Source organism: Kitasatospora sp. MBT63, from assembly GCF_000710465.2.
Taxonomy (GTDB): domain Bacteria; phylum Actinomycetota; class Actinomycetes; order Streptomycetales; family Streptomycetaceae; genus Kitasatospora.
This window is the reverse complement of sequence record NZ_JAIZ01000167.1, coordinates 3,171-58,296: the sequence shown is the minus strand read 5'-3', so window position 1 is coordinate 58,296 and position 55,126 is coordinate 3,171. Positions and strand designations below refer to the sequence as shown.

Genomic DNA, 55,126 nt, shown 5'->3' with positions numbered 1-55,126 from the left:
GCCGGGGGCCACCACGTCCACACGTGCTGGCCCCCGGCCACTGCGACCACCGCTGAGCGGCGAGCACCTCGAGTAAGGGATCATGGGCGGTGGCGCGGGGGCGCACCGGACGGAGGATCCGCGCCATGGCCCGCCCCACCAAGGCGCAGCGCGCTGCCATCTCGCAGCGCCGCGCCGACGCCATCGAACTCCAGCTGGCCGGCGTCGACTGGCTCACCATTGGTCGCAAGCTCGCCGCTGACCCGACGATCAACTCCGACCGGATCGCCTACCCGCAGGGCTACGGGGCCGACCTGTACGCCAAGGGCAAGGAGCCACCGGACGACCCGGCGCTGATCCGATACGCCTGCAAAGACGTCCAACTCGCCCTCCAGGAGCGGCACACCGACCTCGGCGTGTCCGTCGACGAGCTGCGTCTGGTCCACCACATGCGGCTGGAGAGGCTCTTCTTCGTGGCGTTCCGTCGCGCGGTCAAAGACGGCGACCTGCCCGCCATCGACCGTGCCGTCCGGATCTTGGAGCGCGACGCCCGGCTACTCGGCATCGACCAGCCAAGCCGAACCGAGTTGTCCGGCCCAGACGAAGGCCCGATCACCCTGGAGGCCATCACCTCGACAGAGCTGGCGCAGCTCATCGCCGCAACCGAAGGCGAGGACCGCTGATGCCGGGCACTGCCGAGCTCCTCGCCCAGTACCGGACCCTTCCCGCTGACCGGCGCCGCGCCATCGCCGCCAAAGCCTCGCCCAAGCTGCGCACCGAGCTAGCCCAGGTCGAACGGGACATGGCGATGCGCCGCTCCCCAGGCTCCCTCGCGTCAGTGCTGACTGCCGGCCGCGAGATGCAGGCCGAGCACCTGGCGCTCATCGACCACGCATTCCAGCGGATCGCAGCCGGCGAGTCCATCCGCCTGCTCCTCACCATGCCGCCGCGACACGGCAAGAGTCGGCGCGCAGCCCGGTGGGCGCCCCTCTGGTACCTGCTTCAGCAGCCAGACCACCGCGTGATGATCGCCTCGTACTCCGCCGAACTCGCGGACGACCACGGGCGGTGGATCCGGGACGCCATCACCACCTGGGGCGAGCAGATCGGCATCACCCTCCACCCCGGCTCCAAGGCTGCGAACCGCTTCGACGTCTCGGGCCACGAAGGGGGAGTCGTCTGCGCCGGCGTCGGCGGCGGACTCACCGGCAAGGGAGCCAATTTGGCGATCGTCGACGATCCGATCAAGGACGACGCAGAGGCCCAGTCCCCCACCATGCGCAGGCGCCTCTGGGAGTGGTGGCAGTCCGTGCTGCTCACCCGCATCGAGCCCGGCGGCTCTGTGATCGTCATCCAGACCCGATGGTCCGAAGACGACCTTGCAGGGCGCATCCTCGCCAGCGAGACAGCCGAGGACTGGATCATCATCGACCTACCCGCGATTGCAGACAGCCCCGACGATGCGCTCGGCCGCGCAGTCGGCGAGCCGCTGTGGCCAGCCCGGTACGGTGCGAAGGCGCTGGAGAAGATTCGCCGGGCCGTCGGCGAACGGGTCTGGTGGTCGTTGTATCAGCAGAAGCCCCGCCCTCAGGAGGGTGGTGTCTGGCAGCGCGCCTGGATCGACCAGCACCGCATCACCCCGGTCGCGTTCGCCGGACTCGACATGGCCCGCGTTGTCGTAGCCGTCGACCCCGCTGGTGGCGAGAGCCTGGTCGGTGATGAGACTGGTGTCATCGGCATGGCGGCTGGCTTCGACGACCACCTGTACGTCCTGGACGACCGCTCCGCCAACATGGGAGCCAACGACTGGGGCGTCACCGCTTGCCGACTCGCTATGGAACTGCAGGCCGACGCGATCGTGGTGGAGTCCAACTACGGCGGCGACATGGCGAGGCAAGTTGTTACCCAGGCTTGGGACCAACTCGCGCGAGATGGCGAGACCCGCGGTCTCCTCATGCCGATGATCCTCGAAGTGACCGCGAAGGTCGGCAAGCGCCTGCGAGCTGAGCCGATCGCCCAGCTCTACGAACAGGGACGGGTGCACCACGTTGGCCAGTACCCGGAGCTGGAAGGGCAGATGGTCACATGGGTGGCTGGAATGGACAGCCCCGACCGGATGGATGCCGCGGTGCACGGCCTCACCGAACTCGCTGACCCGGACCAACTTGCCCTGCTGCCCAAGGGCATGGATGACGGCCGCCTCGACGGCCGCCGGTGATCGCAGAACGGCCACAATAGGCTTACCGCCACCAAGGCCCGAAGCGGTAACCGAAGGACATGTCGCGTGATCCGGCGGAGAGGCGGCCGGGCCGGGTGCCATTCCCGCGTAAGGGCTCTTCGGCCCGGGGTGCATCTTCAGGCATTTCCGGTCCGGTCGCCCGTCCGCCGGATCACGCGCTACTCGGTGCTCGGCGTCGGCCACGCGACTTCCTCCTGGTAGTCCACGCCATGCTGGAGGCAGTGGTAGAGGCAGCTGAGGAGTCTGCCGTACAGGTTGCGCAGGGCCGCGGTGTGTCGCTCGCCCTGCTGCCTCCGCCGGTCGTAATGGGCCCGGCAGCCGGGGGACCGCGTGAGCGTCGAGAACGCCCAGTGGTGCCCGAACGCGGCGAGCCGTTTGTTGGCCGCGATCCTGCGGTGCAGTACGGAGCGGCTGGTGCCCGATGCCCAGGTGAACGGGTTCGCGCCAGCGTAGGCGCGAAGGCCCTTGGCTGAGGCGAAGCGGGTCGGGTCATCGCCGATCTCGCCCAGCAGCCGCGCTCCGGTCAGCCCACCCACACCGGGGAACGAGCGGTAGACGCTCGCGTGCGGATGCTGGTCGAACAGCGCGATGGCTTGCTCTGTCAGCTCGTTCACGGCGCGTACTGACTCGTTGACGAGCCCGAGGAGAGTCAGAACGTACTGGCCGAGTGCCGATTCGATGTCGACGGCCTGCCGGAGCGTCGGCGCGCGGAACAGGTCGCGAAGCCTGGTCGCATGGTCGTCGAGGAGCCGTGTGCGGCCGCCGGTGGCGAGAGCGTTGTAGATCTGCCTCTTCGTCAGCCGAGCGGCATGACCAGACGTTGGGGCGAGTGCGAGTACAGCACGGGCCTCGCCGCGCAGGATCCCGCCAGGAAGGTGCGCCCAGGCAGTCAGTGCCGCCGGATGAACGTTGCGGAGCTGGGAGCGCAGCTGGAAGACGTGGTGCTGCCGGGTGTACACCGAACGCAGCTGCGCGCGGGTCAGCACGGCGAGGGCCTCGGCGGGGCCGCTGTTCGCAGGCAACGGTCGGTGCAGATGGGCATCGGTACGCAGGATGTTCGCCAGCAGCTCGGCGTCCTGCGCATCGGACTTCTTGCTGTTGCCCGGGTTTGCCCTACCCCGGTACCTGGCAACGGTGGTTGGACTGATGACCACGACCGGCTGTCCGGCCTGGCGCAGCGCCGCGACGAGCAGGCCGTGCCGGGTCTCGATGGCGATCGGCACTGCCTTGCGGCTGTGTTGATGGCTCGCGCGCAAACCTGAGAGCAGCTGGAGAACCTGCCGAACTCCGGCAGGGCTCTCTTCGACTCGGGCTGTGGCCACGACAGCGCCGGTCCGGTCGACCACCGCGACATCGTTGAGGTGTTCGGACCAGTCGATGCCAGCCCAGAAGCTGCTGATGCCCCCGCCCATGCCACGCCCTCCCCGCGTTGACACTAACTCGCAGTGGACCATACATGGTCCACTGGCGGGGTGCCGCATCGGGGCCGCCGACGCAGGGAAGGATTGGCCGGGACAGGTGGACGTCGATGAAGGGATGGGCGTGCCCCGCAGCCGCGATCACCAGCCGCCGGCTAGCTTCGTTGCCAGCGGCAAGTGGCCGGACGTGAAGCTGCGAGCCGATGCGCCGCTCACGGCCGTGGCGGGCATGCAGTTCGCGAAGAGCCTGCACGGCGCCATGGCCGCCCGTGGCTGGAGCGACAGGGAACTGAGCCGCCATGTGGCGATGTCGCACTCGACGGTCGGCCGGATCGCCAGAGGCGAGGTACTCCCTGACCTCGGCACGATCGTCCGGCTAGAGGCAGCCTTGGGGTGCGCGTTGTATCCGGCGACGCTCCACGCCGAGTACGGCCCGCCAGCAGAACAGGTCGCGGACCAGTAGGAACCGCTGGTAGGCCCCCGAAGCCGCTGGTAGGTTCGCGATCATGAAGCTGAAGGGGGCGCGGCTGATTGCCGTGGAGCTGGCGTGCGTGGCTGTTGTCGCCGGGGGGATCGCTGCGGTCGCGGCTTCGGGGGAGTCTTCGAAGCCCGCCGAGCCGAAGGTGGGCAGCCCTGAGTGGACCCAGCAGTACGAGGTGAAGCAGAAGCGGTCGATCGCCGCAGGCCGGTACGCCCAGGCGCTGATCACCGGGCGCGGGCAGGAGCGGTCCCAGGTGCTGTGCGCGATCGAGTGGGGCAAACTCGGTCCGCAGCGGCAAGCAGACCTGGACGAGAACGCCTTCGGCGCTGGCTGTGAGTTTCAGGCGCCGACCACAGGATGACCGCCATGACGGACGCGTAGGCTGATCATCGGCGTGGGGCCTGGATGCTCGGAGGGGCACTGTGGGCCTTCGCGATCTCGTCATCGATGCCTGGAGCTGGCTGAACTACAAGCCGGTGATGGCCAGCCCGATCCGCCGCGGCTTCGGCCCGTTCGGGGAACTGGCTGCTGGATGGGTGCCGCCAGAGGACCTCCGCCGCCTCCAGGCGTACAAACTCCTTGCCGCCTACGACAACAACCAGGCCGGGCAGCTCGCCGCGGTTGCCGGGGACGACACCGGGCTGGAGCGGCGGGAGCTCGGCGATGCGTCGAAACTGATCGACACCGCACTGGGCTACATGCTCGGCAGCGAGCAGACCATCGTGGTGCCGGGTGCGGAGCACCAGGGCAGCCAGGACCAGCCGCCCGCTGCGGCTCAGGCACTCGCGGTTCAGGGGCGGCTGCGGGAGTGGGGGGAGAAGGAGCTGCTGCCGCTGCGCATCCAGCAGTGCGAGCGGGCGGCGGTTCGGTGCGGAGACGCGGTGTACACCCTCGCGTGGGAGCCAGCCAAGGGCCGCCCGGCGCTGAGGACGATCGACGCTGGCTTCTACTTCCCGGAGTGGACGGACGACGAGGTGGACGCAGCCGAGTATCCGGCTCGGGTCCACTTCGCGTGGGAGCTCCCCGCCGATGACCGGCGCGGCCTCAAGGCGCGGCTGCGCCGGATCACCTACGAGCTGGGGCCGATCGGCCCGGCGACGAAGCCCGGCCGGTCCAAGGACGGCAAGCCCCTGCGGGATTGGGCCTACAACGACGGTGGGGACGCGGTGCTGATTGTCGGCGACCAGCTCGATGCGGACACAGGCCACATCACGCGCACCTACCCGTGGGCAGCGGGCCGCTCGTCCGGGATCACGTGCTACCTCACCGACGCGGAATGGCTTCTGGAGGACCTCAAGGGCGAGGACGTCTACAACCTGCCCCAGGAGAAGGCTACCTACCGGATGCGCTCGGACGGGGAAGTCCTCCAGGCACTCGACCTGATGATCGACTTCCTTCCGGTCGTCCACGTCACCAACACCATCCCCGACGCGGGAGAACACTGGGGGCAGCCGTCCATCGCCAAGGTCATGCAGGTCCTCGACGAGCTGGCCGCCACCGATTCCGACTCGGCCGCTGCGTCGGCGACCACCGGCACACCGATCATCGGCCTGTCCGGCGTCCGGCTGCCCAAGGACAGGACGACCGGGGCCGTCCTGCCGCTCCAGGTCCGTGCCGGCACCGTCTGGTCGCTGTCCGAAGGCGGTTCCATGGACACCCTCGACACGTCGGCGCAGCTGGCCGAGCTGCGCGCACGCGTCGACCATCTCCTTGACCGGGTGGCAGGCAACAGCCGCCTGACCTCGTCCGGGCTCGGCACACTCGACCCGTCCGCCGTGCCGTCCGGCTACGCCCTCCAGCTCGCTCTGGGCCCGTTGGACGCCCTGGTCTCGGCGATGCGCCTCGCCCGCGCCCACAAGTACGCCTTGCTGTTCAAGATGGTGTGCCGCCTGTACCAGGCCGGACAGGCCGAAGGCTGGCCCGTAGGGGAGACGCTGCCAGCGAAGCTGGTGTGGGGGCCGCACACGCCGACCGATCGCGCTGCTGTCCTGGACGAGGTCACCAAGGGCTTCCAGGCCGGGGTGCTCAGCCTTGAGACCTCCGTGCGGATGCTCGCCGACGCCGGGTACCCGATCGAGGACGCCACTCAAGAGGTCAAGCGCATCCAGGCCCGTGCCTTCGTCGCTGCCGTTGCCCTCGCCGACGCGACCGCCGACAACGGTGCGGTCCGGGAGTACCTCGGTCTTCCCCCCGCCAGCCCGGAGATTCCGAAGGTGCCGACGCCCCCTGCCAAGCCGCCGATGCCCTCACCGGCCAACCCGCCGGTACCCACACCGGCGAGCTGGTAGGCGCCCACCTCGGCGTGAGGCCGCTGGCGGTGGGCGCATCCCGAAATCCTGGTGGCACTCGGACGGCTGGGTACACTGATCATCGGCGCGGGGGCGCTGCTTCGGAGGAATCCGTATGACCGCAGTTCCCCAGCCGCCCCTGCCTGCGGCCGATCCCTCGCTGCCGCCTGCGCCGCCGGCCTCCGATCCCGGCAGCGCCCTGATCACCCAGGACACCCTTACTCGTCTGCTGGCCCGCGAGAAGTCGCAGGGTGAACGCACCGCCGTGAAGAAGCTCGTCGGTGATCTCGGGTTCGCCGATGCTGCCGCCCTGAGTGCCTGGGTCGAGGCGCAGCGAACGGCGGAGCAGGCCGCGCTGAGCGAGGTCCAGCGGCGCGAGCAGGCCGCCGAGCAGCGCGAGCAGGCCGCTCAGCAGCGGGAGCAGGCCGCCGAGGCCCGCCTTCGAGCGGCCGTTCGCCAGGCCGCGCTGGCTCGTCTCGGCGCTTCCGGTGACGGCCTCACCGACGCCGAACGTCTCCTCGACGTGGCCGACGATGCCGACGACCAGGCGGTGAAGGACGCAGCAGCCGCGCTGAAGGTCCGCCGCCCGGAGCTGTTCGGCCCGGCTTCACCGGCAACTGCTCCTCCGGCGCCCGGTGGGTCGCCCGCGGGCGGGCCGCCGCCGCGCGGTCAGGTCCCGGCTACCGGCTCTGCTGGCCTGGAGATGGCCAAGCGGCGCGGCTACCTCCAGGCCGCCTCCTGACCTCCTGACCCGGCAGAAATCCGGGCCATCGGGACCACGCCCCTCCTTCGTGGACGGCACCACCGCTGGTGAGTGCGAGACGTGACATCCGTCTTCCGTCCCGAGGAGGGGCTTTGACCATCCAGCCGATCAGCAGCTCGGCCAGCTACACGGCCGACCGCAGCTGGCTCGCGAGCCTGCACGGCACCGACAGCATCGAGACGATCACCCTCGACATCGCGAAGTTCACCGCAGGCACTCACTACCAGGTCTCCACCGACACCACCCAGCCCTACAGCCGTGTCCTGTCCGGTGTGCCCGTCGGACGGATCACAGCGTCGGGCCTCTACGGGCCGTTCAACCCGGCCGCTGCCGACGGCACCCAGAACCTCGCCGGCTTCGTCTTCGCCGAGACGCTGTTCGCCCCCACGCAGCCGAAGGTGCCCGCCGCGCTGCTGTGGCACGGCGTCGTGAAGGCCGCCAAGGTGCCCGGCGGTATCGACACCACCAAGGTCACGCCCTCAGTGACCGGCCCGCAGATCCGCTTCATCTAACAGGAGTTGACCGATGACCATCCAGGACCTCGTCAAGGACGTGTCGGCCCACGACCTGACCGCCTTCGCCCGAGCCATCCCCAGCCCGGCAGATTTCCTTCTGACCCAGGCTGTGTTCCCCACCCTTGTCTCGCGAGAGGTCAAGTGGAGGATCAAGAACAACGGCCGCTACGTCAGCACCGCCAAGTACCGCGCCTACGACGCATCCGTGCCGTTCGCCGACCGGCAGGCGTGGGAGAACGCCCGCGAGGGCTTCCTGCCGCCCCTGGGGCAGAAGCTCGTGGTCGGCGAGCAGGAGCAGATCCTGCTGGAGCAGTCCCACGGCGCCGACCAGGACCGCCTGATCGAACTGCTCTACGACGACGTGGAGCGACACGTCGAGGCGATCCGCTCCCGCCTGGAACTCGCAGCCGGCGACGTCCTCCTTGACGGCAAGTTCACCCTTGCCGGAGAGAACGGCCTGACGCTGGAGGTCGACTTCGGCGTCCCGGCCGGGAACATGCCGACTGCCGCGAAGCCGTGGTCCGACCCCACCTCCGATCCGATCGCCGACGAGCTCGCCTGGATCCAGTACCTGGACGACCTCGGCGCACCCGAGCCGGAGATGGTGCTCACCTCCCGCAAGGCGTACAGCTTCCTCGCGAAGAACAACGCGTACCGGGCCGCCTACTACGGCTCGGTGAACCCGTCCACCACCCCCACCGCGACCCTGACGCCCCAGCAGGTCAACACGGTGCGCGGAAACTATGGCCTCCCTCCGATCACGTTCTACAAGGCTCAGGTCCGTGTGGACGGAACCCCGACCAAGGTCTTGCCGGAGGACCGCTGGATCATGCTGCCGCCGGACCGCACGAAGTGGGGGCAGCTTCAGTTCGGCATCACAGCCGAGGCCCTGGTGCTGTCGCGCGGCACCACCCCGGAGATCGACCGGGAGGACGCCCCGGGCGTGATCATCACCCGCGGCGTGCAGGACGACCCGGTCCAGATCTGGACCAAGGGCGCAGCCGTCGGCATGCCCGTCCTGCATACCCCGGACGCCCACATCGTCGCGAAGGTCCTGTGATGGGCGCCCGTCTGGCCGCCGCCGTGCACCTCGACCACCCGGTCACCCGCGAGCGGCTCGTCCTCCAGCCAGGGGATGAGCCCGCACCAGAGGTGGCCGCTCTGATCACCAACCCTGATGCCTGGGAGCCCGACGACGAGCCGGGGGACCAGGAGCAGGAAACGGTCACCGATGCGTAGGTTCGTACTGGACCGAGCGGTCGACGTGTCGGGCGTCTCCGGCACCGGACTGGTTGCCGAGGGCGTGCTGTTCAGCGCCGGCATCGCCGTTGTGCAGTGGCTCGGCGACCGGCCGTCCACAGTCGTGTGGCCGTCCCTGGAGATGGCCGAGTCCATCCACGGCCACGGCGGAGCAACGACCATCCGCTGGATCGACCCCGAGTAGCGCCACCCAGACGAGGCCCGGCACCGGCACGGTGCCGGGCCTCACTCACACCCCCGAGGAGATTCCCTTGGACGACACCGTTCGGGCCTGGCTGCTCGCTCAGCTCGGCCCCATGGACCTGGCAGAACTCACTGGCCGGTACGAGCGCCTGCACAGTGCCCGCGCCGTCGCGCTGGAAGTGCTGTCGGAGCGCCGCGCCAAGCTGCTCGCCGAGCCGCTACGGCTCGTTGTTGACGGCGTGGTCACCATGGACCAGACCGCCAACCTCACCGGCCTTGAGAGGCAGCTCGCGGCGATCCAGGCCAACCCGGGCCCGGACGACGCGGCCGGTGACGACGCAGTACCGCACCTGGACGTCACCGCGCTCGTCCCGGCCCGGCGCGCCCGGTAGCCGGCCATGTCGTACGACTGGCCGCCGCTGGTACCCGGCGACGCTGACGAGGTCGCCCGTCGGGTGGCAGCGGTCCTGGAGGACGCCTGGCAGCGGCTCCACGCCCGCCAGGCCGCCGTGATCGCCGCGTTCGCAGACAACTGGCGTGCGCCCCACGTCCTCGCCACGCTGGAGGAGTTCAAACGGGCCATTGAGGATTTCCACAGGGCTGTGGACGACGAAGCTGCACAGTTCGTCGGCCGCCAGCTGCCGCACTTGTACGAGCAGGGGGCGACGGCGGCTGCCTCTGCCTCCGGTGCCCGCTTCACCTGGACACTGATCCACCGTGAAGCCCTTCGAGCACTGGCCGCCGACTCCTACGGCGACTTCCTGCGACGAAGCCAGGAGACCGGCCGGATGGCCGATGCCTTCTACCGCGCCGCCCGCGCGGCAGCGCGACGCGAGGTCCCCCTTCTCACGACCGGGAACGTGACCGCGAGGCAGGCCGCCCGCGCGCTCGCCGACCGGCTGGCCGCCAGCAGCCACCTCGAGTACGTCATCTACCGCAACGGTGCCAGGGTGCCGATCAGGGCTTGGGCCGAGGCCGCCACGCTCGCGAAGAGCGCGGTGGCCTACAACGCAGGAACCCTCAACCAGGCGCGTGAGAACGGCGTCACGTACGTCGAGGTCTTCGACGGGCCCGATTGCGGCTGGACTTCCCACACCGACCCGGACAAGGCGACCCGGACGCTGCGCACCTTGGACGAGGCGGCCGACTGGCCGATCTCTCACCCCCGGTGCCGCCGGGCCTTCGGGCCGAGGCCCGCTATCGACCCTGAGCAGGTCGCAGGATCATGGCGTCGTACTCCGGGGATTCAGGAGCGTGCTTGATGCGCCCGCCGATCACCTCGTAACCCCACCTGGGGTAGGCACTGCGGGCAGGCTCGTTGTCGAAGATGCACGTCAGCGCAGTCCACGGCTCTTCACGGCCGGCGACCACTTCGTCATGCAGCCGTCGGCCGATCCCCTGGCCGGTGTACTTGGGGAGGACCATGAGCTCCCGGAGCCAGAAGACCTGACCAGCCTCGGCAGCTGCGAGGGCCTCCGCCGGCCGGGCCTCGCCGAGGCTGGTCCACCACGCCCGGTCGGCGGGAAGGGTGACGCCGTGCACGAGGCCCACCATCTCACCGGCCAGCCGGGCGGTGACGGTCTCGAAGCCGTTCATCTCCAGCGCGCCCTGGAGGCGCTCGGCGAACGACTCGACGGAGAAAAACGGGTCGCCGATGTACGGGGGAACGTCGTAGACCACGGTGTAGACCGCCACGAGCTCATCGAGTACCTCCTTCGCCGCGGTGCCCCGGTAGTGGCGCAGTTCAAGGTCGTTCACGGGTAACTCTCCTTCGCATGGTCACGCGATGTTCGCAGTGAGGAGCTCTGCGGTGTGTCGTACTTCGGGGCTCTTGTGGAACGGGGCGAGGCTGTCCCTGACGAGCACGAGTTGCTGCTTGTTCCTTGTGGACGTCATGCCGCCCTGGATGAGGCGCAGGGACTCCTGAGCAGCTGCCACTGTCCGATCGAGATCGCGGTCCTGGACGGCCGCGTAGGACAGCCGTGCCAAGCACATACCCCGGTTCCGAGAGTGCTCGATGTCCTGGAGTGCAGCAGATCGTTCGAGCAGGCGTACTGATCGCTTGTGCTGCCCAAGATCCAGGCGGCACATTCCCTCAAGGCACGTCAGTTCGGCTTCGTTGAGGAAACCCACCCAGTCCGGGTCGCGATCACTGATGCCTCGGCCGAATTGCTGCCAGGCACGCTTGATGGCCGTTGAGCAGGCCACTTCGTTGCCCATGTGCGCGTAGCCCTGGGCCTCGCGGATGGCCAGCAGTGCTGACACCCGGGCTGGGGCCTGCCATTTGGCCGCGTGACCCTGCGCGATCTGAGCGAACCGCACGGCTTCGCGTGGCTTCCCCAGGTCGACGCTCTGTCTGGCCATGTTCGAGAGTGTCCGAGTGGCGAGAATCGCGTTGCCTGCGAGCATCGCGGTGTTGAGGGCTTCGGAGAAGTAGACCCGTGCCTCGGCCTGCTGGTCCGCGTCGTAGCAGAACCACCCGAGAGACGTTGTCAGTTCGCCAGCGAGGCCTTGGAGCTCCTGTCCGACCGCATCGGTGTACGAGCCTTGGTCTATCAGGTGGTGGACCCACAACAGGTGCTTGCGGGCAGACCGCCACAGCCGATCGCCGCCGAACCGCTGGTCGATGGCGTCGAGGTCGAGTGCTGTGGCGCGGAGGTCGTTGATTTCCTCGTCGCCGATCCGTAACTCGTGACGGCCGGTCGGAGCGGAGTTGGTGGAGGACAGCCAGGGCAGGCCGAGAGCGGCGGCGCCGGCGGCGAGTGCTTCGCGACGGTTCACACGCGGGATCATGACTTCTGAGTCGAGTGTTGGTCCACTCGGCTCGACGCCGACGCCTCCTGGAGGCACGAAGCCTAGGTGCTCCGGACCGCGGTCGAACGCGGCGCGTAACGCCGTGGCGTAGTCGGGGCGAGGCCACGGGGGTGTGGGGCTCTCCCACCGCCGGTAAGTCCGGACACTCACGTTGAAGCTGTCGTCCTTGAGCTCATCCTGACCCGCCAGACTGATGCCCTCTGCGGCCTTCTCTTGGGAAAACCATCCCCGGGACACCCTTGCCGCATAAAGGTGCTCGTTACCGGGCGCTCTCATCGTGACCCCCTGAGGTTCTTGACCTTGCTCACGGTAGAGGTGCTACGGCCCAGAGTGACCGGATCGGACGAAAACTCCACCACCGCGGATGCCAGCTGGCCATCGAATGGCCGCTGAATGGCCGCTCGGCGTCCTGGCTGGTCTGCGGCGGGAGCGGAACCCTGGGTGTCCGCAAGCGAACCAGTACCGGAGCGCGCAGTCGCTCCTGACCATGGGAGCGATGCACGTGGCGACCGTCAGCCAGCCCCGACAGGGCCTTCGCAAGTGGGAGATGACGTTCACCGCGTGGCCGGCATCGGTCGGACTGGCTCGCCGCCAAGTGAGGTCCCAGGTAGCTCGCTGGGGCTGGACCGGGAGCCACGTGGATGACCTGTTGATCATCGTTTCAGAGCTGCTGACGAACGCGATCAGGCACGCCAGCAGCCCGGGTGACGACGTACGCCTGCGGTTGCAGGAGATCGACGGCGACTGCCGGGTCGAAGTGGACGACTTTCGGCCGGACTTGCTTCCACCCAAGCAGCTGGTCGTCCGAGGCGAGAGCGGACGAGGTCTGCCGCTGGTCAAAAGGCTGGCGCTCGACATGGACATCGTGACGACGAAAAGGAGCAAGACGGTGTGGGCGAGGGTGCTGCTGCGGGACAGCGGCAAGTGTCCGGAGGAGGCGGCATGAGGGGCTTAGTGAAGCGCGCGCTGGGCCTCGGCAGTGGTCGCCGCAGGGCCTCGCCGAGGACGCGTCCGCCGACGCGTCCGGCGAGTCGGCCGCCAGCCGGGCCGCAGCTCGGCGGGCCGCGAACTGGATCTGCTCTGGGATGCCTTGCGGGACCAGAGCGCAGGCGACTTGGCTACTGGTGCTACGCGGTTGCCTACGCACACGGCGCTGGACGGCCAATCCTGTTCGGCTCTCATCCGACGGCCGACGCTCGGCTGGCGGTCCGGTGGGTGCGGCTACGCATGTCGCAGCTGGCAGACCAGCTGGACCCCGCAGAGTGCCAGCCGGCGCGGGCCTGGCTGGACGACGAGGAGGCGCAGGCAAGCGCCATGGCGGCTCTCGCCGCAGGCGAGAGCTACGCGGTGTCGGTGCGCGACGACCAAGCGGTGTATGTGTTCACTGCGCAGGTCGGCACGGGCGCAGAGCCCGTACTCCCAGGGAGGGAGTCGGCATGGCCGATCTGACTTTGCGTCGGGCCTGGCCCGCGCTTGGCGGAGACGCCAGTTCGATGTCGGCAGCGTTCGACTGGCCCGTTCCCACGACCACGAATGGACTTCCGCGCTTCTCGCGAGAACGGGCCTTGATGTACGTGGCGGCCGAGCTGGAATGGTGGGGCGCGCTCGTCGAGGAGGACCCGGGAGTTGGTGAGCTGGCTCGGGAGTGCGGCGCTGCTGCCCAGCGAGTGATCGATCGTCATGGCCATCGCGACGAAGTGGTGGGTGCAAGTCAGGTGCTGGCGATCTGCGCTTCCTTCCTGGACTCGGTAGATCGGCTGCGTGGAGCACTTCCGGCTGTCGCGCTTCACCATCTGCGAACGGTGTGTGCGGGGTTGGCCGTCGCCAGGATGCTGCTGATGGTGCCGAACCCGGGAGCTCTCGCGCAGCTGGTCACGATCCGGACGAATGACCGGGAAGCCGAAGGTCAGGAGGCTCACTTCGCAGTGGCCTCCCGCGATCACGGTTCCCAAGTCGCGCGGTAGGGCGAGCCGCAGCTACGGGGCCGATACCTCTCGCGTCGATTGAACATGCGCTTCCGCGCACGCCGTTGCCCCTGAGCAACGGACTCACTCCGCCCTCCGGTGACGGAGGACTACAGCAAGGGAACGTAGGAGATGATCAAGCTTTCAAAGCCGCCGGGTCACGCTGTGGTGATCGCATCCGGTGGACTCGACAGCACCACCGTGGCGTACTGGCTCGCCAGCCTGGGAAGCCGCGTGACGCTGCTGTCCTTCGACTACGGGCAGCGTCACCGCAAGGAGTTGGACTACGCCCGAGCCGTCGGTGAGCTTCTGGATGCCAGCCACGAGGTGGTCGATCTGACCAGCGTCGGCCGGCTCCTCGGCGGGTCCGCGCTGACCGACACGGCAGTGCAGGTGCCCGACGGGCACTACAGCGACCAGAGCATGCGTGCCACGGTGGTGCCGAACCGGAACATGATCATGCTTTCGGTGGCGGTCGGTGTAGCCGTGGCCGCTGGGGCCGACGCGGTGGCGTTCGGTGCACATGCTGGTGACCACCCGATCTACCCGGACTGCCGCGGCGAGTTCTTCGACCAGTTCGCCGAGACAGCTCGCGCGGCCACCGACGGGTTCCACGTGGAGGGCTTCGACCTCATCGCGCCGTTCCTGGCCCTGACCAAGGCGGACATCGTGACCGTCGGGGGCCAGGTCGGCGTGCCGTTCGAGCGGACCTGGTCCTGCTACAAGGGCGGCCGGGTGCACTGTGGCACGTGCGGGACGTGCATCGAGCGTCGCGAAGCGTTCGAGGTCGCGGGCGTCGAAGACCCGACCGAGTACGCGACGGGAGCGGGCCGATGACCACGGTGCGCGGCCGTCACCGGATCGGAAAGCGATTCCGGTTCGAGGCATCCCACTTCCTCACCGGCCTGGCCCCCGGTCACCAGTGCGCGCGCATGCACGGTCACTCCTACGAGGTCGAGTTCATTCTCACCGCGCAGGAGCTGGATGGGCCCGGGTTCGTTACGGACTTCGGAGACCTCGGCCCGGTGAAGGCGTACATCGACACAACGCTCGACCACCGCGTGCTCAACGAGGTCCTGCCGATCGTGCCGACGTCGGAGAACCTGGCTGAGTACCTGGCCGGCTGGTTCATCGACAACGTCGAGTCGGCCATCCCCGGCCAGCTGTCCGCGGTCCGTGTCTCGGAGACGCCGACGTCCATGGCCGAGTTCGAGGTGGCACGGTGACCGCCCCCACCGTGCTGCTTCCGCCGGCTGTGGAGCGGCCGCTACTCGTGAGGGAGCGATTCGGCCCCACCTTTCAGGGCGAAGGCGCCAGCACCGGCCAGCTCACGTACTTCCTGCGCCTGTGGGGATGCAACCTGCACTGCCCGCGGTGCGACACCCCTGACACCTGGGACCGCGCCCGATTCGACCCCGCGAACGTTGCTCAGCACTACACCGCCGAGCAGCTCGCCGACTGGCTGACGAGCCAGCCGGGGAAGCACCTGGTCGTCACCGGCGGCGAGCCGCTGATGCAACAGCGTGCCCTGCTGCCGCTGCTGCGTCTGCTGCCCGGATACGGGATCGAGATCGAGACCAACGGCACGATCGCGCCGCTGCCCGAGGTGGTCGAGCTGGTGGAGGCGTTCAACGTCTCGCCTAAACTCGCCAGCTTCGCTGCGCCGAGCGACCGCAGGACCAGCCCGAAGGCTCTCCGGGCTTTGGCCGGTTGTGGAAAGGCCCGCTTCAAGTTCGTCGTGAGCGACGTCGCCGAGTTGGACGAAGTCGGACGGCTGGTAGCCGAGTTCGCCCTCACCGACACATGGGTGATGCCGGAGGGGACGAACAGCGACGCGGTGATCGGCGGAATGCGGAAGCTCGCCGACGCGGTACTGGAGCGCGGCTGGAATCTCAGCACCCGCCTGCACGTGCTGCTCTGGGAGGACGAACGTGGCCGGTGAGGACAGCACAACGCCCGAGTGGGGTGGTCCTTCCGGCTCCCCGAGGCCGCGCGTGTGGGTTAGCGGCCAAGCGTGTAGAGGGGGGAGCAGGAACCTGCCTGCCACTCGGGCTGTGCCCAGCTTATCCAACTCCGCCTCGCTGCGGGCAAATTCGCTGATGTCGTTCCTCGTCGAGCCCAAGCACCTCAAGCGGGCGGCTCACGCGTGCATGCGCCGGGGCGGGGCACCAGGAGCGGACGGGATGAGCTGGGCACGGTTCCGCACCGACATGCCCGGCCGCCTCGCCGAACTGGCTGAGCAGCTGCGCGCCGGCACCTGGCAACCCAGCCCAGTGCGGGAGGTGTCGATCACTGCCTACACCGGCAAGGAGTTCACGGCGGTGATCCCCACCGTCGCCGACCGGGTGGTGCAGCGGGCGATGCGCAACGCCATCGAACCGATCTTGGAGCAGAGGGCATTCGCGGACTGGGTGTCCGGCTACCGGGCCGGCCGCAACCGGATCACGGCCCTGCGGGACGCCGACCGGCACCTGCAAGCCGGCTACCGGTGGGTGGCGGACGTGGACGTGCGCCAGACCTCAGCCGGGTCCAGCGCGGCCGAGGTCACCGACTGGCTGGCCGAGCACGTCGCCGACGGCACCTTCCTTGGCCACTTCCGGCGGGTCCTGGAACCGCTGCCGTACCCGATCGTGCCGGGCACCGCGCTGGCACCGCTACTGATCAATCTCCGGCTCTCCCGCGTGGACGCGGCCCTGGCCGGGCGACGGGTCGCTCGGTTCGCCGACAACTACTGCTTGTTCTGCCAGGACGCGGAGCAGGCCCGCGAGGCCATGGACGCGGTCACGCGGTCCTTGTCCCGGTGCGGCCTCGAACCCCACCCGGGCAAGAGCCAGGTCCGTTCCGGCGTCAACGCCGAAGACCTGTTCCTGATCGCCGGATGATGGGAGGACGCATCATGGAAAGCAGCACGACGCAGCCCGTGGTGTGGGTACCCGTGCCGGGCGGAACGTGCCTGTTCGGTGACCGGCAGCGCCCGGTGAAGGTGCCCGACCTCGTATGGACGGCGACGCTGATCACCCTGGCCCAGGTCGGCCACGGCGACGCCCCGCTCCCGCAGACCGGGCTCGTTCACGCTCAGGCGGCGCGCTTGGCCGCCGACCTCGGCGGGCGCCTGCCCCGCTCAGTGGAGTGGGAGTGGGCGGCCTCCGGGCCCGAGCGCAGGCTCTACCCGTGGGGGGATGAGGAACCGGGCGCCGGCCGGGCCAACCTACGAGGCGGCCCCGGTGGCCTCACCGCGGTGGGCACCTACCCGGATGGGGCGACACCGACTGGGCTGTTCGACATGGGCGGCACGTGCTGGGAGTGGACCTCCAGCCCGACCATCGGCGGCGGCTTCGTCATCCGTGGCGGCTCCTACAACTCCCTGCCGCTGTACGCGCGGTGCACGTTCCTCAACGCGGCTCCAGCCGAGCTGGGATCGCCCGGCATCGGCATGCGGGTGGTGAGGACGGCATGATCACCGACCTGCTGATAGCGGGCTGCTCCCGGCGCAAGGCCCCTGAGTCCAGGCCGCTGCCCGCCCTGGAGCGGTACACCGGCGGCATCGCCCCGCACCTCCATGCACGGTTCGCTGGCCACCGGCACGCACGGGACCGCATCCGCTTCCTGTCGGCCGAACACGGCCTCGTGCACGCCGACACCCCGATCCCGCCCTACGACCGCCAGCTCACGATCCCCCGCGCAGAACAGCTACGACCGCGCGTCACCGAGCAGCTGGAGCGGGAGTTCCAGACCACAGGCGCCCCGAACCGGGTCCTACTCGTCCTGGAACCCACCTACCTCGTCCTCCTCACCGACCTGCTCGCCCACCCGGCCAGGCCCGCCCTGCACTGGGTCCACGACCCCCACGGCTGGGCCGAGGCCACAGCCGTCCTTGACGAATGGAGGTGGCCGTGACCGGCACGCTCGCCGACACGCTCAAAGCCCGCCCCAACGACCACAGCCACCTAACCGGCGCGTTCTACGGCCGGACCGGCCTCGGCTGGCACCAGCCCACCCCGGCGCACGCCGCCGTCGGTCGCCCGCTGGCAGTTGTGCTTCCGGCCCGCAACGTCGCCTACGCCCTACCGACGGTGCTGGACGCGCTTGCGGCGCAGCACACGGCCGGGCCGGTGGAGGTGATCGTCGTGGACGACGCCTCGACCGACACCACCTTCGAGATCGCCCGCCGGCACCCCGCAGTCACCACTGCCGTTCGGCTGGTGTCCCGCTCCGGCTCCGGCGCGGCCCGCAACGTCGGCGCCCGTCTCGCACAGAGCGAGAACCTGCTGTTCATGGACGCGGACATGGTGCTGCCCAAGCACGTGCTCGCGGACTTCGCTACCCGCGCCCAGCCGGAGACCGTCCTGACCGGCTTCCGACACAACCTTCCCCACCCGGGCGGATCTGGCAGTCCAGTGATGCCCGAAGGAGCGCCGCAACTGGCCGCCGACCACCGCGTCACCTGGACGCCACCGACCAACACCACGCTGCCGTACTCCGGCATCACGCTCACCGACCCACTGGACGGCCGTCCCCTGGACGCCACCGACGACTTCCAGAACCTCGGATACGGGCGGTTCTACTACGACTGGGACCTACCCCGGATGGCCGTCACGGCGCTGCTCGGCGTACCCCGCGAGCGGCTGGTGGACATCGGCGGCTTCGCCGAGGAGTTCGGCCGGATCGGCTGGGGCATGGAGGACACCCACCTCGGCGCCGCGCTGATCGCCGCCGGCTGCCTGGTCATCCCGCTGCGCCAGGCCGTCGGCTACCACCTCGACCCGCCGGATGCCGCCGCCCAGTGGCATAGCAAGCTCACCGCCTGGCCCGCCACGCTCGCCCACTACCGGGCCCTGCTCGCCCGGCCCGCCCCCACCGGGCGCGGCCACGACTTTGCCACTGCCACCGACAAGCTCCTGACCGACGCCGAGGTGATCACCGCATGATCCGCACCTTCGCCGCCGCCGAGATCGACGGCACGACTGTCGTCCACGACCCGGCAGTCGGCTCCAACCACCTGCCCTTGCGGCCCGTACCGCTTGGCTGCGTCGGCCTCGACGAGCAGGAGGTCGCCGCCTGGCCGGAGGCCCAGCCCGGCCAGCTCAACCCGAAAGCGCCGCTGAGCATGTGCTTCTCGCCGATCGTGCGCTGCAACCTCGCCTGCCCGCACTGCCTGGACGACAAGGGTGTGCGCGAGTCCACCGCGGAGGAGCGCCGCACGTTGGCGGGGCACATCGCTGCCTCCGGTGTCCTGGGCGTGGATATCTCTGGCGGCGAGCCGCTGCTGCTGCGCGACCTGCCCGACTTTGCCCGCGCGATCCGCACCGGTGGGCGTGCGGTGGTCAGCTGCACGACCAACGGCTGGCACCTCGCCCGTCGTGCCTCCGAGCTGGCCGGTGCGCTCGACGCCATCCGTGTCTCCCTGGACGGCGCCACCGAGGCCACCCACGACGCCTGGCGCGGAGAAGGCAGCTATCGCCGCGCGATCTCCGGTACCCGGGCTGCCGTTGACGAAGGCATCCGAGTCCAGTTCCAGATGGTGCTGATGCGCTCCACCCACCACGAATCCCAGGAACTGCTGGAGCAGGCCGCAAAGCTCGGCGTCGGCGGCGTCACCTTCCTGCAGATGCTGCCCATCGGCGAAGGCAAGGCCATCGCCGAACAGCAGATGCTCACCGACGACGAGGCCCGTGCCACCTTCGATGCCCTCACTGTCCCCGACGGAGTGCGGGTGCGGTTGCGTACCCGCGGCAGCGCCGACGGCTTCACGGTCCTGCGTGCGGACGGCTACGCCTGGCGCAACACGGGCGGTGCGACCAGCATCAGCGCCTTCCTGCCCGTCACTGGCCCCGAGGACCTGCAGCTGCCCACCGCCGGGAGTGCAGCGTGACCGACACCACCCGGCAGCCCACTGGCGGGCGGCGGCTCTTCACCCGAAGCGAGCCCTACGCCCCCACCCACTACCAGTGCCACGACGCCGCCCGCCTCCTCGCCGAGTCCGCTGCTGGCTTCGATCCGCCGGTGACCGCCGTCGTCGGCATCGCCAACGGCGGCACCAGGCCGGCCACCGTCATCGCCGACTGCCTGAACGTCCCGCTGTACAACGTCTCCGCCCGGCACAACCGAACAGACGCCCTCTGGCAGCAGGCCACCGGCAACGTCAGCGTGATCCTGCCCGACACCTTGCCGGACCGGTTCGACGGAACCGTGCTCCTGGTCGACGACATCGCCGGTTCCGGTGCCACCTTCACCGCCGTCGCCCATGCTCTGAGCCAAAGGTTCGGCAGCTCGGCCGTCCCGAAGACGCTGGCCCTGTGCCGCAACGCGGGCTGCACCGAGGGCCCCGACGGATGGATCTGGGACGTGGACAACTGGGTCGTCTTCCCCTGGGAGACCACCCACGCCGGCGACACCCGGCAGCTGCCAGTGCCGAAGAAGGTGGCGACCCCGTGACCACGACCGCCACATCCCGGGGAGTGCTGCTCGTCCTGGCCTCCTGGACACCTGACGCCCCCGCCGGCATCGAACGAGCCACTGCCGCGCTCGCCCTGGGCCTCGCCCAGGCCGGCCACCGCCCCGTCATCGCCACTGCCGCCCCCCAACCCGACTCCGACTCTCAACTCCTGCCCGGGGTCACCGTCGACCACCTGACCATCTCGGGCATCACCTTCCCGTGCGACGACCAGGCCCTGCGCAAGGCTGTCACCCGTCAGGACGGATCACTCGCGGCACAGATCAACGCCATGGCCCTGCGCCACCGCATCGACACCGTCCTGTTCACCGACGCCCTGTGGGGCCTCGGCCGCCTGCGCGGTGAGTTCCCCGCCCACGTCCGCCGAGCCCTCGCCGTCCACGTCCCCCCACACATCGTCGACGCCGGGCCCGCCGTCGCCCGCGCGACGCGCATCCTCTTCCCCTCCCGCAGCGTTCAGCAGCAGGCATTCGACTGGGTTGTGCTCGGCCAGGTTGTCCCCAACGCCCTGATGAGCGACCCGACCGCCCGTCCCGCACCACATGCAGCCCGTCGCGAGGCACTGCGACGAAACGCCCCTATCCGCGTGCTGGCCCGCCTCGGCCCCGAGAAGGGCGTTGCCGATCTCCTCGAAGCCCTCCCCACCTTCGACCGCACCGTGGAGATCGCCCTCGCCTCCGCCGGGTTCGAGGACCAGGACGGCTCTCAGGGCCACCTGCTGGATCGCTGCCGACACCTCGCCGACCAGTGCCCCAACGTCAGCCTCCGCGGTGCACTGCCCTGGTCCGACGTGCCCGACTGGCTCGCCGGCGCCGCCGCGGTCATCGTGCCCAGCCACAAGGAGACCTTCGGCCTCGTCGCGCTGGAAGCCATGAGCGTCGGCACACCTGTCATCGCCTACCGCGTCGGCAACCTGCCCGACCTCATCGAGCCCACCGGCCACGGCGAACACCTGCTCACCGACCACGACACCGGGCCCCAGGGCCTCCTGAAGACCGCAACCGCGCTGCTGGACGATGCCATACTGTACGGCGCGACTACACAGGCCGTGTACCGGCGCGCAGGCGACTTCGCCCCCCACCGGATCGCTGAACTCTTCCTAGAGGCGGTCTCGTGATGCCCGAACGCACCCAGCCTGCAACCCCCGCTCCACTGCTTCTCGTTGACGCCTTCAATGTGCTGTGGGCGGGCACCTTTGGCTTTCCCGCTGCCATCTTCTCCCGCGACAAGACCCGCGAGCTGACCGGCCTCTTTGCCTTCTTCGCGCTGCTCGGTGCGACCCTGCGCGATGACGTTGACGTGGCCGCACCCGAGGTCATCGCTGTCTTCGACGGCCAGCAGGGCAGCGCCGAGCGCAGCACCGAGGACGCCGCCTACAAGGCCAACCGGGAGAGCACCCCCGAAGCTCTCAAGCCCCTGCAGTTCCTCCAGCCGGTCAAGGACGGACTCGACCTGATCGGCATCCGATGGGTCGAGATCGACGACGCCGAGGCTGACGACGTGATCGGAACCCTCGCCACCCGGGCAGCTGCCACCCGGCCGGTACGGATCATGTCCCGCGACGCCGACTACTACCAGCTGCTCTCCGATCAAATCCAGATCATCAACCGGTCTCGGAAGGCCACCCGCCGCCTGATCACCCCGCAGGAAGTCCAGGAGCGGTACCACGTCACGCCCCAGCAGTGGCCGGACTACCGGGCCCTGACCGGCGACCCCGCCGACAACATCCCCGGCGTCAAGGGCATCGGCCCCAAGGCCGCCGCCACGCTCCTCGCCGACGGCCTCCAGCTCGACGGTCTGCTCGCCTCCGGCCGACTCACCGGAGCCAAGGGCAAGGCCGTGGAGGCAGCCTGGCCCAACGTCCTGCGCTGGCAGTCCATGATCCGGATGAACCGCGACCTCGACGTGCCACTCACCCCGACCGGCCACCCCACGCCGAAGCTGCCCAAGGCCGCCGAAGTCGTCGAGAAGCTGGGGCTGTGGTGACTGCCACCTTCCCAGGCTCCGTCCTGGCCATCTTCGCGCATCCCGACGACGCCGAACTGTGGGCGGGCGGCACACTCGCCCATCACGCAGCCCACGCACCGGTGACCGTCGCCGTACCGTCCCACAGTGCCGAGCGGGACTCCGAGGCTGCGGCCGGCACGAAGGCGCTCGGCGCGCTCCTCCACCAGGCCCAGCTGCTCGATCCCGCAGAGATTCACCGGCTCCTCATCGACCTCTGCCCCAACGTCGTGGTCACTCACCCCATCAGCGACGTCCATCCGGACCACCGGCGGATCAGCGAGGCCGTACTTGCCGCACTGCCCGACGCCGTAATCAGCACCGGACACCCTCAGCGGCTGTACACCTGCGACACCTACAACTCACTCACGCTCGACGGCCCGGTACGGGCGGACACGATCGTGGACACCACGGCCACGTTCAGCACCAAGATGCAGGCACTGCGGCAGCACGCCTCACAGCCCATTGAAACCCACTTCGGCCCCATGGCCGAACATCTCGGCCGGCTCTGGGGTGCTCGGATCGGCACGACCTACGCCGAGGCATTCACAGCCCTGCCAATTCTTGGCCGACTCCCCGCCGCGACTCAGCTCTAACGACGAGCGTCGCGGACACACGCCGGCCTGTCAGGCACGGCTGTCAGTCGAACTTTTCTCGAAGGAGCCTCAATGGCCACCTCCATACCTTCGCCCGCTCGACGACCCGTCGACACCCGACGCGTGGAGAGCCTCACCCGCGAGCTGCTGCTCGCCCTCGGCGAGGACCCAGAGCGCGAAGGACTCGTCGACACACCGCGCCGGGTCGCCGCGTGGTGGACCGAGTTCCTCAACCGTGACCCCGGCACCCTCGGCACAGCCTTCAACCACACCAGCAATCACGGCGACTTCGTCATGCTGCGCGGCATCCGCGCCTGGAGCTTGTGCGAGCACCACTTGCTGCCGTTCCACCTCACCGTCTCGATTGCCTATGTTCCCCAAGCCCAAGTCCTCGGCTTGTCCAAGCTGGTGCGCCAGCTGCGCGTCCACACTCACGGTCTACAGCTCCAGGAACGGATCACGCAGGCCGTTGCGGAGGACATCGCCAAGCAGGCCGGCACCGATGACGTCGCGGTCTACGCCGAAGGCGAGCACCTCTGCATGAGCATGCGCGGTGTCGAGGCGAACTCAGTACGAACTCTCACTTCATGTCGCCTGGGAAGGACCGCTGACGACCCGGAACTCGCGGCTCGCATCGAGCGCCTTGCGTTGGCGCCAAGTCACTGACTGACGAGCGCCTCGCCTGGGGGTGTCCGACACGCTACCTACGCTCGAATCATGAGCAGCCCCACACCCCCAACTGCTACGAGCAGCATCCTCCCGGCCTCGGTGGCCGCCGTGGTGGAGCGCAAGCTCCTGATCGAGACCGTTCGGATCTACCGACCCGGGCCGATGGTCCTCGACCCCGCCACCGGACAGTACGTGCCTGGGCCCGACGTCACTGTGTACGAGGGCCCAGGCGCGCACCGTCCCGCAGGAGGCCCGGGCATCGTGCTGCGGCTTGAAGGCCAGCCGTACCGCGACGACGGCGACGCCCGCTACACCCTGTTCACACCGTTGTCCGCGCCCGTGGCCTCAACCGGTGACCTGGTGACCGTTGTGCACAGCGAGGACAGCGCCGCGATCGGGAGGGTCTGGACGGTCCTCGACCCTGGCGAGACCGGCACCGTTGAGGTGCTTCGAGCCACCTGGATGCGTATCCAGAAAACGGGAGGCACCGCGTGAGCACGCCACCGGACCTCGACGCGGTCCGCCAGAGCCTGGAGAACACCGTCATGGTGGACCGCGTGCGGATCTCCCGGCCGACCGGGACAGCGGCGTTGGACGTCGACACGGGTCTGGTCGGCCCCGTGCCCGCATCCACCGTCTGGGAAGGACCTGGCGCAGTCCTCTCCTCGCACGGCCTGTCCACCGTCGAGCACTTGGTTGGCGCGAAGTGGGTTGACGATGCAGCGAGTTGGTATGGGCTCGTCACGCCCCTGTCCGCTCCCTTGCCCCAGCGCGGCGACCGGCTGGAAGTAGTTGTCGCCGCGTCACCGACGACTGGCACCGTCGGCAGGGTCTGGCAGGTCCTCGACCCAGCCGAGGCCAGCACGGTAGAGGTCGCCAGGATCACCCGGCTCGACGAGATCACCCCGCCCTGACCTGCGCCACCAGTACTGTCCGTCGCGGCTCCTAGGGTCGGATCATGACCCCCACCCTTCCCGATGAGCCGAGCCATGTCCGGATCGTGGCCGACGGACCGCACGCCCGCCTGGAGATCGACGGCCGCGATGTCGCCTCGCAGGTCCGGGCCTACACGCTGAGCCACCGCGCCGGAGAGCTTCCGGAACTGGCCCTCCTGCTCAGGCCGACCGCGTCGGACGGGTGGGAGGGCTTGGCGCGCGTGAGCATCGGAGAGCCGCCAGACCCGGGCCCGGCCGCCGCCGCATTCCTGGGCGCCATGGACGCGGGGGAGCTGGAGCGGACGGTTCTCAACCGGCACGACCTGATGGACGGCGGGCCAGGCGAGTACACCCGTGCGCTCCTGATGCAGCTCCAGGAGTGGGCAGTCGGCAAGTGGGCTGCCCTGGACGAGGTGGGCTGATGGCGTCCACCCCGCACCCCAACGCGCACCCTGCCGCCGGGGCGTACAGCAACGGTGCACAGATCGCTGCCCAGCTCGAAGCGCGAGCAGCGTCGTTGCTGCCCGCAGCCGTCTCTGTGGTGCGTCACCACGCCATGCTGCTGGAGACAGCCATCAAGGCGAATGCCTCCGGTCGGCCGGGCCCGAACGCGCCGACGGGCGACTACCGGCGCAGCTGGACCAACGACGTTCGTGTCACCGCCGCTGGCGTCGAGGCGGTCGTCGGCACGAACAAGCCGCAGGCGCGCCGCCTCGAGTACGGCTTTGTAGGACCCGACATCCTCGGTCGCATCTACCACCAGCCGCCCTACCCGCACGTTGGCCCGGCAGTTGAGCGAGTCACTCCGCTGTTTGTCGACGCCATGGGCCGGATCGCGGAGGGCGACCGATGAGTCAGCTCACGGACGACATCCACGAGGCCGTCGCCCGAGTCCTGCAAGCGCACGGCGCTGGTCTGCTTTCCCGCGCTGTGCTCGTGATCGAGGTCCTCGATGAGCAGGACGGACAGCTGGGCCTCTACGTGGAAGCCTCACCGGCCGACATGCCTGCCTGGGACCGGGCCGGGATGATCCGCTACGCCGACATGGACCTGGCGGGCCGGATCACCGCCGACCGGATGGCAATCGACGACGAAGAAGAGGAGGACGAGTAACCATGCCTGTGCAGGGTCGAGTTGTCTCCCTGGCCGTGCAGACCGCGCTCTCTACCGCGACCGGCCGCAGCTGCGGGTACGGAACCGCGCCGACGGCCAGCGACAAGCCCACCGGCGTGACCATCCCGTACTGCGTGCTCTACCCCCTGGGCGGCACCAGCTCGGGGCCGCCCTTCGGCGATGGCGACGGCGACGGGCGGATGCTCTACCAGGTGACCAGCATTGGCACGACCGCTGAGCAAGCCGAGTGGATGAGTGACAAGGTCCGCGTCGCGCTGCTCGCCCGGACCAAGACCGGGGGGTACGTGACCGCGATCCCGATCTCCGGACACACCGTCATCGGCCGGGAGATCGACAAGGAAGACGGAGTGACAGTCGTCAGCGGCGTATACAGTTACGTGCAGCGGATCATCCTGCACGTGACCACTCCAGACAGCTGACCCGCTCGCACCATCTCACCGTGGAGACCCAAGCACGGACGCCCGGCCGCCGGCACGGGCTGACTCCTGACCGTCCCGACGGGCGGTTTCTCAGGGGACGGGTCTCCGGTGATTCCGGTGGTCTGTGTCCCCGGATTGAGAGTCGAGCGTGGCATCCACGCAGCAGCGGTTCATGCGCCGGGGCATCACCCGGATCTTCTTCCTCAAGACCATCGCGGCGCCCACCAACGTCCCGACCCGAGCCGAGCTCACCACCGGACCGGGCTCCACGGACCTGTCCAAGCAGGTCTCGGATGTCGAAGGCTGGAGCCTGGAGAACAGCCCGATCGAAACCCCTGACCTCGGCTCGAAGTTCAGCACCAGCATCCCTGGCGAGGACAAGGCCGCGAGCTCCAGCCTCACCTTCTACGAGGACCTGGTCAGCGAGACCGTCGAGACCCTGCTGTCCAAGGACGTCACCGGCTACGTCGTCATCCTGCGCAAGGGCGACGTCCCGGCCAGCAAGAGCATGGACATCTTCCCCGTGCGCGTCGGCTCCCGAGCCCCGAGCTACAGCACCGGCACCGAGCCCGCCAAGTTCAAGGTCTCTTTCGCGATCACGGACGTTCCGACGCTCGACGCTGCCGTTCCGGCCGCGAGCTGAGGGGCGAAGCGATGACGACCACGCACGAACCCCCGGCCGCCGCAGTGGCGCGGGACGCGCACTGGCGGACCAAGATGGACCGGTTGCGGGCCCGTCGCCTGCCGGAGCGCGCCGTCAGCCTCTGCGACAACGACGACGCGAAGCGGGCCGTGTCGGAAGCGACGCTCAGCCTGGTGAAGGCTCGCTCCGACGCCCGCGCTGCCGCGACCGTCGCCGGGATTCCGGAGACGGAGCAGGACGCCTGGCTGGAGTCGCAGCCGCAGGTCGTCATCGCTCAGTCCCTCCTGGCGACGGCCGAACACGCTCTCGCCGAGGCCACGTTCACCCTGACGTTCCGAGCCCTTCCCAGGCCGGCCTGGGAGCAGCTGCTGCGCGAGCACGCGCCCAGCGAGGACCAGGCCGACAAGGGCATGGAGTACGACGTCAACACCTTCCCGGCCGCACTGATCGCCGCGTGCCACGTGGAGCGGGACGAGACCGGCGCCGAGGTCGACGGGATGAGCGTGCAGGACGCCCAGGAACTGCTCGACGAGTGGTCGGACACGGACGCCAAGGTCCTGTTCACGGCCGCGCTTCTGCCCAACCAGACGATTCGGGCCGACCTGGGAAAAGGCTCGTAGCCGACCCGCAGTTCAGGTCGGAGATGGAACTGTGCGCGGCCTACGGCATCCCGCACTCCCAGCTAATGGGTGCCGGAACCGGCCGCTGGACGGCACTCGACCGGGCGAAAGCCCTCGCGTACCTCCACTTCACACGGGCGGTATGCGAGGGCTGCGGCACCCGGCCGTCGGAGTGGGACGAGGCCGCGGGCGGTGACCGGTTCGCGTACGTGGCGGAGTCGCATCGCTGCTCCGGCTGCGAGCTGATCGAGATGGAGCAGGAGCAGGTCCCCCAGGGGTCTGAGTCGCGCGGGGTGAAGATCGGGCTACGGCCCAGAACGGAGTGATCAGGCGTGGCCAGCGCCTACACCCTGTACGTCCAGCTCCAGGCCGGATTGTCGGGCCTGACCACCGGCCTGCGCGGCGGAGCCCAGCAGCTTCGCGCCTTCGACGGACAACTGTCCAACACCCGTGCCGAGTTGCAGCGCGTCGAGGCGGCAGCCGAGCGACTCGGGCAGGCCCAGGTCGCGGCTGCGGCCGCGGTCGTGCGATCCCAGGCAGAGGTGCAGGCGGCTGTCGAACGGTCGGCAGCAGCCCAGACCACCGCCACAGCGGCGGCTGAGCGCGCCGGTCGTGCGCAGGCCGTCGCTGCATCGGCTGCCGCCCGCGCACAGACTGAGCAGACCGCTGCCGTAGAGGCCACCACGCGCGCTACCCGCGCGCAGGAGATCGCCCAAACCATGGCTGCTCGCGCGCAGGCCACGGCCGGAGCAGGAGCGGCAGCCGCCCAGCGGACAGCCGAAGCGGCTGCCGCGTCCGCCACCCGCGCGGCGGAGGCCCAGACCGCCCAGGCGACGAGGGCCGCCGCCGCGCAGGAAACCGCCGCGCGTGCCGCCCTGCTCGCCGAGCGAACCAGCGCAAGCGCGGCCGCGGCCGCCGTCGCTGCGAGCCAGGCCCGAGCCGGCCAGGTCGCCGCAGAGGAGCAGGCGGCACAGCGAACGGTCGCCGCTACCGCAGCCGTCACCCGCGCGCAGAACGAGGCGGCCGCAGCCGCGCAGGCCGCCACGGCCGCACGGATCTCCGGGTTCGTGAAGGGCGGCCTGGTCCTCGCGGCGATCCTGGCCGCCGGCGTCGCGGGGTCCATCTCCCTGGAGAAGGAGATGGCCAACGTGCTGACGATCTCGCGGCAGATCGACGGCCGGAACGTTGGCGCGTTCACCGACCAGATAATCCGCCTGTCTACCGAACTACCCCAGAGCTCTAAGCAGTTGGCGGAGGGCCTGTACCAGATCGTCAGCACGGGCTTCGACGGCGCCGAGGCGATGACCATCCTGAGGGTGGCCGCCCAGGGCGCTTCGGCCGGCCTCACGACGACCGAGGTGTCCGCTCGGGCGCTGCTCGGCGTCCTGAAGGCGTACGGCCTGCCGGCATCGGCGGCGGCGGACGTCATGGACATCATGTTCCAGACGGTCAACAAAGGTGTGGTCTCGTTCTCGGAGCTCGCGCAGCAGCTCGGCGACGTGGTGCCGATGGCCGCCGCCGCCGGAGTGAGCTTCGCCGACCTGTCGTCGGCGCTGGCCGCGATCACCCTCGCTGGGATCCCCGCGGCTGAGTCCGCAACCGCGCTGAACATGCTGATGACGCGCATGATGAAGCCGACGAAGGACCTCGGCGACCTGATGAAGTCGCTGGGCTACGAGTCGGCGGCCAGCGCGGTCCAGCAAGACGGCCTGTACGTCGTCATGGGCAAGATCAACGCGGTGACCCACGGCCAGGCCGAGGCCACAGCCAACCTCTTCAAGGACATCAGGGCGACGAGGGCCGCGCTCGCGCTCGCCGCCGCCGACGGCAAGAACTACGCCGACACCTACCAGGCCATCAACTTCCAGATCGAGCGAGCCGGGGCCACCCAGCGCGCCTACGCGATCCAGATGGACACCACCAGCGGCCAGTGGGACCTGTTCAAGAACAAGGCTTCGGCACTCGGCATGAACCTTGCGGGCGTCCTGCTGCCCGTCCTCCAGGAGCTGGCCCAGTACGCCGGGATCGTCGCCGGGGCGATCGGTGACCTGCCAGGCCCGGTGAAGGAGGCCGCCGGAATCCTCATCGCCCTGTCCGCTGCCGCCATGATCGGGCGGGCGGGCCTCGCCCAGATCACCTCACAGCTAGCCGCGTTCCGAGCCGCCGCCGCCGAGGCTGCCGCCGGCGGGTCTGTGCTGCCCGCTGTGCTGCGGGGCACGAGCCTGGCGGTGTCGGGCCTGACTGGTCTGCTGGCGATCGGCGTCCTCGGCTACGCCGCCTACTCCGCCAGCAAGCAGCAGGCCAAGGCCGCCACGGACGACCTCGTGGCCGCCCTTCGCCGCGAGAAGGAGGAGCACGACGCGGGCGCCGGACTGCGGGCCCTTACGGAGAGCCTGGCCAACTCGGACGACATGAAGAAGCTGAAGTCCGTTGGCCTGGAGCTCAACGAGGTCATCGACGGACTGGTGAGCGGCGGCGACAAGCTGGCTGCGCTCAACGAAAAGCTCGACATCGGCAAGGCCAAGTCGTGGGATCCGAACCTGGGGGCGTACGACACCAACTTCGACCAGGCCAAGAAGATCCTCCAGGACCGCTCGAAGTCCTGGTCCGACGCGGTGAAGGCCGCAGCCGAGTACGCCGACGCCATGAACATCGTCAAGGCGAAGGTTGACAGTGCCGTGCAGGGCGCAGGAGGCCCGTGGTCGCTGGAGAAGCTCCTACCGACCGACAAGGACGGCGCCCCGAAGTACTCCGAGAGCATGAAGGCTCTGGGGAAGGCCATCGGCGACATCGTCCAGCCGACCGAAGCATGGAAGGCGGCGCAGGACCGGGCAGCCTCCAGCAGCCGCACTGCGGGCCTTCAGATCGACCTGACGAAGACCAGCATCTCGGGGTACATCGACAAACTCTCCGAGCAGTCCAAGGCCAGCAGGTCCTTCCAGCAGGACCTGGACGAGCTCACCACCCGCGGCTACGGACCGCTTGCCGAGCACTTCCGCTCACTCGGCGACGCCTCGGCCGGCATGGCCCACGACCTCGTGGCCAACCTCAAGGCCGGGAAGAAGGGCGCAGCCGAGCAGCTCTCCGGGCTGGTCGACGCCACCCGGGCCGGTCTGGACGACTACCTCGCCGAACTGCGCCGCCAGCTCCAGGCACAGCGGGACTTCCAGAACAACCTGTCCGAACTCGCGATCGCCGGATACGGCGACCTGACCAACCACTTCGCTGAACTCGGCGTCTCGGCCGCCCCGATGCTCGACGAGCTGGTACGCCAGCTCAAGGACGGCAAGACGAAGGTCGCCGACGAGCTTCAGTCGATCGTCGCGGAGGACGCTGCCCGCAGCCAGAACACCTTCCAGGCCGGTCTGGAGCAACTGCCAGGCATCGCCGCGAAGTACGGCGAAGCCACCGCCCGCGCCTGGGCTACCGCTGCTCAGACCAACGACGTGGCCGCCTTCGGGAAGATCCTCCAGCAGATGGCCGTCACCGACATGACGAAGGCAGTCCAGGCAGGAACGGACGCGTCCCGCTCGCAGATGGCCACAGGACTCGACCTTGTCACGCAGGTGGCACAGGCCAAGGGCGTCGACGCAGCGCAGGGCTTCGCCCATTCCCTGCTGGCAGGCGACATCGAGGGCGCGATGACGACCCTGCAGACGATCTGGGGCAGCAAGCAGCCGATCAGCGCGCCCGACCTCAGTGCAGTCGTCGGAGCGTTCAAGGTCGCCGGTACGAGCGCCAACGACCAGTGGTCGGCGATGCTCAACCTGATCGCCCAGGTCAGCAAGGAGAAGGGCGCCGCCGCTGCACAGGCGCTCACCGAGGCACTGCTGTCCGGCGACATGGGCAAGGTCCAGGCCGCCCTGGACAGCATCGGCGCGTCCGTGCGGGCCATCCCAGGCTCAAAGACGATCAACGTCAACGTCAACAAGCCCGACGACATCAACATCCCCGTCCACTTCAGCTACGACGGCTACAACTCCGACGGATCCCCCCACATCGCGGGCATGGGCCACTGGGCCGACGGCGGCCTCGTGTCCTTCTACGCCAACGGCGCACTGCGCCCGCCGCGAGACGAGCAGCACATCGCGCAGATCGCCCCCGCCGGCTCATGGCGGGTCTGGGCCGAGCCGGAAACCGGCGGCGAGGCGTACGTGCCGCTCGCCGCCTCGAAGCGGACCCGTTCGAAGGCCATCCTCGACGAAGTCGCGCACCGGTTCGGAGGCCAAGTCATCTACGGACCTGACAAGGGCCGCCTCGCCGCGCGCTCCTTCGCCGACGGCGGTGTAACCCGGCCGGTTGCTGACCTGCGCACGGCACGACGCGGTGTTCCGGCTGCCGGAATGGTCAAGCTCGTGGCCGCCCACCCGGCTGGCCCGGCTGTCGTAGTCGTCAGGGACACCGGCCGCTCCCCGCTGGTCGGATCCATGCCAGTAACCGTGACCGGGGCCGACGCCCGCCCCGAGGCGTTCGCGGACGCCGTGATGCGACGGCTCCGCGCCGTCCAGCGAGGAGGACAGCTCTGATGGCCGCTGAACTGGCCGACTGGCAACTCGACGTGGCCGGCGTCGTCATCGGCCACGGCACTGATGTCCTCATCGAGGACGTTCAGGGCCTCGGTACCGCTCCGCTGCGCACCGCCGACGTGGACATTCCCGGGGAGGACGGGTCCTTCGCCGGAGTCGACCTCCAGCAGGCCCGCACCGTGCGGATCACCGCAGGCATACGGTCGGCGGGAAACCCGACCGCTGTCCTCGACCGGCTCGGGGCCCTGGTGCGGGCCGGGACCGATGAGAAGACCCGCCTTCAGGCCGGGCGGCTCGTCATGCTGCGCGCCAAGCGCCCAGGCCAGGCGACGCGCTGCTTGGTCGGCCGAGTGCGGAGGGTAGAGGCCGTGTCCATCGCCCGCGCGGTTCATGGCTGGCTACCAATCGAGATCGAGTTCACCGCGACCGATCCGCTGTGGCAAGCCGACAGCACCTCCGGTGTCACGCTTCCACTGGACATATCAAGCGCGAAGTCGGGCTTCGCCGCGCCGCTGGTCGCTCCGATCACCACCGGCGTCGCCAACCCCACGGCCCGGCCCGGCTGGATGCTCAACGTAGGCGACCGACCGGCATGGCCGAGCATCCGCATCACCGGCCCGATCGTCAATCCGCGCCTGTGGATCGTGGAGACCAGCCGAGCCCTGGAGATGGCCCCGTTCACCCTCGGCGACGGCGAATACGTCCAGATCGAGACCCGCCCCGGCACACGCACCGTCCTGCGCAACGGCAGCGGCAACGCGGCTGGCTCGCTCACCGCATCCTCCCGCCTGGACCTGTTCCGCATCCCGGCAGGGCGATCCGAACTGCGCTGGATCGCCACTGACTTCACCAACACCGCTCGGCTCGCCGTGACGTGGCGAGACGCATATACCGCCCTGTGAGGACTTCAGCATGACGCTCATTCAGCCGCCCATGATGGTCAACGGCGGCACCCACCCCGCCCGAGCCTTCCGCATGATGGTGCGCGACCTCGCACGCGGCAGTCAGGGCGTGACCGAAGGGGAAGACCTCAAGGTCCGCTCGACCGCCACCCCGGGCGCCGCGGTCCGGGTCGGCGACGGCTCGGCGATCGTACGCGGCGCGACCTGGGGGCAGGGCTCCTACACCCAGTACAACGTGGGCGACGCCCTCGTGCCGATCGCTCCCACCGGCGGCACCCGCCGTAGCGACCTTGTCCTGCTGCGAGTCGAAGACCCGGAGTACGAGGGCACCCGCAACCCCGCAACCCAGGACATCGGCTACTTCCACGTCATCCCGAACGTGCCCGCGAACACCACCGCTCCGCCGCCCGGGATGACCGGGATCCCGCTCGCCCGGATCGACCTTCCCCCGAACTGCGCCACGGTCACGGACGCACTGATCACCGACCTGCGGAGTATCGCCAACCCCCGGCGCCAGAGGCAGCTCCAGACCATCAACGGGTTCCCGTACTCCCAGCTGCCCAGCCAGTCCGGAGTATGGCAGGACGACTGGCCGCCCAACGGCCGAGTCTTCACCGACGTACCGGCATGGGCCACAGCCTCGAACGTGACCGCCACGCTCACCGGCATCCGCGTCTGGGGCGAGACCTACTTCGGCGTCCGGATGAAGTGGGGAGACTGGATCGGCACCGAGTACCAGGTCGACACCGACACGATCACCTACGTGTCGCGGAACTCCGTCATGGCCAGCGACTCCCCGGCCCTCGCGCCGTACTTCCGAGGCCGAACCCAGGAACTGCGCCTCCAGGCCGGCCGGTACAACAACGCGAACGGCGGCGGTGACGTCAGCGGAAGCACGGCCCTGATCTTCGATGTCGAGTTCATCGAAGGCGTGATCTGATGCCCGCCTACCGCTACATCTCCCAGCACGCCCTGACCGGCGAGATCCTCTCGTGGGACCTGCCGCTGTCAGACGTGGAGTTCGGCCCGGAACTCAACGGCCCCGGAAGCCTGCGCGCCGTGCTGGAGCCCCACCTCGCGCAGCTGGTGCCTCCAGACGCCGGCAACGCCTTGCTGTACGCCGAGCGCGACCAGCGGCTGCTGTGGGGCGGCCTCGTGTGGCGGGCCGAACCTGTCGAGGGGAAGTACCCGATCGAGGCCAGCGGGTTCAGCTCCTACCTGGCACGTCGCCGCGACCTGCACGGCGATCTCGCGGGGCGCGGCCCATACATCGGCGCGGACCCCTCCAAGGTGATCCAGGACGTGTGGGCGTACTGCCAGGAGCAGCCGGACGGCGACCTCGGAGTGCAGGTCGACAGCAGACCGAGCAGCCTCACGGTCGGTACCAAGGAGCAGCCCTACAGCACCAAGGCGTGGGAGGCGCCCGCGCTGGCCGCCGTGGTGCGGGACATGACGGCCCTGGACCAGGGCCCGGAGTTCACCGAAACGGTGGACTGGGTGGACGGCGCTCCACAGAGGCGCGTCATCGTCGGCTGGCCAAGGCTCGGCACCCGCCGCAGCGACATCTCCTTCGCCACCGGCATCAACGTCACCGGCTCCGTGCCGGTCCTGTTCGACGCCGACCAGTACGCCCAGGTCGTCGTCGGCCTCGGCGCCGGGGAGGGCAGCGCCAAGGTCCGCACCACCGACGCAGCACGCAACAACCGGCTGCGGCTGGAGAGCGTGTTGGACGCTCCCGGCGAGAAGAGCAGTGACCGACTCGCCGCCCGGGTCCGCGCCGAACGGGCCCGCCGCCAGCGGCTCGGGGAGCTCACCGCGATCACGGTCGTCGACCACCCGGCCGCGCCGGTCGGCAGCTGGTCGATCGGCGACGACGTGAGGGTCACCGTGCACGACCAGTGGGGCGACTGGGACGGCTGGTGCCGGATCACCGCCTGGACGCTGCACCCCGCCGCCGACGGCGGACAGGAGACCGCCACCCTGCGCCTTGCCCGCCCGTACAGCGCCTGAACGAAAGGACCCCCTGTGCCTGACCCGATCGACCAGCTCGCCCAGCGCATCGCTGATCTGGAGCGCACCACCCAGGAGACATCCCGATCCTCGCGCCTCGCGTACTCGAGCATCGACGACGGCGCGCTGACCGTCACCGCCGACGGCACGGTGCGCGCGATCATCGGCCAGCAGCCAGACGGCACCACCGCCATCAACGTCGTCAACGGCCCGCCGCCCCCAGTGCCAGCCGTGCCCGCCGCCACGCCGACCCTCGGCGGCGTCGCCGTCGTGTGGGACGGTGGCTTCGCTGGCGGCGCGGTGTGCCCACTCGACTTCGCCCGGGTAGAGATCCACACCGGGCGGGCGAGCGGCTTCACCCCCGGGCCCGGAACCCTGGTTGCGACCATCGAGTCACCCCGCGGCGGCCGGGTCCTGGTCCCGACCGCGATACCCGTCTGGGTCGTACTCGTGGCCCGCTCCACGTCCGGCAAAGCGTCCGCACCCTCTCCCGAGGCCACCGCAGTCCCGGCCAAGGTCGTCGCGGACGAAGTCCTGGCCGGCATCGTCGGAGAACTCCAGCTGGCTGACGACGCCGTGACGGCCGCCAAGGTCGCAACCGGCGCCATCGACGGCCCCGCCATCGCCGACGCGGCCGTGACCGCAACGAAGGTCGGCCAGGCCGCCATCGTGGCCGGGAAGATCGCCAGCGACGCCGTGACCACGGGCACGATCGCCGCCGACGCGGTGACCGCCAGGGAGATCGCCGCCGGCTCGGTCACCACTGCCGAGCTGGCCGCCGGAGCAGTCACGACCGCCAACCTTGCCGCAGGGGCCGTGACGGCCGGGCAGATCGCCGCCAGCACGATCACCGCCACGCAGCTCGCCGCGAGCTCCATCACCAGCTCCAAGATCGCGGCTAACGCTGTGGTCGCCGGGAAGATCGCCGCCGACGCGGTTACCGGCCGCGAGATCAAGGCGCTGTCGATCACCGGCGACAAGATCGCCGCGAACACCATCACGGCGACACAGATCGCGGCAGGAGCGATCAACACCGACGCCCTGTCCGTCGGCCTGGTGAACAACTTCATCCCGGACGGCTCGTTCGAAGGACCCGTCGGTGCTGCCCTGCTCGCAGCCGCCGGGGCACCCTGGTCCATCGCCTCCACCGGCAACGGCTCGGCCAAGAGCGCCAAGGTCGACGCAACCGCTGCAACGGCATCGACCAAGAGCGCGGTCCTCGCGACCGTTCCTGCGCGTGCCGGCGATCAGATCTTCCTCCGCTTCGACTACCAGGTGTCAGCGGACTGGAAGGGCCAGTCCGTCAAGCTCTACGCGCGGTGGGTGGACGCCACCGGAGCAGTGCTCGGCTACGGAACAGCCCTGGCAACCTCCCCCCAGCCCGCAGCGACCTGGCAGACCGCATCGGCCACGGTGACCGCCCCGCCGAACACCACCACGGCACGCCTGACCATCGAGTCCTTCCAGGCCACGGCAGGCACCATCCTGTTCGACAACTGCGAGGCCCGACCGGTGCTCTCCCAGGTCCAGATCGCCGACGGCACGGTCACCGCGTCGAAGCTGTCCGCAGACGCAATCACCGGGAAGACCATCACCGGCGGCACCATCACCGGCACGCTCATCACCGGTGTCCAGATCGACGGTGCGACTCTGCGAACAGCAGCCACCGGCAACCGGGTCGAGGCCACATCAGTAGTCCAGAACGGCTCGCCCACCGGCATGGTGAGGCTCTACTCCGGCTCCACACAGGAGACGAGCCCGGCGACGATCTCCAGCGTCTACGATCCGAGCCAGAACACCAGCGTCCTGACCCTGCAGTCCGCGAAGCTCACCGACCCTCCCAAGACCGGAGTGATGGCCCCGCGGTCGGTGGTCTGGTGGCCCCAGGCCGGCATCACGCTGTGGTCAACACCCGGCCAGGCCCGCGTGGACATCGACGCCGGCAGCACCAGCGTCAACGGGCAGCTGGACGTCCGCTACTCGGTCAGCACCAACTCCGTGTACGCCACGGGAACAAGCGGCCCGATGCGGCCAGACCTCCCCAATGCCAACGTGTACGCGGGCAACGGGGACTACGACCACATCCGGATCGGCAACAACGAGATCATCGCCTGCAACAAGGACCAGTGGGCCGACCTCGTCCTCAACAAGAAGCTGACGATCTCGCAGAGCCAGATCGTCACCGACATCCCGATCGTCACCAGCGACAATCCACGCTGGCGCAGCGTCACATTCACGAACGGCTGCTCGCAGCTGTCGGGCTGGCAGTTCGTCCAGTACCGGCGGCTCGTCGACGGGTCGGTCGTGCTTCGGGGCATCGTCGCGGTGCCCGCTGGCATGACCTCCGGCACTGTGTGCACCATCGGCGAGGCCGCCTACCGGCCCAAGACCGGCGAGGTGTTCCCGGGCGCAACCAACAACAACGTCAACGCCAACGTCTTCGTCTACCCGTCCGGTGAGGTAGTGCTGACCAACGCCACCGGGCCGATCGGCGGCTGGCTGTCGTTCGGCAGCATCCGGTGGTTCACCGACTGATGACCTACGGCGCGGGGGCCGTAGGATGATCAGTGGCGCGGGGACGCCTACCAGGAGCATGCCTTGAGCGTCCCGCCGACCGCCGAGCCCACACTGTGGGAGCTCCAGCGCGCTCTGTCCCAGCTCCGCGAGGATCAGAGAGATGGCATCGCCGGGCTCCGCGATGATCTGCGCAGCGATCTCCAGTCGCTAGCAGCCCGGTTCGAGCAGGTCGTCACCAAGGACGTCTACACCTCCGATCAGCGCCTCATGGCGCAGCGAGTAGACGTTGTCGAACGCGACCTCGCCGCCGAACGGCGGGCCCGCGAAGACGCCGAGACGAAGGCGATTGCCGGCCGGAGGTGGCTGATCGGCGCCTTCATCGCGCCCCTGGTGGTCGCAGCCCTCCAGCTGTGGCTGCTGGCGAGAGGCGCAGGGCCCTAAACGGCCCGACACGTAGTGCAGTTGTAAACAGGCATAGGCGCGGGGGAGATGTAGGACGCGCTATGCAGCTCGTGACCCGGGCCCAGCTTGGCTGGCCGGAGTCTGCCGCACCGGACCAGCCCACGACCAAGGGCGTCAAGGTGCACTACGAGGGGACGTTCGTCAGCCCCTCGCTGGCCGGTGACCACGCCCTGTGTGTGCAGGAGGTCAAGGCCATCCGGGCGAGCCACCTGGCCAACAAGCAGGAGGGCTACACCGACATCGCGTACTCGTACCTGGCGTGCGTACACGGCTACCTGTTCGAGGGCCGAGGCATCGGCAAGCGGACGGCGGCCAACGGCAACCAGCCGCTGAACCGGGGGCACTACGCGATCTGCGGCCTGGTCGGTTCCGAGGGGCTGACCGATCCGACCGACGCGCTGCTCGGCGCGATCCGGGACGGCATCGACCTGCTCCAGCGCAACGGCGCCGGGCCCGAGATCCTGGGCCACTGCGACGGCTACGCCACCGAGTGCCCTGGTGGCCCGCTTCTCGCCTGGGTCCGGCAGGGTGCGCCCCGCCCCGGCGGCGGCGGAGGCACCGCCCCGGCCCAGCCGCCGGCGACCGATGGTCCGCCGTGGCCGGGGGAGTACCTGCGGAACTTCACTGCAAGCGGCAACGCCCGCACGTGGCAGCAGAAGATGGCCGACCGCGGCTGGAGCATCGCGGTCGATGGCGGGTACGGCCCCAAGTCGGCTTCCGTGTGCGCCCAGTTCCAGCGTGAGAAGGGCTTGGAGGGGGACGGCGTGGTCGGGCCCCTCACCTGGCGGGCGACCTGGAGCGCGCCCGTCACCTGAGCGGCCGACGCGATCGACCTTGACCGTAACCATCAAGAAGGAGATCCCCCGCATGAACGTGTACGTATCCCTACTGAGGACCGGAGTCCCCGCGCTGGTGGGATGGCTGGTCACCCTGGCGGCCGGCCACGGTCTCGACCTGGACCCCTCCGCGCTGTCCGGCGTCCTGATCCCGGCGGTCGGCTTCGTCTACTACGCGCTGTTCCGCCTCGCCGAGGAGCACCTGAGCCCCAAGTTCGGCTGGCTGCTCGGCTACGCCCGCCCTCCGCACTACCCGGCAGCGAAGGCACCGTTGCCCCTCTGAACCCCTGCCCTCCGTCCGTGCGCGCTGGTAGGCGCGAGCCCGGACCGGATCAGGCAGAAGGCAGCTGCATCGCCCACGAGTAACCGGCCCTCGTTCGTGAGGGCGCGCCGAAAGGGGTCGTAAGCATGTAGCTGCCGCTGGGAAAGGGTGAGGCCCCCACTCATGGAGTGGGGGCCTGACCTCTTGGAGGACTTCAGGCTATCAGCCCGCGTGCCCACCCGCGTTAGCATCCTATGCGCATAGAATCAAGTCATAGCCTTGTTGTGATGACGATGGGACGGTGTGCGGCGTGAAGAAGCCTCTGCTGGCAGGGAAGAGCGAGTTCGGAGCTGTCTACGGTGTGACGGCGGCCCGGGTCTCGGAGTGGGTGACCCGCGGGAACCTGGACTACTCCCACGCCCGCGTGATCTCGGGCTCGCCGTACTGGCTGCTCGACTTCGTGCGCAGGTTCGGCGAAATGACGACCCGATCGAAGGCTGTCGACGCGTCCGCTCTCCAGGCGATCGTGGAAGCGCAGCAGCCGGCGGCCTGGGTCACCGACGTAGCCGAGCTTCCGGTGATCGTCGGCCAGCAGGAGGTCATGCAGATCTTCGGCCTGGAACACGGAACGCTGGTCGAGCAGGCGCAGAAGCGCGGCGCGTGGCCCGCAGGTGACTGGAGCCTGTCCGGCTCCCACCTGTGGCTGCTCGACACCGTCCTGGAAGCGGCCGCCCTCGTCGCGAAGGACCCGACCGCCCGGCCGTGGGCTCCGGCCGAAGCCGAGCGGGTGCGGCACCGGGCCGTGGCCCGGATCTGGACGCCCGACGACGCGGTTGTGGATGCCTTGCGCGTGGGTTCGTACGACGGCCCTGGATCGAAGATCCTGCCGCGCGGCCGGGCCGCGAAGAAGGCTGCTCCGACCGACTAGGCGTTGGACACCACCACTAAATGCGTATAGAATTAAGCCATACGGCGGGAAGGTCCCGCCGGAGGAGGCAGTCATGCGCATCAATGTCAGGCCGGCCATGGGGCCGGTCGCGACCATCAGGGGAAGGGACCTGCGCGTCGTCATCGACGCGCTCGACACTCACGTCCGGGAGGGCGAGGGGCTGCGCCGTCGCGCCTCCGCCCTCCTTGGTGAACTGCGCGGGGTGGAACACCGCATCCCCGTCCAGCCGTGCGGCTGCGGTGCCGACCATCACCCCGCAGACTGCCCCGACGCGGCCCGCCGCCGTGGCGCTGGAGCCGAAGCGCCTTGATCAATCCCACCCTTTGAGTCAAAGATAGGTGGCAACTTAACGTAAGGTTGCATACCTTCTGAGGGGGGATTCGTCATGCCCAGCGCCCAGCCGCGCCTTCCCGGCCTGGAAGACATCGAGCAACTGGTCTTCCCCGACCACGAGCCGAACACGTCCATCCAGGCCCGCTTCGAGGCATTCCACGAGCTGAACCCCTGGGTTCTGCGCGAGTTGGAGCGTCGCACCGCCGAGTGCGTCAGCAGCGGCTGGAAGCGCATCGGCATCGGAATGCTCTTCGAGCTCCTGCGCTTCCGCTACGGCCAGGCCACCAGGGGCGACGAGTTCCGCCTCAACAACAACTGGCGCTCCCGCTACGTTCGGCTGCTCCTTGAGCGCCATCCGGAGTGGGAACCGCTGTTCGAGGTTCGCGCCCTGCGCGCGGCCTGACCCACCGACACGACCTCTTGGAGAGAGAACCGTGCCACCCAAGATCAAAAGCCGGAAGCCCACCGGCGTCGTGCCCTTCCCCCTCGTCCTCATCGAAGGCGAGGAAGGCGCCGGAAAGACCTACGCCGCGGCGCAGTTCAGTGCATCAGAGCAGATCGGGCAGATGTACTGGATCGACCTTGCCGAGGGGTCGGCCGACGAGTATGCCGCCATCCCAGGCGCCCGTTACCTGATCATCGAGCATGACGGCACCTACCGGGACATCCGCGAGCAGGTCGAAGCCGTCTACTTCGAGGCCCGCGAGGCGGCACGCGCGGGGAAGCCACCGGTGGTACTGACCATCGACTCAGTCAGCGCCCTGTGGCGGATGCTGACCACCTGGACTCAGGAGCGCGCCCGACGGACCAAGAAGAACTCCAAGGTCCTTGCCCAGGACCCGGACGCCGCCGTCGACATCGCCATGAACCTCTGGAACGACGCCGTGGACCGGTGGTCGGACGTCATGCACTACCTGCGGACCTTCCCCGGAATCGTCCTCGTCCTCGCCCGTGGCAAGGAGGTCAGCAGCGTCGACGAGAACGGCAACCCGATCACCGGCCGGCGGGAGTGGAAGGTCGTAGGGCACAAGGACCTCGGCTTCGACTGCTCAGTGTGGGTCCGGATGCGCCGTGGCCAGGAGCCGGAAGTCGTCAAGGTCCGCTCGCTGCGGATGGCGGTTCCCGACCGAAGGCCGCTCCAGATCCCGGACTTCACCATCGAAGACCTGGTCTTCAACCGGATGGGCTGCTCGGTCGACTCCCAGCCGCGCGTCATGCCTGAGCTGGCCGCCGACCGGACCAAGCCGTGGCTGGCCCGCATCGAAGCAGCAACCGACAAGGCCACCCTCAAGCAGCTCTGGGACTCTGCCCACCCCCAGCAGTCCGGGCTCAGCGAACAGGAAGGCGACATCGTCGCGATGGCGATCAGGCGACGCGTTGCGAAGCTCGCCGAGCCGAAGCGCGGCATGGAGGACGAGCCGCAGAGCGACGCCGACAAGCTGCGCGAGGCCGCCGAGAAGCTGGAAGACGACGCGAAGAAGCTACGAGCTGCTGTAGCGGCCAAACAGGATGCCGACGCCGAGTTCGCGGGTGACGAACCTCCCGCCGACAGCTGACGCCCCGCCGGGCCGTCCCTCTCGGGCGGCCCGGCCCTCATGACCTCTTGGAGAAGAGACCCATGTCCATCTCAGCCATGCCCAGCTCGCCGTCCATCTGGGCGGCCGTCGAAGCAGCGAACGGCCGCCGGCCCCGCTCCCTGCAAGTCCAGCTCGGTGCGAGCGACACCGTGTGCGAGCGCCGCGCCGCCTACATCCTCCACGGGCATCCCAAGACCGACCACGTGTTCAGCCGCGCCGCCGCGCTCGGCACTATGGCCCACGAGGGTCTGACCAGGGCCGCGAAGGACGAGTTCGGCTGGCTCATCGAGCGCAAGGTCGCCGACCCCGCCATCCGGGGAAGCATCGACATCGTCCAACTCGACGCTGCCACCGCCAAGCGCCTGCCCGCCCGGCTACGCCCCAAGGTGGCCGCCGACGTCGTCACCGTCGAGGACATCAAGACCAAGACCGTCTGGAAGTGGGACGACGTTCTGCGCTACGGCCCGACGGAAGCCGAGTTGCGGCAAGTCCACCTGTACGCCGATCTGCTGCGCACGGATGGCTTCGAAGACCGCACAGGGCAGCGCGTTCTGGCCCGCCTCGGACCGGTCGCCGTTGAGCAGATCAGGCTTCGCTACGTGTGCAGGGACAACGGCGACGAGTACGTCCACGAGATCCCGTTCGACCCGCAGCGCGCCGAGGAAGCCCGCTGGTGGCTCACCCGCGTTGCTGAGACCAAGAGGCCGGAGGAAGGCCGCCGCGACTTCCTGGGGCCCGGCCTGGACGCCGCCTGCGACTTCTGCCCCTTCGCCACGGCCTGCTGGGGCATACCGGCGCCGGGCCGCCCCGCACAGACAACCCTGATCCATGACGACAAGGACGTGGAACAGGCGCTGATCGACTACGTCGAAGCCCACAAGCCCTTCGCCGAGGCCAAGCGGATCAAGGACTTCGCGCGCAAGAAGCTCGACGCTTCCAAGGCTGGCCAGTACGGGCCGAACATCCTGAAGTGGGGCGGGGAGAACCCCGTAGAGGAACCCGACGTGACGAAGATGATCGAGCTCTTCGACGACGCCGGTCTAAAGGTCCCGCAGACCGAGGACCTGGCCAAGATGGTGAAGATCCTCAAGGCCGCCGGCCTGCCCGTGCCGATGCGCGACACCGGCAGGTCATCTGCGAGGACCATCCGCGTCGTGCCGTACCGCGAGTGAGCCCCTACCCGGTCCGTAGCGCACGTCCGAGCACCACCGAGGGGAATCCGCAGTGTCCATCCACCTGATGATCCTGGCCAGTTACCTGCCGAAGGACATGGTCAACCCAACGCAGAAGCTCATGATGCAGAAGCTCGCTGACTCCGCCGACGACGAGACCCGCCTGTCGCGACCTGGCATGAACCGGATGGTCGCGTGGGTGGGCGTCGGCGAGAAGCGGTGCACGACGATCATCACCGAGCTGGTTGCCAAGGGTCTGGTGGAGCGGGTCGAGGTCGGGCGTCCGGGCAGGGCTGCGGTGTACCGGGTCTTCCCCCTGGCGGTGCCGGAGATGCCGAAGGCCAACGATCTGAGGGCGCAGCGGCTGGAGGCGAACAAGGCGCCGAAGAACCCGAACCTCGCACGCAAGGGAGTGAAACGGGCCGCACCGTCGAAGGCCGCGCGCACCTACCTGGATCTGATGGAGAAGGACACGCCGACCGAGGCAGCCCCTGCGTCAGATGGGTTCCCCCAGGGGAACCCAGTGCCAGGCGAAGAACAGGTTCCCGCAGGGGAACCCAACAGGTTCCCGCCGGGGAACCCAGCAGGTTCCCCCGGGGGAACCCCTTCCTTTCCTTCTCCTACCTCCTCCTTTCCTTTCCCCCCTACCCCCGTGGCTGGCGCCACAGGGGAGCCCGCTCCCGCAGCTGGAGAGGACGATCCGTCGCCCGGCGTGCAGCCGGAGGGATGCCCGGCGCACCGGAAGCCTGCGAGGAACTGCCGGGCGTGCGGCACCAGCCCGAGGGCTCAGCGCGCGAAGCAGGACGCCGCGCGGAAGGAGGCTGTACGGGCGCAGGAGGGGCAGTTCTGGGAGGACTGGCACACGGAGGCGGAGGCACGGCGCAACCAGGCGCAGAAGGGCGCTCAGACACTCCAGGCGGCTCAGCAGGAGGCGCGTGCGGTGATCGCAGAGGCCCGAAGCAGGCTGCGAAAGTAGGTAACAACTTTATGACGTTCCACGGAGAGGTGGATCGGATGATCATGAGCGTATAGAATTAAGACATAAGCGAGAGGGTCTCGCTCGGAGGATCGGAGGAAGCGCATGACCTACCTGCCAACGCTCGGAATCAACTCGGACGGAGCCCTGACGCTCGACCACACCGGCCAGCTCGCGCCCCTGCTCCTCGACCTCGCCGAGCAGCTCAACGAGGACGAGGCCGTAGGTGAGGCCCTCGGCGAGATCGCCGACCTGCGCGACCGGGCCCGAGCTGAGCGCGAGCTCGACGGCCTCGGACACGCCGAACACGCCCTCGACGACAAGGCCACCCGCCTCATCGAATCGCTCGGCCACGGCGCCGGGCCGCTCGACAGCCGCAATGGCGTCTACGCCATCCAGCAGGCCCGGCAGATCGCCATCGAAGCCCGCCGGATCGCCGAGACCGCCACCGCCTACGCCGACCGACTCGCCGCCAGCATCCGCCAGGCCGCATAGCCCCGCCGGGCCGGGCGGAGCCGATCCGCCCGGCCCAAAAGTAGGCGACAACCTAACGCAAGTTGCAGAGAATCAACCTCTTGGAGACCACCGTGCGCCTCGCACCCCTGCCCGACCACCGCCGCGTCACCGACCCGGACTGGACCCGCCTGTTCGAGAACTACGGCCACATCATCCGGCCCCTGCGCGAACGCGGCTTCGTCACCGACTTCGAGCTCGGCGGCGGCGCGTACTACATCCACGCCGACCTGCCCGACGGCAGCCACCTGGCCATCGCCAGCGACGAGGGACTGCCCAGCAACCCCCACGACGTGAAGGGCTGGCACGTCTGCCGCCACCACGACGACAACCCGACCATCTCCGACCTCATCTACGACTCCACGATGGCCGGCTCCGACCTCCTCAACCGCCAGCTCCGCTCCCCGCTCTTCGCCGCGATCGACGCCTATCTGCTCCGCCGCGGCCTGACGGAACCCTGGCGCGCCACCTTCCAGCCGGTCGCGCTAAAGACCCAGCACCTCACCGCCGACGGAACACCCCGGACGCCGGTGCTGCGCCCCTACGTCGAGCGCCAGTACGCCGCGGGGTCCTACGAGGTGGACCACCAGGGCCTGTACGAGGACGGCTGGCACCGGATCTACGCCCACCCCAGCCGCGACTGGCCCAGGAGCCTGTGGATGCGCGGCGACGCAATGCTGCACCTCGGGGTTACGGCCACCGAGTTCGCAACCAGCACGGACATCGACCGTGGCTGAACCCGAGACCCAGGCCCGCCGCTGCCACTGTCTGGTCGCCCACCCGACCACCGACGCCGAGCGCGCGGAGATCGTGAACGCCATCACCGAGGCACGCCGCATCAACGACTCAGGCGGCCTGCTGATCAACCTGGCCCGCCTCACCGGCGCCGGGACCTGCCCGGCGAACGCGGGGCGGCCGTGACCGTCGACCTCGCCTTACTCGGCCTGGCCGTGCTTGGCGCACTCGCTTGGACGGCCGCGGCCGTCGAGGACTTCCGCACCGAGCGCCGAAGCCGCCGACGCGGCCGCCACCGCTGAAACACCCGCCCGGCCCGCCACGCGGGCCGGGCACCCCCGACCTCTTGGAGAGAGATCACCATGTCCCTGACCGCCATCGACTTCCTCTGCGGTGGAGGAGGAAGCTCCACCGGCCTCGTTGAGTCCGGCATCGAGTTGTTGCTCGGCGTGAACCACTGGAGCGTCGCCCTCGCCACCCACGCGGCGAACCACCCGAAGGCCGACCACCTGCTCACCGACGTATCCGACATGCGGATGCGCTACCTGCCGAAGGCCGACCTCCTCTGGGCATCGATCATCTGCACGGAGATCAGCCCCGCTGGCGGCCGTCGCCGCCAGAGCGAGCCCGATGACCAGATGTCCCTGTTCGACGAGAACGAGGACGGGTTCAAGACCTTGCCCAAGGAAGCATTCGAGCGCACCCGCGCCACCGCGTGGTGCGTCGTCAGGGCTGCAGAAGCCCGCCGGTTCAAGGCCATCGCGATCGAGAACGTCATCGAGTTCGCCACGGACTGGCAGCTGTTCCGGGCATGGCTCGCAGCGATGGAGGAGCTGGGCTACCAGCACCAGATCACCTCGGTGAGCTCGGCGCACATCGGTGACGAGCGCAACGAACCCGCCCCACAATGGCGAGATCGGCTGTACATCGTATTTACGCCAAAGGGTGCCCGCCGTGTCGATCTGACACCACGTCCGAAGGCGTGGTGCTTCGACTGCGGTGAGGACGTTCACGCGTTCCAGAGCTGGCGCAACCCGAAGGCCACCATCGGCAAGTACGGCGTCCAGTACGACTACCGCTGCCCCAACTCGCGGTGCCGCCACGCCATAGTGGAGCCGTACGTCCGCCCGGCCGCCACCGCGATCGACTGGACGAACCTTGGCACGCGGATCGGCGACCGGAAGAAGCCGTTGGCCGCGACCACGATGGCGCGCATCCAGGCCGGTCTGGAGCTGTACCCCCACCAGCCGAGCGGCCTCACCCTCACCCATGGCAAGGACGGAACCGCCCGCGCCTTCGACCCCGCAGCCCGCCCTCTGCCCGCTCGAAGCACCAAGCAGGGTGAGGGGCTCCTCGTCCCTGCCGGCGGCAGCTGGAACAACACCAGCGCCCGCAGCGATGCCCCGTTCCGAGCACGGACCACTCGCGAGAGCGAGGCCCTGGTCGCCCTGCCGGAGCCCTACATCGTGGAGTACCGCAACCACGCGACGGCCAGCCCCGTCAGCAACCCGCTCTCCGCCGTGACCGCCCAGGGCAGGCACCATGCCCTCGTCGTCCCAGGCGGGCGAACCGACGAGCCGCACAGCAACACCCTTGTCATCCCCTACCGCAAGGCAGCAGCAAAGACCGCTGGACACCCCTTCCACACGCTCAGCACCAAGGCATCCGCCGCGCTCGTCCAGTCGGCACCCAGGATTGAGGACTGCCGGTTCAGGATGCTGTCCCCTGGCGAGCAATTCGCGGCCCAGAGGTTCCCCGCCAGCTACATCCGCTACGGCACGGAGGCCGAGCAGACGATGCTGGGCGGCAATGCGGTCTCCGTCAACGCCGCCCACTGGATCGGCCGACAGATCCAGGCGGCACTGGGATGACCTTTCCCCGAATTCCCCGCCGGACTCCGCTCATTCGGCGGCTGCGCATCATCGTCCTGGACGAGCCGAAGCCCGTGTTCATCGTCACCGACAGCCCGGACCAGTACTGCCCGCAGTGCCATGGCGACGGCGGATGGCTCGGCGGCTACCACTGGGACGCCTGGACACCGTGCGGCTGCTGGAACCCGGAGTGGCAGATCCGGCTGATGCCGCTACCCCGCCGACTGGCCGAGCGCCGCCACCCGCTCGACCGCCGCTCGCGCCGCTGACATCCCCGCCCGCCCCGCCGCACTGGCGGGGCGGGCCCCGAAAGGACCCGATCCATGGCCTACTCCGCGCTGCCCGTCACCGAAGTCTTCATGCCCGCCTGCTACCGGAACCTCGCCTTCGCGCCGAGCGAACGCCGGTACTCGGACCGCACCAGCCTCCTGAAGCTGTGCCTGGACCTGCTGCCCACCTGCGGGCCCTGCCCGGTCCGTGCCCGCTGCATCTACCAGGTGCGCCCCAGGCCCTCGAAGTTCGACGGCGTAGCCGGCGGCCGGATCTGGTTCGCCGGGGACGTCATCGCCACCGTCGATGGAGCCGACGACCGCGAGCTGCCGCCGCCGCTGAAACCCCGTGACATCTGCGGCACTTCGCGCGGCATTGACGAGCACTACACCCGCGGTGAGCGGTACTGCGACGACTGCCGCGCACTCATCGAGGCGAACACCGAACCCGTCCAGCTGGAGCTGGCCGACGCATGACCAGCACGACGCCACCAAGGAGACCAGAGCCCATGCACTACCCATGGCCGAAGCCCGACCCCGGCCAGCGAATGCCCGTTCAGAGCCGCGGGCCGCTGCTCGCGGAGCCCAACTCCTGTGCACACTGCCACCTTCCGGAACGCGGGCATGCACGCCAGTGGACCGAGGCCGCCGGATCGCACGCCTGGACCAGCCCGACGGACGCGCAGCGGCTGCGCCGGATGCTCTCCCGCAGAGCGGCCCGCCAAGGGGACCGTCCCGGCGTCGTCACGCACAGCGTCCAGTGGGTGTGCCCGAAGGCCGACCGCGAGGCGCGCACCAGCCGCGAGCAAGTGCACGCCAGCTGGTGGCTGTTCCGCACGCTCGTGATGGCCATCTCCGCCGTGGCCGAACAGTGCCCGCATCTCGGCACTGACCACGTCGCCGCCCGCCTGGTCGTGAACGACACCGCCGTCACGATCGACCACCGGCCGGTGGCGCTGCGCACGCTCGTCGTCGCCTGCGACCGATGCCCGGCCGCAGCACCCAGCGCCTGAAGACACCCGCGCAGCGGTCGGGATGGGGCCGACCGCTGCACCCGCGCCGGACCAACGGCACGGGCCAGCACACACAGAAGGAACACTCGTGGACACCAGTACGACAGCCGCACTCCGGGGCCCCATCCCCCTGGTCATCGGCCTCGACCTATCCCTCACCTCCACCGGCATAGCCGGCGTCGACTGGGCCAGTGCCCTCCGGCCGAAGACCGGCCTGCGCGGCCACCAGCGCATCGACTGGCACCTGCGGGAGATCACCGAAAGGACACGTGCCGCCGACCTGGTCATGGTCGAAGGACCTGCGCACCGGCACGGTGGCCAGGCCGGGCACCACGAGCTGGCCGGCCTGTGGTGGCACGTCACGCAGTCGCTGTGGCGCCGGGGCATTCCGTACGCGGTCGTGCCACCGGTGAACCGGATCATCTACGCCTGCGGGCGGGCGAATCCGGCGAAGGACTACCCGGCCAAGCAGCGTTCCAGGGTCGCCAAGGGCATGGTGCGCGACGCGCTGGCCACCCGCTTCGGCCTTGAGTGCGAGGGCGCCGGCCGGTACGACATGGCCGATGCCGGGGTGATGGCCCACATGGGCCGGGACTGGCTCGGCTGCCCGGTGGTGGAGGTGCCGCCCATGCACCGGCGGGCCTTGGACGGGGTGGCGTGGCCCGCCATCGCCCCGGGGCCAACGCAGGCAGCCTGACCTGCCAAAACTCTGCCGGAGGACTGCCACAAAACACCGCGCGGGCCGCCTTCGGCGACGCCGGGCTTCGGCCCGACGCCGGGCTCAGTTCGGCGACTTCCTCGGGGTTCGGACCAAGCACTACGCCGAGGTGAGCTGAACCCAACCCCCGGCGGTCGGCCGAAAGCTGGCTGGCCGCCGGACCTCCAACCCGACCGACCCATCCAGAACGGAACCGACATGACCCGCAAGCTCGGCCTACGAGTCAACCCCGACGGCACCACCACCATCCTCAACCTCCCCGCCAGCCGCACCCGGTGGACCGCCTATCTGGAGAGCGAGGTCGGAGGATCCGTCGAGTACGTCAACCACCGGCTGTGCGGCCGCCGGACCCTGAGCCTCGCCATGCGCTCCGACGGCTCCGACGGCCTGGAGATCAACGACGTGGCAGCCCTGCTCCTGCTGGTCATGCTCCACGAGGCCATCCCGTACGACCTGCACGGACCGGTGGCCTTCCTCGGTCCGTCAGACCTGGACGGGTTGCCGACCGGCCTGCCCGAGGATCTGGCGGCGGCGATGTACACCGCAGCGCCGGGCCTGTGCGCCAGCCTCGGCCTGAACCCGGCGGACCGTTCGACGTGATCGTCCTGATCCGGACGCGCTTCGCAGTCGACACGGCCCGCTGGACCGACGCCTACGGCGGTGACGAGGCGACCGCGGCGCGAGACCTGTCCTACTACCTCTCCGACGCCAACTCCTGCCTCCCCTCGACAGGGGAGGAGGGCGGCCCCGCAAACGTCAGCCCCAGGGACTGGAGGGTCGAGCGCACGGCCGACCTCTTCGAGGACACCGTGCGGATCCGCTGCACCTGGGCAGCCGACTGCCCGGCCGAGGACTGGACCACCTGGCGAGCCGATCCCCGATACGGAACCGCCGTCCATGTCCCGGACGGCAGGGCGCGCGAAGACATGGCCCGGGTCATCGCCGAGGAACTGTTCACCATGGGCCTGCTCAGCGAAACCCGGGCAACCATGACCGTTCTGCACCCCTACCAGCAGCACTACGAACACCAGTGGCGCCTGGCCAGCGCCCGCCGCCCCGGCCCCGATTGGTCCAGATGCTCACCGCCATGACGACGCTCACCTGCTCGCGGTGCTCAATGCCCATCGAACCCGGAGAAGGCGCCGACTACATCGGCGACGACCTCTGCTGCGAGGACTGCGTCATCAACCACCAGTACTCAACCAGCGGACTCTGAACCATCAGGCCCCAGGTCTCCTGACCTGCGGAAACACCAAAAAAGAAGGTGGACCCACCCCCTGAATGCATATAGAATTAAGGCATAAGGATGAGGGTTCACCGAAAGGACAGACCGTGCAGCAGGCAACGCTCAACCGCCCCATCCCGGGCCACCACCACCGAGCCCTCGCGGACCTCCTCATCAGCCACCCCTACAGCACCACCCCCCGAGACCGCGCCGAACGCCTCGTCAACAGCGCCACCATCACGGCCTGGGCCCTGCGCCCCGCCGAACTCAACACCCTCACCCTCACCCAGTACACCGACCTCGTCATGCACGCCTGCTATCCCCTCGCCCTCAAGCACGCGCTCCTCCACCGCGGCGAACGCCGCCACCTGCGCACCGTCGCCGACGAGATCACCCGCCACATCAACCGCCACTACTCCTGACCATCCCGCCCGGTCGTCACCCGGCGACCAGGCCCGCCATCCCACAGGAGCACCAATGGACCTCCCCATTCGGTCGGTCATCGCCCGATCAACACCGGACGGCTTCACCGGCCGCCATGTCCACTACGACGGGCTTCCCGTCCTGCGGATCCCCGACCTCATGCACCTCGTCCGTACCGTCCACCAGGGCGACGCACGCGCAGTCGCCGACAGCCTGATCGACGACCACCCCGGCGGCTGGCTCACCATTCCCTCCGCCAACGGAGATCAGGGCGAGTGCCTGTGCCACGCGATCGGAATGCCCGCCGAGACGATCACCCACCAGAGCGCCACCCCTGCACTGCACCCGTGGATCTACATCATCAACCACACCCACCTCGCCGTCCTCCGCTCGGACCGCAATCGCTACGTCCACCACGCGGACTACGCCTGGACCCCGGAGCCGGCCGACGCCAGCGCGGGCCCTCTCCGCACCTGGCGCGTCGTCTACCGCGACCGCACCGCCACCCCGCTGCTCCTGCTCGCAGTCCTACCGACCGACGAGGAGCCGCCCGACCTCGAAGCGGACATGTGGGCCCACAACCTCTTCGACGTGACCGTCGAGTCTCCGACCCTGACAAGCGCGCTCCTCGCCGCCCGCACAATCCTCGGGGCCGGAGACCAGGGGGGAGAGAACTGATGCAGTTCGACCTTTTCAACCAGCCGCCGGAGAACCGGCCATCACTGAACATCCGCAAGCGCGCGACACCGCCGAGGGTCACACGTGAAGCCGCGATGGCGGCCGCCGCCGACCTGGCGCACGCCAACCGAGCGGTCGCAGCCGTCACCACCCCGGCGCGGCGCCGCTACATCCGGCGCCCGGCCGACCCGCACACCGCAGCCTTGCACCTGGCCGAAGCCGTCACCTCCGCCTGGTGGAGGAACGGCGGCACCAACCGGTTCGAGATCGCCATCGGAGCCGTCGCCGGCCTTGCGCTGTGGCCCGCGAAGGGGCGGACCATTGCCCCCTACGTCGCCGATTGGTGGCGCACTCTCAGTGCAACCGACATTCTCAAGGCGCTCGAGGAGTGCTTCGCCCGTTGGTGGGTCGTCCGGCCCGACCTGATCGAATGCGCACGCCCCATCCACGACTGGCTGACGGACGAGAGCACCCGCGCCGACTTCGCCGCCCCGGTCAGGGCGGTCGTCCACGCGGCCCTCAATGCTGGACTGCTCGACCTGCTCGGTGACGACCACCCGTACCTCCGTTCCAGCACCGACGTGCTCGGATTCCTGCTGACCGCCTTCCGCTCTCCGTCACAGCGTGAGGACCTCGCCGAAATCCACACGCCGCCGGACATGGCCGACCTCATGGCCCGCATGCTCCTCGACGGAATCGGCTTTGAGCCCGGCCACTCATTCGACGACCCGGCCGCAGGCTCCGGCGGTCTACACCGAGCAGCCGCCCAGACGCTCCGGGACGCCGGCCGCGACCCCGCCGACTTCCTCTGGTCCATGACCGACGTCGACCCGATCGCCGCCTCGCTCTGCGCCGTCAACGCCATCGTGTGGGGCCTCGGGCCGAACGTCCTGGTCTGGTGCGGCAACACCTTGACCGAGGGCGACGGCCCCCGCCGGGCGGCCAAGCGCCGCGCTGAGGTGATCGAGCACCGCGACCAGTACCTCCGCATAGCGAAGATGCACGCAGCGATTCGCGGGCTGCTGCGGCCGGAGCCGATCGCCGCATAGGCGGCCTGACCTGCTGAAATCCATCGTAAGCAGGTGAATCCATGCCCTGAATGCGTATAAAATTAAGCAATAAGAGGGGGGATCCCTCCACCCTCACCACCAGCCTCTTGGAGACCCGCATGAAGATCGGTCCCGACGACCTCCCCGACCTCGCCAAGTCCTTCACCGACCTCCTCGGCACTGCCTGGACCATCGACCCCGACGCCAGCACTTACGGCGTCGCACTCCTCGACGGCCCCGACGGGCGCCGCGCCGGCATTCGCACCCGGCGCGGCGGCACCACCCTCCAGCTCTGGGTCACCGGCTACCGCGCGCCAGTCCTCCCGCGCAACGCCGACCAAACCACCCGAAACGCTCACGCTCGCCATCTGGCCGAACGCCTCGAAGAAGGCGCGAACTATCACACCGTTCTCCGCCTGGCCGAGGTCGACGAGCCCGCCAAGGCAGTTCTCGACTCCTTCGACGAAGTGCTATTCCCCGCCTTCGACCACAAGCCCTTGGCCGTAGGCCACCGGCCCTGGCTCGACGCCGCTGAAGCCGCCGAAGCCGCCAGGGCAGCGGAGAGGCCGAACCTCGATGCGCCGACTGATACCGAGCCCGCAGCGCCCACCGCCCCGGCTGCGCCGACCGAACCCGCGACCTCAACCGAGACCGATAGCAAGCCCGCCCGCGCCCCGCGCAAGCGCACGGCCAAGCCGCCAGCCGACACCACTCCGGCGCCGGCCAAGGCCAGCCGCCCCCGCAAGGTCACCGCCACGAAGGCCGACCCGCCCAAGCCTCGCGCCAAGCGCACCGCGAAAGAGCCCGCCACCAACTGACCAATCCGACCGGCGGCGTATCCGCGCCCCCGGCCCGACCTCACAGTGAACGGACCCACGACATGCCTCAATCAACCCGCAGTGTTGAATCGGCGCTCATCGACGAACTCGCCGCCGACGAGCAGCCCATAGCTGGCCGCCTCCTCTACTTCATGCTCCGCGCCAATGGCCTCGCACCCGAGCCATTCCACGTGGGCGGCCGACACTGGGCACTGATCATCAACACCCCAGGCGGACAGATCTGGATCACAGACATCAACTCGCACATCGCCCACCCGGCAGTTGAACACACTGCCTGGCAGGCCACCTACATCGCCGACACCGACGAGACCCGGGAGTTCGGCCACTCCATCTACACCGGCCCCGGCAACCTGACCCACACCCGCGACACGGCTGCTTGTGTCGAAGCCGCCTTCACCTGGATGGCGGCCCGCTGGTGATCCGCCGGGGAGCCGTCGACGCCCCAATCACTGAGCCGAGCCCTGGAGAGGCTTTCTCCGTAATCCGGCTGCTGTGCGCCCTGGCGGCGGTGCGCGCCGGGTAGGGTGGGAGCGGACGTTAGACCCGCGATGGCGGGCAGAGAGGCTCCGCCCCGAGCAATGGGGGCGGAGCCTCTCTGCGTGGGAAGGGCAATGCGGCGGACGCATGATCGATAGGCGACAGGCGGGCTGCTCAGCCCGTTCGGAGCGCCCCGGGTTCCCGTCCGTGGCCTCGCTGGGAACGCCATGGGAACGACGAGACAGTGCGTCTTGATGCAAAGCGGTGCAGCACTGAACTGCTATCACCCCGTCTGACCTGCGAAGTAAGGCCATCCAGCGCACTGTGATGCGTCCTGGTGCCCGATCTTGTCGAGCTCGTAATGCGTAGGTCGCGGGTTCGAATCCCGCAGGCGGCTCAGTCGGACCCCAGGTCAGCCATTGGCTGGCCTGGGGTCCTTTTGTTGTGTCCGTGGGGCGCGGCGCGCACGGACGGGTCAAGCGGTGTCCGGTGGGGCCGGGGTGCCGAGCAGGCGGTTCACGAGGAGTTCCGGGTAGCCGGTGGCCGGTGGGTCGATGCCGAAGATGACGCGGACGTAGAACGGGGCGAGGAGCTGGTCGAAGATGTCCTCCAGGGGCGGTGGGTTCTCGCCGCGGGCGGTGGCCCGTTGGCGGATCTGCTCGATGGAGCTCACGCGGCGTCGGAATTGCTCTTCGCGATCGCCCTGTGTGTCGGGGTCGGTCGGCATGGACAGGGCGACGGCTCGGATGAGGACGCGGCCCTCGGGGGTGCGGATGCTGTCGACGCTGGCCCGGGCCCAGGCGAGGAGGTCGCCGCGCAGGCTGCCGGTGTCGAGCAGTGGTGAGGTGCGTTCCAGGCGGGTGGTGACGACGTCGGCGAGCAGCGCCTCCCGGCTGCCCCAACGCCGGTAGATGCTGGTGTGGTTGACGCCGGCGCGTTGCGCGATGGCGGGGATGGTGGGTTCGGCGCCGTCGGGGGCGGAGAGCAGGTCGATGACCGCTTGGTGGACGGCGGCGCGGACCTGTTCGGGGCTCTTGCGGATGCGTTCAGCAGGTTGTTTCGGAGTCACACCCACATCCTAAGCACAGATGTTTGCTTCCCGGCGGCTGATGGGTCTACAGTTCTGCCGTAAGCACAGATCGGTGCTTAGCGATGGAGGAGACCGTCATGAAGCAGCTGCTGTTCCCGAACAACATCCAGTTCTGGTACGAGACCCTGCGCTCGATGAGCCACATCGCCTACGGCGGCGCCGACTTCGGCGAGGTCGTCGCCACCGGCGAGCGCATCACCGAGGGCGACTACGACAGCTGGTACACCGAGTGGCTGGCCACCGCCGACCGGGTGTCCGCCGAGGCCGCGAAGGCCCTCAAGGCCGGCCACCGGGTCAGCGCCCGGGACGGCTTCCTGCGGGCGTCG

At 69.2% G+C, this 55,126-nt stretch carries 70 protein-coding genes and 1 pseudogene; 67 read left to right on the top strand and 4 right to left on the bottom strand.

Features of this window, described 5'->3' with window-relative positions; genetic code table 11:
* The first annotated feature begins 125 nt into the window (after nt 1-125).
* Together AA75_RS11580 and AA75_RS11575 are read left to right on the top strand one after the other, a co-directional pair.
* Nucleotides 126-662 (top strand): hypothetical protein, encoded by a 537-nt coding sequence (locus tag AA75_RS11580; protein ID WP_033819808.1) that lies wholly within the window; start codon nt 126-128, stop codon nt 660-662.
* Nucleotides 662-2,197, top strand: coding sequence for a terminase family protein (locus AA75_RS11575; protein ID WP_033819807.1), 1,536 nt, complete (start codon nt 662-664; stop codon nt 2,195-2,197). The genes AA75_RS11580 and AA75_RS11575 overlap by 1 nt, the downstream gene beginning before the upstream one ends.
* 179 nt (nt 2,198-2,376) lie before the next feature.
* Here the strand turns inward: AA75_RS11575 and AA75_RS11570 are convergent, their stop codons facing one another.
* Complete coding sequence (locus tag AA75_RS11570; RefSeq protein ID WP_033819806.1) at nt 2,377-3,630, bottom strand: IS110 family transposase; 1,254 nt, start codon at nt 3,628-3,630, stop codon at nt 2,377-2,379.
* Nucleotides 3,631-3,736: 106 nt separating this feature from the next.
* Between AA75_RS11570 and AA75_RS50840 the strand changes: the two genes are divergently transcribed.
* The 10 genes from AA75_RS50840 (at nt 3,737) to AA75_RS11520 (ending at nt 10,388) form a co-directional block, all read left to right on the top strand.
* On the top strand, nt 3,737-4,099 hold the full coding sequence (locus AA75_RS50840; RefSeq protein ID WP_051812147.1) for a helix-turn-helix transcriptional regulator: 363 nt from the start codon (nt 3,737-3,739) through the stop codon (nt 4,097-4,099).
* A gap of 43 nt (nt 4,100-4,142) precedes the next feature.
* On the top strand, nt 4,143-4,478 hold the full coding sequence (locus AA75_RS11560) for a hypothetical protein (RefSeq protein WP_033819805.1): 336 nt from the start codon (nt 4,143-4,145) through the stop codon (nt 4,476-4,478).
* Nucleotides 4,479-4,539: 61 nt separating this feature from the next.
* Nucleotides 4,540-6,405, top strand: a complete 1,866-nt coding sequence (locus AA75_RS11555) for a hypothetical protein (RefSeq protein ID WP_033819804.1) — start codon at nt 4,540-4,542, stop codon at nt 6,403-6,405.
* 115 nt (nt 6,406-6,520) lie between these two features.
* Nucleotides 6,521-7,147 (top strand): hypothetical protein, encoded by a 627-nt coding sequence (locus AA75_RS11550; protein ID WP_033819803.1) that lies wholly within the window; start codon nt 6,521-6,523, stop codon nt 7,145-7,147.
* A gap of 113 nt (nt 7,148-7,260) precedes the next feature.
* Nucleotides 7,261-7,680 carry a head decoration protein gene (locus AA75_RS11545; protein WP_051812146.1) on the top strand — a complete coding sequence of 140 codons (420 nt, stop codon included), beginning with the start codon at nt 7,261-7,263 and terminating at the stop codon, nt 7,678-7,680.
* A gap of 13 nt (nt 7,681-7,693) precedes the next feature.
* On the top strand, nt 7,694-8,743 hold the full coding sequence (locus AA75_RS11540; RefSeq protein ID WP_033819802.1) for a major capsid protein: 1,050 nt from the start codon (nt 7,694-7,696) through the stop codon (nt 8,741-8,743).
* Nucleotides 8,743-8,922 (top strand): hypothetical protein, encoded by a 180-nt coding sequence (locus AA75_RS11535; protein WP_033819801.1) that lies wholly within the window; start codon nt 8,743-8,745, stop codon nt 8,920-8,922. Before AA75_RS11540 ends, AA75_RS11535 begins: the two co-directional genes overlap by 1 nt.
* Entirely contained in the window at nt 8,915-9,127 is a 213-nt protein-coding gene (locus tag AA75_RS11530) for a hypothetical protein (protein WP_033819800.1), read from the top strand. Before AA75_RS11535 ends, AA75_RS11530 begins: the two co-directional genes overlap by 8 nt.
* A gap of 67 nt (nt 9,128-9,194) precedes the next feature.
* Nucleotides 9,195-9,518, top strand: coding sequence for a hypothetical protein (locus tag AA75_RS11525; protein ID WP_033819799.1), 324 nt, complete (start codon nt 9,195-9,197; stop codon nt 9,516-9,518).
* Between the two features lie 6 nt (nt 9,519-9,524).
* Nucleotides 9,525-10,388 (top strand): hypothetical protein, encoded by an 864-nt coding sequence (locus AA75_RS11520; protein WP_051812145.1) that lies wholly within the window; start codon nt 9,525-9,527, stop codon nt 10,386-10,388.
* Here AA75_RS11520 and AA75_RS11515 read toward each other — a convergent pair.
* Both AA75_RS11515 and AA75_RS11510 read right to left on the bottom strand, forming a co-directional pair.
* Nucleotides 10,324-10,884 carry a GNAT family N-acetyltransferase gene (locus AA75_RS11515; RefSeq protein WP_051812144.1) on the bottom strand — a complete coding sequence of 187 codons (561 nt, stop codon included), beginning with the start codon at nt 10,882-10,884 and terminating at the stop codon, nt 10,324-10,326. The genes AA75_RS11520 and AA75_RS11515 overlap by 65 nt on opposite strands.
* Nucleotides 10,885-10,905: 21 nt before the next feature.
* Nucleotides 10,906-11,907 (bottom strand): hypothetical protein, encoded by a 1,002-nt coding sequence (locus tag AA75_RS11510; RefSeq protein WP_051812143.1) that lies wholly within the window; start codon nt 11,905-11,907, stop codon nt 10,906-10,908.
* A 397-nt stretch (nt 11,908-12,304) separates the two neighbouring features.
* Here AA75_RS11510 and AA75_RS11505 point away from each other — a divergent pair, with 397 nt between their 5' ends.
* From AA75_RS11505 to AA75_RS11235, 54 genes are all read left to right on the top strand, one after another.
* Complete coding sequence (locus tag AA75_RS11505; RefSeq protein WP_082526420.1) at nt 12,305-12,886, top strand: ATP-binding protein; 582 nt, start codon at nt 12,305-12,307, stop codon at nt 12,884-12,886.
* Between the two features lie 281 nt (nt 12,887-13,167).
* Complete coding sequence (locus AA75_RS11500) at nt 13,168-13,389, top strand: hypothetical protein (RefSeq protein ID WP_051812141.1); 222 nt, start codon at nt 13,168-13,170, stop codon at nt 13,387-13,389.
* Nucleotides 13,377-13,904, top strand: coding sequence for a hypothetical protein (locus AA75_RS11495; protein WP_149038076.1), 528 nt, complete (start codon nt 13,377-13,379; stop codon nt 13,902-13,904). The genes AA75_RS11500 and AA75_RS11495 overlap by 13 nt, the downstream gene beginning before the upstream one ends.
* Nucleotides 13,905-14,069: 165 nt before the next feature.
* Nucleotides 14,070-14,741, top strand: a complete 672-nt coding sequence (queC, locus tag AA75_RS11490; RefSeq protein WP_233288990.1) for a 7-cyano-7-deazaguanine synthase QueC — start codon at nt 14,070-14,072, stop codon at nt 14,739-14,741.
* A complete protein-coding gene (locus AA75_RS11485) occupies nt 14,738-15,130 on the top strand; it encodes a 6-carboxytetrahydropterin synthase (RefSeq protein WP_033819796.1) in 393 nt (130 codons plus the stop codon). Before queC ends, AA75_RS11485 begins: the two co-directional genes overlap by 4 nt.
* Nucleotides 15,127-15,846 (top strand): 7-carboxy-7-deazaguanine synthase QueE, encoded by a 720-nt coding sequence (locus tag AA75_RS11480; RefSeq protein WP_051812140.1) that lies wholly within the window; start codon nt 15,127-15,129, stop codon nt 15,844-15,846. The genes AA75_RS11485 and AA75_RS11480 overlap by 4 nt, the downstream gene beginning before the upstream one ends.
* Before the next feature lie 241 nt (nt 15,847-16,087).
* Nucleotides 16,088-16,786 carry a reverse transcriptase domain-containing protein gene (locus AA75_RS11475; RefSeq protein ID WP_199520306.1) on the top strand — a complete coding sequence of 233 codons (699 nt, stop codon included), beginning with the start codon at nt 16,088-16,090 and terminating at the stop codon, nt 16,784-16,786.
* 14 nt (nt 16,787-16,800) lie between these two features.
* The gene (locus AA75_RS11470; RefSeq protein ID WP_033819794.1) at nt 16,801-17,361 is read left to right on the top strand and encodes an SUMF1/EgtB/PvdO family nonheme iron enzyme; all 561 of its coding nucleotides are present in this window, start codon (nt 16,801-16,803) and stop codon (nt 17,359-17,361) included.
* Entirely contained in the window at nt 17,358-17,801 is a 444-nt protein-coding gene (locus tag AA75_RS11465; RefSeq protein ID WP_051812139.1) for a DUF6884 domain-containing protein, read from the top strand. The genes AA75_RS11470 and AA75_RS11465 overlap by 4 nt, the downstream gene beginning before the upstream one ends.
* Nucleotides 17,798-18,832 carry a glycosyltransferase family 2 protein gene (locus tag AA75_RS11460; RefSeq protein ID WP_063794329.1) on the top strand — a complete coding sequence of 345 codons (1,035 nt, stop codon included), beginning with the start codon at nt 17,798-17,800 and terminating at the stop codon, nt 18,830-18,832. The genes AA75_RS11465 and AA75_RS11460 overlap by 4 nt, the downstream gene beginning before the upstream one ends.
* On the top strand, nt 18,829-19,776 hold the full coding sequence (locus AA75_RS11455) for a radical SAM protein (RefSeq protein ID WP_033819793.1): 948 nt from the start codon (nt 18,829-18,831) through the stop codon (nt 19,774-19,776). Before AA75_RS11460 ends, AA75_RS11455 begins: the two co-directional genes overlap by 4 nt.
* Nucleotides 19,773-20,339, top strand: a complete 567-nt coding sequence (locus tag AA75_RS49200; RefSeq protein ID WP_051812137.1) for a phosphoribosyltransferase — start codon at nt 19,773-19,775, stop codon at nt 20,337-20,339. The genes AA75_RS11455 and AA75_RS49200 overlap by 4 nt, the downstream gene beginning before the upstream one ends.
* Nucleotides 20,336-21,475 carry a glycosyltransferase family 4 protein gene (locus AA75_RS11445; protein ID WP_051812136.1) on the top strand — a complete coding sequence of 380 codons (1,140 nt, stop codon included), beginning with the start codon at nt 20,336-20,338 and terminating at the stop codon, nt 21,473-21,475. Before AA75_RS49200 ends, AA75_RS11445 begins: the two co-directional genes overlap by 4 nt.
* On the top strand, nt 21,475-22,344 hold the full coding sequence (locus AA75_RS11440; RefSeq protein WP_199520304.1) for a 5'-3' exonuclease H3TH domain-containing protein: 870 nt from the start codon (nt 21,475-21,477) through the stop codon (nt 22,342-22,344). The genes AA75_RS11445 and AA75_RS11440 overlap by 1 nt, the downstream gene beginning before the upstream one ends.
* Nucleotides 22,341-22,958 (top strand): PIG-L deacetylase family protein, encoded by a 618-nt coding sequence (locus AA75_RS11435; RefSeq protein WP_033819851.1) that lies wholly within the window; start codon nt 22,341-22,343, stop codon nt 22,956-22,958. The genes AA75_RS11440 and AA75_RS11435 overlap by 4 nt, the downstream gene beginning before the upstream one ends.
* Nucleotides 22,959-23,030: 72 nt before the next feature.
* A complete protein-coding gene (gene folE, locus AA75_RS11430) occupies nt 23,031-23,624 on the top strand; it encodes a GTP cyclohydrolase I (RefSeq protein ID WP_033819792.1) in 594 nt (197 codons plus the stop codon).
* Between the two features lie 51 nt (nt 23,625-23,675).
* Nucleotides 23,676-24,122, top strand: a complete 447-nt coding sequence (locus AA75_RS11425) for a DUF6093 family protein (protein ID WP_149038074.1) — start codon at nt 23,676-23,678, stop codon at nt 24,120-24,122.
* A complete protein-coding gene (locus AA75_RS11420) occupies nt 24,119-24,541 on the top strand; it encodes a DUF6093 family protein (RefSeq protein ID WP_033819790.1) in 423 nt (140 codons plus the stop codon). The genes AA75_RS11425 and AA75_RS11420 overlap by 4 nt, the downstream gene beginning before the upstream one ends.
* Nucleotides 24,542-24,585: 44 nt before the next feature.
* Nucleotides 24,586-24,984 carry a hypothetical protein gene (locus tag AA75_RS11415; protein ID WP_033819789.1) on the top strand — a complete coding sequence of 133 codons (399 nt, stop codon included), beginning with the start codon at nt 24,586-24,588 and terminating at the stop codon, nt 24,982-24,984.
* A complete protein-coding gene (locus AA75_RS11410) occupies nt 24,984-25,415 on the top strand; it encodes an HK97 gp10 family phage protein (RefSeq protein WP_033819788.1) in 432 nt (143 codons plus the stop codon). The genes AA75_RS11415 and AA75_RS11410 overlap by 1 nt, the downstream gene beginning before the upstream one ends.
* Nucleotides 25,412-25,675 (top strand): hypothetical protein, encoded by a 264-nt coding sequence (locus AA75_RS11405; RefSeq protein ID WP_033819787.1) that lies wholly within the window; start codon nt 25,412-25,414, stop codon nt 25,673-25,675. The genes AA75_RS11410 and AA75_RS11405 overlap by 4 nt, the downstream gene beginning before the upstream one ends.
* 2 nt (nt 25,676-25,677) lie before the next feature.
* Entirely contained in the window at nt 25,678-26,115 is a 438-nt protein-coding gene (locus AA75_RS11400; RefSeq protein ID WP_033819786.1) for a hypothetical protein, read from the top strand.
* Between the two features lie 148 nt (nt 26,116-26,263).
* Complete coding sequence (locus AA75_RS11395; protein ID WP_033819785.1) at nt 26,264-26,758, top strand: hypothetical protein; 495 nt, start codon at nt 26,264-26,266, stop codon at nt 26,756-26,758.
* An 11-nt stretch (nt 26,759-26,769) separates the two neighbouring features.
* The gene (locus AA75_RS11390; RefSeq protein ID WP_033819784.1) at nt 26,770-27,378 is read left to right on the top strand and encodes a hypothetical protein; all 609 of its coding nucleotides are present in this window, start codon (nt 26,770-26,772) and stop codon (nt 27,376-27,378) included.
* Nucleotides 27,379-27,401: 23 nt separating this feature from the next.
* Nucleotides 27,402-27,704 (top strand): hypothetical protein, encoded by a 303-nt coding sequence (locus tag AA75_RS11385; protein ID WP_033819783.1) that lies wholly within the window; start codon nt 27,402-27,404, stop codon nt 27,702-27,704.
* Between the two features lie 6 nt (nt 27,705-27,710).
* Entirely contained in the window at nt 27,711-31,904 is a 4,194-nt protein-coding gene (locus AA75_RS11380) for a phage tail tape measure protein (RefSeq protein WP_033819782.1), read from the top strand.
* Nucleotides 31,904-32,806: a phage tail family protein gene (locus AA75_RS11375; protein WP_051812135.1), complete on the top strand. Its 903-nt coding sequence runs from the start codon at nt 31,904-31,906 to the stop codon at nt 32,804-32,806. The genes AA75_RS11380 and AA75_RS11375 overlap by 1 nt, the downstream gene beginning before the upstream one ends.
* Nucleotides 32,807-32,816: 10 nt before the next feature.
* Complete coding sequence (locus AA75_RS11370) at nt 32,817-33,746, top strand: hypothetical protein (protein ID WP_033819781.1); 930 nt, start codon at nt 32,817-32,819, stop codon at nt 33,744-33,746.
* The gene (locus AA75_RS11365; protein ID WP_033819780.1) at nt 33,746-34,816 is read left to right on the top strand and encodes a hypothetical protein; all 1,071 of its coding nucleotides are present in this window, start codon (nt 33,746-33,748) and stop codon (nt 34,814-34,816) included. The genes AA75_RS11370 and AA75_RS11365 overlap by 1 nt, the downstream gene beginning before the upstream one ends.
* A gap of 15 nt (nt 34,817-34,831) precedes the next feature.
* Nucleotides 34,832-37,351 (top strand): hypothetical protein, encoded by a 2,520-nt coding sequence (locus tag AA75_RS11360; RefSeq protein WP_033819779.1) that lies wholly within the window; start codon nt 34,832-34,834, stop codon nt 37,349-37,351.
* 63 nt (nt 37,352-37,414) lie between these two features.
* Complete coding sequence (locus tag AA75_RS11355) at nt 37,415-37,774, top strand: hypothetical protein (RefSeq protein WP_033819778.1); 360 nt, start codon at nt 37,415-37,417, stop codon at nt 37,772-37,774.
* A 62-nt stretch (nt 37,775-37,836) separates the two neighbouring features.
* Nucleotides 37,837-38,610, top strand: coding sequence for an N-acetylmuramoyl-L-alanine amidase (locus AA75_RS11350; protein ID WP_033819777.1), 774 nt, complete (start codon nt 37,837-37,839; stop codon nt 38,608-38,610).
* A 52-nt stretch (nt 38,611-38,662) separates the two neighbouring features.
* Complete coding sequence (locus tag AA75_RS11345; RefSeq protein ID WP_033819776.1) at nt 38,663-38,914, top strand: hypothetical protein; 252 nt, start codon at nt 38,663-38,665, stop codon at nt 38,912-38,914.
* 280 nt (nt 38,915-39,194) lie between these two features.
* On the top strand, nt 39,195-39,821 hold the full coding sequence (locus AA75_RS11340; protein ID WP_149038073.1) for a hypothetical protein: 627 nt from the start codon (nt 39,195-39,197) through the stop codon (nt 39,819-39,821).
* A 73-nt stretch (nt 39,822-39,894) separates the two neighbouring features.
* Nucleotides 39,895-40,152 (top strand): hypothetical protein, encoded by a 258-nt coding sequence (locus tag AA75_RS11335; protein ID WP_033819774.1) that lies wholly within the window; start codon nt 39,895-39,897, stop codon nt 40,150-40,152.
* Between the two features lie 75 nt (nt 40,153-40,227).
* Nucleotides 40,228-40,578 (top strand): hypothetical protein, encoded by a 351-nt coding sequence (locus AA75_RS11330; RefSeq protein ID WP_051812134.1) that lies wholly within the window; start codon nt 40,228-40,230, stop codon nt 40,576-40,578.
* Between the two features lie 31 nt (nt 40,579-40,609).
* On the top strand, nt 40,610-41,731 hold the full coding sequence (locus AA75_RS11325; RefSeq protein WP_051812133.1) for an AAA family ATPase: 1,122 nt from the start codon (nt 40,610-40,612) through the stop codon (nt 41,729-41,731).
* A gap of 62 nt (nt 41,732-41,793) precedes the next feature.
* The gene (locus AA75_RS11320; protein ID WP_033819773.1) at nt 41,794-42,924 is read left to right on the top strand and encodes a hypothetical protein; all 1,131 of its coding nucleotides are present in this window, start codon (nt 41,794-41,796) and stop codon (nt 42,922-42,924) included.
* A gap of 52 nt (nt 42,925-42,976) precedes the next feature.
* The gene (locus AA75_RS47290) at nt 42,977-43,900 is read left to right on the top strand and encodes a hypothetical protein (protein ID WP_149038072.1); all 924 of its coding nucleotides are present in this window, start codon (nt 42,977-42,979) and stop codon (nt 43,898-43,900) included.
* Between the two features lie 105 nt (nt 43,901-44,005).
* Nucleotides 44,006-44,395 carry a hypothetical protein gene (locus AA75_RS11305; RefSeq protein WP_033819770.1) on the top strand — a complete coding sequence of 130 codons (390 nt, stop codon included), beginning with the start codon at nt 44,006-44,008 and terminating at the stop codon, nt 44,393-44,395.
* An 80-nt stretch (nt 44,396-44,475) separates the two neighbouring features.
* A complete protein-coding gene (locus tag AA75_RS11300; protein WP_149038071.1) occupies nt 44,476-45,150 on the top strand; it encodes a hypothetical protein in 675 nt (224 codons plus the stop codon).
* Nucleotides 45,143-45,334 (top strand): hypothetical protein, encoded by a 192-nt coding sequence (locus AA75_RS11295; protein WP_033819769.1) that lies wholly within the window; start codon nt 45,143-45,145, stop codon nt 45,332-45,334. Before AA75_RS11300 ends, AA75_RS11295 begins: the two co-directional genes overlap by 8 nt.
* 176 nt (nt 45,335-45,510) lie before the next feature.
* Entirely contained in the window at nt 45,511-47,019 is a 1,509-nt protein-coding gene (locus tag AA75_RS11290) for a DNA cytosine methyltransferase (RefSeq protein WP_033819768.1), read from the top strand.
* The gene (locus AA75_RS11285) at nt 47,016-47,288 is read left to right on the top strand and encodes a hypothetical protein (protein WP_051812131.1); all 273 of its coding nucleotides are present in this window, start codon (nt 47,016-47,018) and stop codon (nt 47,286-47,288) included. The genes AA75_RS11290 and AA75_RS11285 overlap by 4 nt, the downstream gene beginning before the upstream one ends.
* A gap of 54 nt (nt 47,289-47,342) precedes the next feature.
* Nucleotides 47,343-47,765, top strand: coding sequence for a hypothetical protein (locus tag AA75_RS11280; RefSeq protein WP_033819767.1), 423 nt, complete (start codon nt 47,343-47,345; stop codon nt 47,763-47,765).
* Between the two features lie 32 nt (nt 47,766-47,797).
* Nucleotides 47,798-48,301 (top strand): hypothetical protein, encoded by a 504-nt coding sequence (locus AA75_RS47285; RefSeq protein ID WP_033819766.1) that lies wholly within the window; start codon nt 47,798-47,800, stop codon nt 48,299-48,301.
* 88 nt (nt 48,302-48,389) lie between these two features.
* A complete protein-coding gene (locus AA75_RS11270; protein ID WP_033819765.1) occupies nt 48,390-48,998 on the top strand; it encodes a hypothetical protein in 609 nt (202 codons plus the stop codon).
* A gap of 219 nt (nt 48,999-49,217) precedes the next feature.
* Nucleotides 49,218-49,619: a hypothetical protein gene (locus AA75_RS11265; RefSeq protein ID WP_033819764.1), complete on the top strand. Its 402-nt coding sequence runs from the start codon at nt 49,218-49,220 to the stop codon at nt 49,617-49,619.
* Nucleotides 49,616-50,110: a hypothetical protein gene (locus tag AA75_RS11260; protein ID WP_033819763.1), complete on the top strand. Its 495-nt coding sequence runs from the start codon at nt 49,616-49,618 to the stop codon at nt 50,108-50,110. Before AA75_RS11265 ends, AA75_RS11260 begins: the two co-directional genes overlap by 4 nt.
* A 241-nt stretch (nt 50,111-50,351) precedes the next feature.
* On the top strand, nt 50,352-50,666 hold the full coding sequence (locus AA75_RS11255) for a hypothetical protein (protein ID WP_033819762.1): 315 nt from the start codon (nt 50,352-50,354) through the stop codon (nt 50,664-50,666).
* Between the two features lie 55 nt (nt 50,667-50,721).
* Nucleotides 50,722-51,345 carry a hypothetical protein gene (locus AA75_RS11250; RefSeq protein WP_033819761.1) on the top strand — a complete coding sequence of 208 codons (624 nt, stop codon included), beginning with the start codon at nt 50,722-50,724 and terminating at the stop codon, nt 51,343-51,345.
* Entirely contained in the window at nt 51,345-52,394 is a 1,050-nt protein-coding gene (locus AA75_RS11245; protein ID WP_051812130.1) for an N-6 DNA methylase, read from the top strand. Before AA75_RS11250 ends, AA75_RS11245 begins: the two co-directional genes overlap by 1 nt.
* 119 nt (nt 52,395-52,513) lie before the next feature.
* Entirely contained in the window at nt 52,514-53,212 is a 699-nt protein-coding gene (locus AA75_RS11240) for a hypothetical protein (RefSeq protein ID WP_033819760.1), read from the top strand.
* A 62-nt stretch (nt 53,213-53,274) separates the two neighbouring features.
* Entirely contained in the window at nt 53,275-53,652 is a 378-nt protein-coding gene (locus AA75_RS11235; RefSeq protein WP_149038070.1) for a hypothetical protein, read from the top strand.
* Between the two features lie 533 nt (nt 53,653-54,185).
* Here the strand turns inward: AA75_RS11235 and AA75_RS11230 are convergent.
* Nucleotides 54,186-54,779: a TetR/AcrR family transcriptional regulator gene (locus AA75_RS11230; RefSeq protein WP_051812129.1), complete on the bottom strand. Its 594-nt coding sequence runs from the start codon at nt 54,777-54,779 to the stop codon at nt 54,186-54,188.
* Nucleotides 54,780-54,877: 98 nt separating this feature from the next.
* Between AA75_RS11230 and AA75_RS51780 the strand changes: the two are divergent.
* Nucleotides 54,878-55,126 (top strand): annotated as a pseudogene (locus AA75_RS51780) (dipeptidyl aminopeptidase); the annotation flags it as partial.

Bases quoted from the DNA above. Each gene is read 5' to 3' on its own strand.
- AA75_RS11580 (WP_033819808.1), top strand. From the start codon at position 126: ATGGCCCGCCCCACCAAGGCGCAGCGCGCTGCCATCTCGCAGCGCCGC.
- AA75_RS11575 (WP_033819807.1), top strand. From the start codon at position 662: ATGCCGGGCACTGCCGAGCTCCTCGCCCAGTACCGGACCCTTCCCGCT.
- AA75_RS11570 (WP_033819806.1), bottom strand. From the start codon at position 3,630: ATGGGCGGGGGCATCAGCAGCTTCTGGGCTGGCATCGACTGGTCCGAA.
- AA75_RS11560 (WP_033819805.1), top strand. From the start codon at position 4,143: ATGAAGCTGAAGGGGGCGCGGCTGATTGCCGTGGAGCTGGCGTGCGTG.
- AA75_RS11550 (WP_033819803.1), top strand. From the start codon at position 6,521: ATGACCGCAGTTCCCCAGCCGCCCCTGCCTGCGGCCGATCCCTCGCTG.
- AA75_RS11540 (WP_033819802.1), top strand. From the start codon at position 7,694: ATGACCATCCAGGACCTCGTCAAGGACGTGTCGGCCCACGACCTGACC.
- AA75_RS11535 (WP_033819801.1), top strand. From the start codon at position 8,743: ATGGGCGCCCGTCTGGCCGCCGCCGTGCACCTCGACCACCCGGTCACC.
- AA75_RS11530 (WP_033819800.1), top strand. From the start codon at position 8,915: ATGCGTAGGTTCGTACTGGACCGAGCGGTCGACGTGTCGGGCGTCTCC.
- AA75_RS11520 (WP_051812145.1), top strand. From the start codon at position 9,525: ATGTCGTACGACTGGCCGCCGCTGGTACCCGGCGACGCTGACGAGGTC.
- AA75_RS11505 (WP_082526420.1), top strand. From the start codon at position 12,305: ATGCCAGCTGGCCATCGAATGGCCGCTGAATGGCCGCTCGGCGTCCTG.
- AA75_RS11500 (WP_051812141.1), top strand. From the start codon at position 13,168: ATGTCGCAGCTGGCAGACCAGCTGGACCCCGCAGAGTGCCAGCCGGCG.
- AA75_RS11495 (WP_149038076.1), top strand. From the start codon at position 13,377: ATGGCCGATCTGACTTTGCGTCGGGCCTGGCCCGCGCTTGGCGGAGAC.
- AA75_RS11485 (WP_033819796.1), top strand. From the start codon at position 14,738: ATGACCACGGTGCGCGGCCGTCACCGGATCGGAAAGCGATTCCGGTTC.
- AA75_RS11475 (WP_199520306.1), top strand. From the start codon at position 16,088: ATGAGCTGGGCACGGTTCCGCACCGACATGCCCGGCCGCCTCGCCGAA.
- AA75_RS11470 (WP_033819794.1), top strand. From the start codon at position 16,801: ATGGAAAGCAGCACGACGCAGCCCGTGGTGTGGGTACCCGTGCCGGGC.
- AA75_RS11465 (WP_051812139.1), top strand. From the start codon at position 17,358: ATGATCACCGACCTGCTGATAGCGGGCTGCTCCCGGCGCAAGGCCCCT.
- AA75_RS11455 (WP_033819793.1), top strand. From the start codon at position 18,829: ATGATCCGCACCTTCGCCGCCGCCGAGATCGACGGCACGACTGTCGTC.
- AA75_RS11440 (WP_199520304.1), top strand. From the start codon at position 21,475: ATGCCCGAACGCACCCAGCCTGCAACCCCCGCTCCACTGCTTCTCGTT.
- folE (WP_033819792.1), top strand. From the start codon at position 23,031: ATGGCCACCTCCATACCTTCGCCCGCTCGACGACCCGTCGACACCCGA.
- AA75_RS11425 (WP_149038074.1), top strand. From the start codon at position 23,676: ATGAGCAGCCCCACACCCCCAACTGCTACGAGCAGCATCCTCCCGGCC.
- AA75_RS11415 (WP_033819789.1), top strand. From the start codon at position 24,586: ATGACCCCCACCCTTCCCGATGAGCCGAGCCATGTCCGGATCGTGGCC.
- AA75_RS11410 (WP_033819788.1), top strand. From the start codon at position 24,984: ATGGCGTCCACCCCGCACCCCAACGCGCACCCTGCCGCCGGGGCGTAC.
- AA75_RS11405 (WP_033819787.1), top strand. From the start codon at position 25,412: ATGAGTCAGCTCACGGACGACATCCACGAGGCCGTCGCCCGAGTCCTG.
- AA75_RS11400 (WP_033819786.1), top strand. From the start codon at position 25,678: ATGCCTGTGCAGGGTCGAGTTGTCTCCCTGGCCGTGCAGACCGCGCTC.
- AA75_RS11390 (WP_033819784.1), top strand. From the start codon at position 26,770: ATGACGACCACGCACGAACCCCCGGCCGCCGCAGTGGCGCGGGACGCG.
- AA75_RS11385 (WP_033819783.1), top strand. From the start codon at position 27,402: ATGGAACTGTGCGCGGCCTACGGCATCCCGCACTCCCAGCTAATGGGT.
- AA75_RS11375 (WP_051812135.1), top strand. From the start codon at position 31,904: ATGGCCGCTGAACTGGCCGACTGGCAACTCGACGTGGCCGGCGTCGTC.
- AA75_RS11370 (WP_033819781.1), top strand. From the start codon at position 32,817: ATGACGCTCATTCAGCCGCCCATGATGGTCAACGGCGGCACCCACCCC.
- AA75_RS11365 (WP_033819780.1), top strand. From the start codon at position 33,746: ATGCCCGCCTACCGCTACATCTCCCAGCACGCCCTGACCGGCGAGATC.
- AA75_RS11350 (WP_033819777.1), top strand. From the start codon at position 37,837: ATGCAGCTCGTGACCCGGGCCCAGCTTGGCTGGCCGGAGTCTGCCGCA.
- AA75_RS11345 (WP_033819776.1), top strand. From the start codon at position 38,663: ATGAACGTGTACGTATCCCTACTGAGGACCGGAGTCCCCGCGCTGGTG.
- AA75_RS11335 (WP_033819774.1), top strand. From the start codon at position 39,895: ATGCGCATCAATGTCAGGCCGGCCATGGGGCCGGTCGCGACCATCAGG.
- AA75_RS11330 (WP_051812134.1), top strand. From the start codon at position 40,228: ATGCCCAGCGCCCAGCCGCGCCTTCCCGGCCTGGAAGACATCGAGCAA.
- AA75_RS11320 (WP_033819773.1), top strand. From the start codon at position 41,794: ATGTCCATCTCAGCCATGCCCAGCTCGCCGTCCATCTGGGCGGCCGTC.
- AA75_RS11305 (WP_033819770.1), top strand. From the start codon at position 44,006: ATGACCTACCTGCCAACGCTCGGAATCAACTCGGACGGAGCCCTGACG.
- AA75_RS11290 (WP_033819768.1), top strand. From the start codon at position 45,511: ATGTCCCTGACCGCCATCGACTTCCTCTGCGGTGGAGGAGGAAGCTCC.
- AA75_RS11285 (WP_051812131.1), top strand. From the start codon at position 47,016: ATGACCTTTCCCCGAATTCCCCGCCGGACTCCGCTCATTCGGCGGCTG.
- AA75_RS11280 (WP_033819767.1), top strand. From the start codon at position 47,343: ATGGCCTACTCCGCGCTGCCCGTCACCGAAGTCTTCATGCCCGCCTGC.
- AA75_RS47285 (WP_033819766.1), top strand. From the start codon at position 47,798: ATGCACTACCCATGGCCGAAGCCCGACCCCGGCCAGCGAATGCCCGTT.
- AA75_RS11265 (WP_033819764.1), top strand. From the start codon at position 49,218: ATGACCCGCAAGCTCGGCCTACGAGTCAACCCCGACGGCACCACCACC.
- AA75_RS11250 (WP_033819761.1), top strand. From the start codon at position 50,722: ATGGACCTCCCCATTCGGTCGGTCATCGCCCGATCAACACCGGACGGC.
- AA75_RS11245 (WP_051812130.1), top strand. From the start codon at position 51,345: ATGCAGTTCGACCTTTTCAACCAGCCGCCGGAGAACCGGCCATCACTG.
- AA75_RS11240 (WP_033819760.1), top strand. From the start codon at position 52,514: ATGAAGATCGGTCCCGACGACCTCCCCGACCTCGCCAAGTCCTTCACC.
- AA75_RS11235 (WP_149038070.1), top strand. From the start codon at position 53,275: ATGCCTCAATCAACCCGCAGTGTTGAATCGGCGCTCATCGACGAACTC.